Origin of the sequence: Pseudomonas frederiksbergensis (assembly GCF_003732665.1) — a bacterium.
In the GTDB taxonomy this organism is placed as follows: Bacteria; Pseudomonadota; Gammaproteobacteria; order Pseudomonadales; family Pseudomonadaceae; genus Aquipseudomonas; species Aquipseudomonas frederiksbergensis_G.
Map to the genome: position 1 here is coordinate 115,344 of NZ_MOBP01000016.1, position 57,671 is coordinate 173,014.

The window sequence follows — 57,671 nt, forward strand, 5'->3', positions numbered from 1 at the left end:
CTGGATGGCGTTATGGGTCAATCGTTGACTCACCAAGGAAGAAGTGGCTGAAAGAGCGTCCTACTCTACAGGCCGATTGCCACTTTAGTGGCGCGACCGATAAATGACCATTCAATTTTCAGGGCAGAAAACTGGCGTCAAAAGCATGGCCCGCTTGACTCATGTTTATGGGCATAACCGCTTCTGTGGCGAGGGAGCTTGCTCCCGCTGGGCTGCGAAGCGGCCCCAAAAAATCGGGAGCGCTTCGCACTCCAGCGGGAGCAAGCTCCCTCGCCACAGGTCAGCTCCGACCAAAAGCCAATGTGTACCCGCCACCGAGCCGCGTTATACTGCCGCGCCTTTTTAGCGTCGCGCCAGCAGCCCCGGCGTGCCACGACTCTTCGAGTCAGCTTCAAGTTGCAAGCTTAAAGCGGCAAGTCCAAAGCAGTACACATACTGCTCTCACTTGTCGCTTGCAGCTCAACGCTTGAAGCTGGCTCGAAGAGCTATTGAATGTTCCCGTCTTTTAGAGGAGCGCGACTCATGACCGTGATCAAGCAAGACGACCTGATTCAGAGCGTTGCCGACGCCCTGCAGTTCATTTCTTATTACCACCCCGTTGATTTCATCCAGGCGATGCACGAAGCCTACCTGCGCGAAGAATCGCCAGCGGCCCGTGATTCGATGGCGCAAATCCTGATCAACTCGCGCATGTGCGCCACCGGCCACCGTCCGATCTGCCAAGACACCGGCATCGTGACCGTGTTTGTCCGCGTGGGTATGGACGTGCGTTGGGATGGCGCCACCATGAGCCTGGACGACATGATCAACCAAGGCGTGCGCCAGGCTTACAACCTGCCGGAAAACGTCCTGCGTGCCTCGATCCTCGCCGACCCGGCGGGCGCTCGGAAAAATACCAAGGACAACACCCCGGCTGTTATCCACTACTCCATCGTCCCCGGTAACACCGTGGAAGTGGACGTAGCGGCCAAGGGCGGCGGCTCCGAGAACAAGTCGAAAATGGCCATGCTCAACCCGTCCGACTCGATCGTCGACTGGGTATTGAAGACCGTTCCGACCATGGGCGCCGGCTGGTGCCCACCGGGCATGCTCGGCATCGGCATCGGCGGCACCGCCGAGAAAGCCGCCGTCATGGCCAAGGAAGTGTTGATGGAATCCATCGACATCCACGAACTGAAGAAGCGCGGCCCGTCCAACCGTATCGAAGAGATGCGCCTGGAGCTGTTCGAGAAGGTCAACCAACTGGGCATCGGCGCCCAGGGCCTGGGTGGCCTGACCACCGTGCTCGACGTGAAGATCATGGATTACCCGACCCACGCTGCTTCGTTGCCGGTGTGCATGATCCCGAACTGCGCCGCCACCCGTCACGCCCACTTCGTGCTCGACGGTTCCGGCCCGGCCTCGCTGGAAGCGCCACCGCTGGACGCCTACCCGGAAATCGTCTGGGAGGCCGGCCCGTCGGCCCGTCGCGTCAACCTCGACACCCTGACCCCGGAAGACGTGCAGAGCTGGAAGCCGGGCGAAACCGTGTTGCTGAACGGCAAGATGCTCACCGGTCGCGACGCCGCGCACAAGCGCATGGTCGAGATGCTGAACAAGGGCGAAACCCTGCCGGTGGACCTCAAAGGTCGCTTCATCTACTACGTCGGCCCGGTTGATCCGGTGCGCGAAGAAGTGGTTGGCCCTGCCGGTCCGACCACCGCGACGCGGATGGACAAGTTCACCCGTCAGATCCTCGAGCAAACCGGCCTGCTGGGCATGATCGGCAAATCCGAGCGCGGCCCGACCGCGATCGAAGCGATCAAGGACCACAAAGCCGTTTACCTGATGGCCGTCGGCGGCGCGGCTTACCTGGTGGCGCAAGCGATCAAGAAATCCCGCGTCGTGGCCTTCGCCGAACTGGGGATGGAAGCCATCTACGAGTTCGACGTCAAAGACATGCCGGTGACCGTTGCGGTTGATAGCAAAGGTGAATCGGTGCACATCACCGGTCCTGCCATCTGGCAGAAAAAGATCAGTGAAAGCCTGGCGGTAGAAGTGCAGTAAGCACCAACACCTCCAAAAACGGCCGGGCCATCTCCCCAGATGACCCGGCCTTTTTTTTTGCCCATTCCCCAACACCACAGAGGAATTGGAGTTGGGCCTGAAAATTGTGAACAACACACATCAACTGTGGGAGCGGGCTTGCTCGCGAAGAGGCCCTGTCAGCCAACATCAATGCTGAATGACACACCGCTTTCGCGAGCAAGCCCGCTCCCACAGGGGGATTGGAGTGGGACATGAAAATGTGAACAATACAGCTCAACTGTGGGAGCGGGCTTGCTCGCGAAGGGGCCCTGTCAGCCAACCTCAATGCTGAATGACACACCGCTTTCGCGAGCAAGCCCGCTCCCACAGGGGAAGTGTGGTTTTCGGCAATCGCTATAAATAGCCACACCTTGCAACCCAATCATTCTAAAAACCCCACCCCACCTGTCAGATCTGACAGGTTACGCCGCCCCTTCATCTTGATAGCGTTGATCCACCGCCCAACCCTTCGCCGAGCACCGGCCCTGGGCCGAAACAGGATGCGCCGCATGGAAGACCACACCGCACTGAGCATCACCACGCCCTCCATTGCCCGTACCGCCTCGATTGCCATGGTGGGCAAAAGTGGTTCGATCGGCTTCACCGGCAGCGCTTCGTTCGAGTTGCCCCTGCCGCTGTCGCCCGGGCGCGGTTTCGATCCCGCCCTGACCTTGAGCTATGACAGCCAGGCCGGTAACGGTCCGTTCGGGATCGGCTGGGGGTTGCACAGCGGCGCCATTTCCCGCCAGACCAACAAGGGCGTGCCGCGTTACCTCGATGACGACGTGATGATCGGCCACAACGGCCAGCAGTGGCGCCCCGAACGGGATGCCAAAGGGCAAATCATCTCCAGGAACGAAACCCACTACCGTGGCGAGCCCGTGGGGTCCCACGCCGTGGTGCGTTATATCCCCCGGGTCGAAAGCACCTTCGAGTTGATCGAGTTCTGGCACGCCGATGCCGACCCGCAAGGCTTCTGGCTGGTGCACGGCATCGACGGCAGCCTGCACCTGTTCGGCAAAACCGATACCGCCCGCGTGGCCGACCCCAGCGATCCGTCGCGCGTGGCGTCCTGGCTATTGCAGGAAAGCCTCAATGCCCATGGCGAGCACATCGGCTACGAATACAAAGTCGAAGAGGCAACGCCAGCGCCCCACGACTACCGGGCCCAGCGCTACTTGCAAAAGGTGCTGTATGGCAACGCCAAGGCCAGCAGCCATTTGTATGGCTTGATCGAGCCGCCATCCGCGCCGGCGTGGCATTTCCATCTGCTGTTCGACTACGGTGAACGCACCCTGGACCGGGAACAGCAACCGACCTACGAGCCCTTGAACTCGTGGCCAATCCGCAGCGATCCGTTCCACAGCTACGGCAACGGCTTTGAAGTGGGCACCCGGCGCCTGTGTCATCAGGTGTTGATGTTCCATCACTTCCCGCAGGAATTGGGGGCGAACCCGGTACTGGTGCGACGGCTGCTACTGGAATACCGCCCCACCCCGCTGGGCTACAACCAACTGGCGGCCGCGCACTATCAGGCCTACGACGCCAGCGGCGCGGTGGAAAACCGCCCGCCCCTGGAGTTTGACTACTCCGGGTTCGAGCTCAATACCCAACCGGCGCCCTTGTTGCCCCAGGAAAACATGCCTGGCCTGGAAGACGGGCAACGCTATCAATGCGTCGACCTGTTCGGCGAGGGCCTGCCGGGTTTTCTGTGCCGCTACGACCAGGGCTGGTTCTACCGCGAGCCGTTGCGCGCCGAGTCCGGTGGCGATGAGATCAGCTATGGTCCGTGGACCGAACTGAGTCAGATCCCCCGCGCCGACAGCCGCAAACCGGTGCAACAGACCCTCACCGACCTGACCGGCGACGGGCGCCTGGACTGGATTGTCGCCCAACCCGGCATGAGCGGCTTCCACACCCTGAACCCGGATCGCACCTGGTCAGGCTTCATCCCGTTCAGCGCGTTCCCGGTGGAGTACTTCAACACCCTGGCGCAACTGGGTGACTTGAGCGGCGACGGCCTCAGCTCCCTCGCGTTGATCGGTCCCAAAAGCGTGCGCCTGTACGCCAACCGCCGCGCCGACGGTTTCGCCAAGGCCGAGGACGTGCCCCACACACCGGACGACGACCGCTTGCCGCTGTTCAGCGATGTGCCCACTGAACTGGTGTTCCTGGGCAACATGCTGGGCAGTGACATGAGCGAGTTGTGCCGCATTCGCCACAATGAAATCAAATGCTGGCCCAACCTGGGTCACGGCCGCTTCGGCCAGGGTTTCGTGATGAGCGCCCTGCCCTTCAGCTACAACGAATTCGATGCTGCGCGGGTGCGCATTGCCGACCTCGACGGCTCCGGGGCACCGGCGCTGATTTACCTGAAATCCACCGGTTTCGACCTCTACTTCAACCGTGGCGGCAATGGCCTGGAGCAAACCCCGGTGCAAGTGTCATGGCCCGAAGGTGTGCGCTACGACAACCATTGCCAGGTGACCCTCGCTGACCTTCAAGGCCTGGGTTGCAGCAGTTTGATCCTGAGCGTGCCGCACATGAAACCACGGCATTGGCGCTATGATTTTGTCGATGCCCGCCCCTACCTGCTCAGTGCCAGCAACAACAATATGGGCCTTGCAACCCAAGTGGTGTATCGCAGTTCGGCGCAGGAATGGCTGGATGAAAAACGGCAGTTACTCCAGCGCAAAATGTTTGCGGTGTCGTACCTGCCGTTCCCGGTTCAAGTCGTCAGTAAACAGCAGCAAAAGGACGAGATCACCGGCAACGTCCTCACCCAAACCCTCACCTACAGTCACGGTTACTACGATGGTTTCGAGCGTGAGTTGCGCGGCTTCGGCCTGGTGCGCCAGACCGACAGCGAAGTCGTGCAGGCCGAGGACGACATCGGCTTCACGGCGCCGGCGCTGATCTGCACCTGGTTCCATACGGGTCGCAGCGTGGACATGCCGCGAGAAGGTTATTTCGGCCGTGATGACGACGCCTGGCCCCTGGACAATACGTTGTTCTGTCGCTATCACGCCAACGATGGGGTCGATGAACCGATCACTGCGGACGAAGCCACCTCCCGCGAAATCGCCCGTGCCCTCGCCGGCGCCGTGATGCGCATGGAAGTCTATGGGCTAGACGACGACCGGCCCTTTCAGGTGGAGGAGTATCGCTACAAGGTTCGTGAGTTACGTGCCATCGATGAGCACTCGCCTTATGCCGTGCTGCTGCCCTCGTCACTGGAAAAACTCAGCTACCAGTACGAGCGCTTTATCGATGACCCGCTGTGCCGGCACGACATCACCCTGAGCCTGGACGCCTTTGGCCAGCCGACCCATGCCCTCACCGTCCACTACGCCCGGCGCAAGACCGAACTCGACGCGCCCCCCTTCGATGACCCGGACGAACAAACCTGGTGGCGCGACGCCCATGACCCGGCGCAGCAGTCTTACTACCTGAGCGAAACCCGCGCCGAGTTCATTCACCTGACCGATCCACAAGGCTGGCGCCTGGGGCTGCCCTATCGCCAGCGCGGCAATGCCTTGAAACTGCCCAAGGGATCGTTGCCCACCGGGCTCAACCCAGAGCAAATCAACTACGAGTTACTGCTTGCCCATCAGGCCAGCGCCCCGTGGAACAATGCCCGCGAACTGACCCGGCAAGTCGTGCAGCGTTACCTCAAAACCGCTGATCGCACCTTGTGCGCCGATGGCCAGGCCGACTTCGAAGCGCTGGCCGCGCCCCAGGAAATCGCGCAACTGGATAAGACCGCGCTGGAGGCCTACAACACCCTGCCCGCGCCCTTCGACATCCGCGCCGAGCTGGCGAAAATCGGCTACGTGCACATGCCGCTGTTTCTTGAACCGGACCCCGCCGAAGACCAGCAGAAAAACCTCTGGTCGGCCCTCTATGGTTTTGCCGAATACGCTGACGCGGCCAGCTTCTACACCGTGCGCAAGTACAACGAAACCCTGAGCCACGGCGTCACCCAGGCCAGTTATGACCCGTACAGCCTGGCGATCACCGAGGTGACTTTGCCCGATGGCTGCACCACCCGGGCCGAGTACGACTACCACGCGTTGCAGCCGCTGCGCCTCATCGATGCCAACGACAACATTGAGGAAGCGATTTACGAACCTTCCGGCCAACCGCTGGCGGTCAGCTTCTACGGTACGGAAAACGGGGTCCGCGCCGGCTTCAGGCCGATAAGCGAATACGTCCGTCCCGACGATTTGCTGCCGACCCCCGCCATCGACAACCCACCCGCCGCGCTGCAAAAAGCCGCCAGCGTCCTGCGCAAGGACCTGTTCAGTTGGATGGGCCGGCTCCCTGCAACCGCCCAACTCACGGCGACCTGGCTGGCCAACTGGGTTGCCAGCGGCTACGTGCTGCCCAGCCTGCACATTCGCGCCAACGCCCGCCTGCGCCTGGTCCGGCTCAAGTCGCGCACGGCCGCCGAACAGGCGCTCAAGGAACTGATCGCTGTCACGCCTCGGGAACCGGTGCACAGCGTGGTGCTGGTCGCCGACCGTTACCACGACGATCCGTTGCAGCAGATCCAGATCACCAAGGCCTGTGTCGACGGTTTTGGCCGAGCACTGCAAACCCAACAAAAGGTCGAGCCCGGCCTGGCCTACAGTGCCGATGAAAACCTCGAACTGGAATTGGCGGACGGCAAACCTGTGGAGAAACAGGCCGACCCGCGCTGGCGCATCAGTGAACGTGTCGAGTACAACAACAAGGGCGCCGTGACCCGTGTGTTCCGCCCCTACTTCTGCAACACCCACGGCTATATCCGCGACCAGTCCTTTCGCCTGTTCGGCTACCACGACCAACAGTTCTACGACGCACTCGGGCGTCCGATCAAATTGATCAATGCCAAGGGCTATGAGTCGTTCGAGACTTTGCATCCCTGGTATCGCGCCAGTCACGACTTCAACGACACCTACAAACCACCGGAGCCCACCACTCCCAAGACGCTTGAGCCATGAACAACACCGTGCATTGGCGCACGCCTGCGTTGGCGGTCAATGACAGTCGCGGCCTGCCCATTGGTCAGGTTGCCTACTTGCGCACCGCGCCCGGCGCAACGGCGCAAGCCCTGATCACCCGCCAGCAGCATGACCGTGCTGGTCGTCTGACCGGCCAATGGGACCCGCGCCTGTACGGCCATGCGCCCAGGCCCAACCTGAGCACGGTGTATCGCCTGTCCGGCGACGTCATCAGTACCGACAGCGTCGATGCCGGCGGGCGCCTGAGCCTGGCCGGGGTGGCCGGCGAAATGCTTCAGCGCTGGGACACCCGCGGCAATCATTGGCGAACCACCTATGACGGCCAACTGCGCGTGATTGCCGTCGAGGAAAACGCCCAGCCCCACGTCGAGCGCTTCACCTATGCCGACGCCTCGGCCGACCCAGGGCACAACCTGCGCGGCCAATTGACCGAGCAACTCGATCCATCGGGCAGGCTGCGTGTGGACAGCTACAGCCTGGGCGGACAGGCGTTGAGCGACAGCCGCGCGTTGGCCGACGGCCAGGCCTATGCCAGCCGACAAGTCGTCAGCCCGCTCGGAGTGGTGCTGGAGCAGACCGACGCACGGGGTCATCAACAGCGGTTTCGCCATGATCTCGCCGGGCAACTCCAGCAGGTTCAGCTGCGAATCGACGCTGACAGCGCGGCCCGGGACATCCTCATCGATGCCCGGTACAACGCCGCCGGCCAGATCATCGAACAGCATGCGGGTAACGCCGTGCTCAGCACTTGGAGCTATGACCCGGCCGACGGACGCCTGAGCCATCTGAAGGCGCAAAAAAACCCGGAAAAAGCCCTGCAGGACTTCGCCTATTTTTATGACCCGATGGGCAATGTGGTGCGCATCGAAGACCATGGGTTCACGCCGTTCCATTTTGCCAACCAGCGCATCGACGGCCACCGCGACTTCAGCTACGACTCGCAATACCAACTGCGCAGCGCCACCGGCCATGACGCCGCCCCGCCGTCGGACTTGCCGGGACGGCCGCTGCCCGGCGATCCCAATGATCAGCGCAACTACACGCAACGCTACGACTATGACCCGGGCGGTAACCTGATCAGGCTGTCCCACGAACGCGAGGGCGGCAGTCATACCCTGCAAATGTTCATTGATCCGTCGAGCAATCGCGGCGTGCGCTGGAAGGAAGGCGACCCGCAACCGGTCATCGACGAACTGTTTGACCGCAACGGCAACCTGCTGGCCCTGCGACGTGGCCAGCCGCTGAGCTGGAACCCCCGTGGCCAATTGTGCAAAGTCACCCTGCTCGAGCACGGCAATGGTTTGCCCGACGACGCCGAAACCTACCTCTACAGCCAGGGCCGGCGCGTCTATAAAAGCCACAAGACCCACACTCCTTCGGCCGCCCATTACCACGACGTGCTGTACCTGCCAGGGCTGGAAATCCGCACCCGCGACAACGGTGAAGAACTGCATGTGATCACCTTGCCGGGCGGCCGTGGCCAGGTGCGCTGCTTGCATTGGGCGCAGGGGCAACCCGCCGGAATCGAAGCCAATCAACTGCGCTATAGCCTCGTCGACGCCCTGGACTCCTGTGCAATGGAACTCGATCAACAGGCGCGGGTGATCAGCCATGAAGGCTATTACCCGTTCGGCGGCACGGCCTGGCTGACGGCCGCTTCACAGCTGGAAGTCAGCTACAAGACCGTGCGCTATTCGGGCAAGGAAATGGACGACAGCGGCCTGTATTACTACGGTGTCCGGTATTACGCGGCGGGGTTGCAGCGTTGGGTCAGCGCCGACCCGGCGGGGGATGTGGACGGGCTGAATCTGTATGCCATGGTGGGTAACAGCCCGATGGTGTATGTCGACGAAACGGGAGAGAGCAAAGGCCTGCTCAAGTCTGTGAACAAATTCGCTGGCGATATCGTCGGCGTGGCGAAGAAAACCAGCGACGCCGCGAACAAACTGGACGAACTTGCCACCAAGTTCGATGGTCTGGTGCCTGAAGATGCCGACGTCGAAAAGTTGCTCAAAGACCTGACCTTCTGGAAGTTTCTTCGAACCAGGCACGGCCTCAACGCCATCAAGCAAGGTGCTCTCACCGGCGCCATTTTCACGGGGATAGTGGCCAGTGTCGTGCCGGTGGCCGGTACGGGCATCGGGGCACTCGTAGGGCTGCTCGTAGGCGCCATTTTCTTGCCAGCGTTCCGGTTCTACACCCTGAAAAAAGATCTGAAGATGGTGCAAGTACTTCATACACAAGAGATCAAAGAGGGTGCGCAGTTAATCGCCGATACAACCAACGCGATGTACGAGGGGGCCAAGAGCCTTGCCAGCGGTGGCACCGAACTGCTCGATAAAATCAAACACACCTCCGCCCTCATCGGTGCCTATTCGGATCAGCTACAGAAAGTTTTCTACGAGCAGCTAAATGGTTTGAAGGCGCAGACAAAGCGCGAAGTGATAAAGGTGATCAACACCGGCATTGACCCCTTTGAAGCGATTGACCAAGTGCTGGAGGCGGCTGCGGATATCAGCCATCAACTCAATGAAGCCGAGAGCGCCAACCAGCGCTTGGCCGAATTGGCCGACGTGGCCGGGAAAATCGCCAGCACGCCGATCAAACCGGTGCCCAAGCCCAGAATAAGGTTCCCTCAGAGAACCGGGTCCGTATCGATGGCGTGACCCCCATCCATACGCCACTCAACTTCACAGCGGGCGAGACTCATCCATGTGTCAGAACATTCACTACCGAACCCCGACCTTGAACGCCATCGACGGTCGCGGCTTGCCCGTCAGGCAAGTCGCCTATTGGCGCCAGGACGCGGGCGCTGCGGCACAAGCCCTCATCACCCGCCAGCAGCATGACGTGCCTGGCCGATCGGTTGCCCAGTGGGACCCGAGGCTGTTCGGCCTCGCGCCCAAACCCAACCTGGCGACGATTTATCGCCTGTCCGGCGAAGCGGTTCGGGTGGACAGCGTCGATGCCGGTTGGCGCTTGAGCCTGGCCGGCGTGGCCGGTGAAGGGTTGCAACGCTGGGACCTGCGCGGCACGCATTGGCGAACCACCTATGACGACCAGTTGCGCGTGATTGCCCTCCAGGAAAACGCCCAACCTAACGTCGAGCGCTTCACCTATGCCAATGCCACGGCGGCCGCCGGCCACAACTTGCGCGGGCAACTGGTCGAGCAAATCGACCTCTCGGGCAGCGTCAGCTTCGACAGCTATAGCCTGGGCGGCCAGGTGCTGGGCGATACCCGAACCTTTGCCGGCGGCGCGTCCCATGCCAGCCACCGCACCTTTAGCCCCCTCGGCGCCGTGCTGGAGCAGACCGATGCCATGGCGCATCAGCAACTGTTTGGCTTTGACATCGCCGGGCAACTCAACCGGTTGCAGTTGAAGATCGCGCCCACTGACGTGGCGCAAGACATCGTGACCGATGCCCACTACAACGCTGCCGGCCAGTTGATCGAACAGCACGCGAACAATGGCGTGATCAGCCGTTGGACCTACGACCCGGCCGATGGTCGGCTCAGCCAGCAACACGCCGGTTTACCCGGCCGCACGGCGCTGCAAAACCTCGGCTACCACTACGACCGGGTCGGCAACGTGCTGGCCATCGACGACCTGGCCTTTACTCCGATCTTCTTCGCCAACCAGCGGGTCGATGGCCATCGCGAATTCAGCTACGACTCCCTGTACCAGTTGCGCAGTGCCAGCGGTTTTGAAACCGATACACCGAACCTGCGCCCCGGCTTGCCGACCCCGATCACGCCCATCGATACCGGCCGACTCTACAACTACACCCAGCAGTATGAGTACGACACCGCTGGCAATCTGCGGACCCTGCGCCACGTGCGCGACGGCAACAATCACACGCAAACGACGCGCATCGCCCCCGACAGCAACCGTGGCGTGCGCTGGGTTGAAGGCGAGCCGGAGCCGGTGTTCGACGAACACTTCGACGCCCACGGCAATCTGCTGTGGCTGCAAAAAGGCCAGCCCCTGACCTGGAACAGTCGCGATCAATTGGCGGTGGCCCGGTTGGTGGAACGCAGCGGTGGCCCCAACGATGAAGAAACCTATGTCTACAGCCAGGGTGAGCGCGTGAGCAAACGGCTGGTGACCCAGGCGCAATCGGTATCCCACGTGCGGCAGGTGCAGTACTTGCCGGGGCTGGAAATCCGCACGTTGGACGACAGCGAAGAACTGCACGTCATCACCCTGGGCAACGTGCGTTGCCTGCACTGGGTCAAGGGCAAACCGGCGGCCATCGAGCAGGATCAATTGCGCTACAGCCTCGACGATCATCTGGGTTCCAGCACGCTGGAACTGGACCGCAACGGCGCGCTGATCAGCCAGGAAATCTACTACCCCTTCGGCGGCACGGCGTGGTGGGCGGCGCGTTCGGCGGTGGAGGTGGATTACAAGACGATTCGTTATTCGGGCAAGGAAATGGATGTCAGCGGGTTGTATTACTACGGCGCCCGGTATTACGCGCCGTGGTTGCAGCGCTGGGTCAGTGCCGATCCGGGCGGGGATGTGGATGGGCTGAATATGTTTGGGTTTGTGGGGAATAATCCGTTGCGCTATGTGGACCCTGAAGGCGGCGCCAAAGCGGAAAGCGTGATCACCCTCTACGCGGGTTTCATATCCATGCTCGGTGGCTTTACCGAGACGACACGCGCACAGCTCCATGAAGTCGTCCAGCAAAAGAACATCAAGCGCAACCTGATGATGAATTTTGCGAACGTGGTGGCTTTCGGGTTCTTCGGCTATGAGGCCGGCAACAAAGGAGGTGAACAAATGGGCCGACTCATTGCAGATGCACCGCACGCTATCTCTGCCACCCCCAGAACACCACTGACGAGAATTCCATACGTCGACGCGGTAACGGGCGGCAATCTTGCCGGGGACATTGCCGGTTCAATGGCAGACTCGCTGACGGAACTCGGCGGCGCATTGGCAGGCAAGGCTCAACATTTAGGCGGTCATATGGGCAACTTTGCCGCAAGCATGGGACGGGTGGGTCCACTCATTCCGCAAACCTCGACGATGTCTGTTGCCGCGATCGATACCGCGTTGGGTATCCCGGCTCCTGCCAACGAAATACAGCCCAACTGGAACAGCATCAAGGATGAGGTGATTCACCCGGCACTCAACGCAATCCTCAATCCGGATTTCGCCGTCGGTCGAGGGCTGAGCGCCTGGATATCGATTCTCCCCGGCGCACTCAACGTGTTTCAACGGGCGATAGAAGCCGAGGACATCAAGAACCGGCTCGACCCGGCCAAGATCGCAAAAATCGAAGGCATGTTCGCCGATTGGGAAAGCGCTACCTTGCAACGCAGCGCCTGGATGGAAGCCGCTTTCGATGCGCTGGGCACAAACGTCCTCCACCTGGAACCCGGCCCAAATGGCGCGCGGGCACCGATTACTCGGGCTGGATTGCAGCAGGCAACCACAGAAACGCTTCACAGCATCCGTCACCTTCAAGGGGTCATGACTGCCTATAGGTTGGCTGGCACCACGGATAATCAGTTTTTGGCGAAGCAAAGAACGGCCTCGCGAAGATGACAGCTGTGCAAAATACCTGCCGGTGAACGGCGTCAAGTCTGCGTGGTATCGTGCGCCCCCGTATTGCCGACTGTTTATGACGCCATGCCTGCCACTTCCCGAACCCTGCGCCTGACGCTTTACACCCTGCTGATCGTTGCCGGCGCGGCGCTGGCCGCCGCCCTGGCCATGCGCCACGCCGAACGCCAGGCCCTGGAAGAAGACGCGGCCCGGGCCAATCAACAACTGGCGCTGTACGCCAACTCCCTGCACACCCTGATCGACCGTTACCGCGCCCTGCCCGCCGTGTTGGCACTGGACCCGCAATTGCGTTCGGCCCTGGATGGCCCGGTGAGCCCTGAACAACAGGACCTGCTGAACCGCAAACTGGAAAAGATCAACGGCGCCGCGCAGTCCTCGACCCTGGAACTGCTCGACCACACCGGCCTGGCCGTGGCCGCCAGCAATTGGCGTCTGCCCAGCAGCTATGTCGGCCACAACTACGGCTTTCGTCCTTACTTCAGCCAGACCCGCACCCAGGGCACCGGGCGTTTTTATGCGGTTGGGGTCACCAGCGGCATTCCCGGTTATTTCCTGTCCAGCGCAGTGACCCGGGACAACGGCGAGTTCCTCGGCGCCATGGTGGTGAAACTCGAATTCCCCGAGCTTGAGCGCGAATGGCGCCAGGGCACCGATACCCTGCTGGTCAGCGACGCCCGCGGCATCATCTTCATCGCCAACCAACCAGGCTGGCGTTATCGCACGTTGAAACCGCTGAACGACAGCGATCACACCGAACTGAATGTCACCCGCCAATACGACAAGCAACCACTGAAGCCGCTGGTCTATCAATCGAAACGCCGCTTCGACGACAACAGTGACCTGGCCCGAGTCGAAGGCCCCGACGGCACGGCGGATTACCTGTGGGAATCCCTGCCGCTGCCCGCCGAAGGCTGGACCCTGCACCTGCTGCGCCGCCCGCAAGTCGCTTTCGAAGACAGCCGCAATGCCGGCCTCGCTGCTGCCGGATCGTGGCTGGCGCTGGTGTTTTTGCTGCTGTTCCTCAATCAGCGCTGGCGCCTGGCGAAGATGCGCCAGCGCAGCCGCGAAGAACTCGAACAACTGGTGGAAGAACGCACCCGCGACCTGCGCACCGCCCAGGACGGTCTGGTGCAATCGGCCAAACTCGCGGCGCTGGGGCAGATGTCGGCGGCGCTGGCCCATGAAATCAATCAACCGCTGACCGCCCAGCGCATGCAGCTTGCAACGCTGCGCCTGTTGCTCGATCACGGCCGGGTCGATGACGCCTACAAAGCACTGAAACCGGTGGACGACATGCTGACGCGCATGGCGGCGCTGACCGGCCACCTGAAAACCTTCGCCCGCAAAAGCCCCAGTGGCTTGCGCGAACGCCTGGATTTGGCGGCGGTGGTCGATCAATCCTTGCAGTTGCTCGATGCGCGCCTGCGGGACGAAAACGTCAGCACCGTGCTGCACCTGACCCGCCCGGCCTGGGTGCGTGGCGATGCGATTCGCCTGGAACAGGTGCTGATCAACCTGCTGCGCAACGCCCTCGACGCGGTGCACGACAAACCCTGCAAACGCCTGGAAATCCGCCTCGAAGCCGATGAACAACTGTGGCGCCTGACCGTTGCCGATAACGGTGGCGGCATCGCCGAAGAACACCTGCCGAATGTGTTCGATCCGTTCTTCACCACCAAACCGGTGGGTGATGGTTTGGGTCTGGGGCTGGCGGTATCGTTTGCCATCGCTCACGAATCCGGTGGACGTCTGTCGGCGGACAATCACGACAACGGCGCCGTGTTCACCCTGACCTTGCCGATTGATCTGGAGGTGCCTGTCTCATGCTGAATTCGGTGATGGTGGTCGACGACGAAAGCAGCATCCGCAGCGCCGTCGAACAGTGGCTGAGCCTGTCGGGGTTTGAGGTGCAGTTGTTCAGCCGCGCCGATGAATGCCTGGCGCAACTGCCGGCGCATTTTCCCGGGGTGATCCTCAGCGACGTACGCATGCCCGGCATGACCGGCCTGGAACTGCTGGCCGAAGTGCAGCGCCGGGATGCCGATTTGCCGGTGATTTTGCTGACCGGTCACGGCGATGTGCCAATGGCCGTCGAAGCCATGCGCGATGGCGCCTACGACTTTCTCGAAAAGCCCTTCAGCCCGGAGACTTTGCTCGGCAGTTTGCGTCGTGCCCTGGAGAAACGCCGGTTGGTGTTGGAAAACCGTGCCTTGCATGTGCAAGCCGACAACCGCGCCAAACTCGATGCGACGTTGCTTGGCGTGTCCCGTGGTTTGCAGACCCTGCGTCGGCAGGTGCTGGATTTGGCGACGTTGCCGGTCAACGTGTTGATCCGGGGCGAAACCGGCAGCGGCAAAGAGTTGGTCGCCCGCTGCCTGCACGACTTCGGCCCGCGTGCAGACAAGCCGTTCGTGGCGTTGAATTGCGCGGCGATTCCTGAGCAGTTGTTCGAAGCCGAGCTGTTTGGACATGAGAGTGGCGCGTTCACCGGCGCTTCCGGCAAGCGCATCGGCAAGCTTGAATACGCCGATGGCGGCACGCTGTTTCTCGATGAAATCGAAAGCATGCCGTTGGCACAGCAGGTCAAGTTGTTGCGGGTGTTGCAGGAACAGAAGCTGGAACGCCTGGGTTCGAACCAGAGCATCCGCGTGGACTTGCGCATCATCGCTGCGACCAAACCCGACCTGCTGGATGAAGCCCGGGCCGGTCGCTTTCGCGAGGACTTGGCTTATCGCCTGAACGTCGCCGAGCTGCGCCTGCCGCCGCTGCGCGAGCGGCGGGAAGACATTCCGTTGTTGTTCGAAACCTTCGCCCAGCACGCCGCCGAACGCCTGGGCCGGACCTTCCCACCGTTGAGCGGCCCGCAACTGAGCCACCTGCTGAGCCACGACTGGCCGGGCAATGTGCGGGAACTGGCGAACGTGGCTGAGCGGCAGGTGTTGGGGCTGGGTGAACCGGAACCGGTGGGCATCGATCCCGGCCAGTCGTTGGCGGCGCAGCAGGAAGCGTTTGAAGCCCATTGTTTGCGGGCGGCGTTGACGCGGCATAAGGGCGATGTGAAAGCGGTGCTTGAAGAGCTGCAACTGCCGCGCCGGACCTTCAATGAAAAGTTGCAAAGACATGGGTTGAGTCGGGAGATGTTTACCGGCGAATGAAGGGCAAGATCAAAAGATCGCAGCCTTCGGCAGCTCCTACAGGTGTACGCCGATCCAACGTAGGAGCTGCCGAAGGCTGCGATCTTTTCGGCGGTTATCCGCTTATCCCTGGACACCAATAGGCGGATTTCCGCTCACTCAACTCCGCCCCCCCCTCTAAACCGGCCCTCCTCCCCTTGGCACACCTCCTGCTATAGCCCCTGCAGGCTGCGTTTACACGCGCTCCACAAAAACAATTAAACGAAGGATCCTTCAATGGATAACTCCAACGCCCTGCCCCTTGGGTCGGCCGCTGCGCCTGCCAAAGAAAGAACCACCGCCAGCCGGATCAAGTCGATCTTCAGCGGTTCGGTCGGCAACATGGTCGAGTGGTATGACTGGTACGTCTACGCCGCGTTCTCCCTGTACTTCGCCAAGTCGTTTTTCCCCGCCGGTTCCTCCACCGCGCAACTGATGAACACCGCCGCGATCTTCGCCGTGGGCTTCCTGATGCGTCCGATCGGTGGCTGGTTGATGGGCCTCTACGCCGACCGCGCCGGGCGCAAACGCGCACTGATGGCCTCGGTGTACCTGATGTGCTTCGGCTCGCTGCTGATCGCCCTGAGCCCCAACTACGAAACCATCGGCATCGGCGCGCCGATCCTGCTGGTGTTCGCCCGTTTGCTGCAGGGCCTGTCGGTCGGTGGCGAGTACGGCACCTCGGCCACGTATCTCAGCGAGATGGCGACCAAGGAACGTCGCGGCTTCTACTCCAGCTTCCAGTACGTGACCCTGATCTCCGGCCAGCTCATCGCCCTGGCGGTGCTGATCGTGCTGCAACAGACCCTGACCACCGAACAGCTGTACGCCTGGGGCTGGCGCATTCCGTTCGCCATCGGCGCGCTGTGTGCGGTCGTGGCGCTGTACCTGCGTCGTGGCATGGAAGAGACCGAGTCGTTCAACAAGGTCAAGAAAGAGAAAAAAGAAAGCGCCATGCGCACCTTGATGCGCCATCCGAAAGAGCTGATGACCGTGGTCGGCCTGACCATGGGCGGCACCCTGGCGTTCTACACCTACACCACCTACATGCAGAAATACCTGGTGAACACCGTCGGCATGAGCATCACCGACTCCACCAGCATCTCGGCAGCCACGTTGTTCCTGTTCATGTGCCTGCAACCGATCATCGGCGGCTTGTCGGATAAGGTCGGTCGCCGGCCGATCCTGATTGCCTTCGGCGTATTGGGCACGCTGTTCACCGTGCCGATCCTCACCACCCTGCACACCATCCAGACCTGGTGGGGCGCGTTCTTCCTGATCATGGCGGCGCTGATCATCGTCAGCGGCTACACCTCGATCAACGCGGTGGTCAAAGCCGAACTGTTCCCGACCGAGATTCGTGCCCTGGGCGTCGGCCTGCCGTATGCGCTGACCGTGTCGATCTTCGGCGGCACCGCGGAATACATCGCGCTGTGGTTCAAGAGCATTGGCATGGAAACCGGTTACTACTGGTATGTCACCGCGTGTATCGCCGTGTCGCTGCTGGTGTACGTGACCATGAAAGACACCCGCAAGCATTCGCGGATCGAGACGGACTGACAGTTGCATTGATGGTGGCTGTGATGGCCTCTTCGCGGGCAAGTCTCGCTCCTACAGGTATGAGTCGTTCACACATTTTGTGAGCGACATAAAACTGTAGGAGCGAGGCTTGCCCGCGAAGGCCGCACCTCGGTCTCAAGCCAAGCCCTTCCCCGCTAAATCCCCCGCCGGCAAAATCTTTCGCCCTCCAGCGCATCCATCCCCCCGTGCCCCACGTATATCCACTGCAGCCCCCAAAACCACAAAGGCCAGGGGACATGAAAAAACTGTTATCCGGGATTAATCACCGGTTAATGCCCGGAATCCACCCTGATCCTGCCTGATTGATTAATTGCGATACGCCCGCCCCAGCTCTGGACGCGAGAACGTTTGGCGGCCTTAACATCTAATTAATCGATACTTTTTAGCGTGAAAGCTACAGACTTAAATCAACTTTAACGAACTGGAGTTACGATCATGAAAACCCAACTGTTCCTCGCCCTGGCCCTGACCGTACTGGCAGCCAACACCTACGCCGCGGATGGTTCCGACAAAACCGGCACGGCCGACTTCATCTCTGGCGCCACTGCCTCCGTCGAACACACCCGCTCGTCTGCTGTCGCCTCGGATGGTTTCGACCACACCGGGACCGCTGGCGCTATCGCCGCTGATGGTTTTGATAAAACCGGCACCGCGGGTGCTATCGGTTAATACATCGGAGGGATTGAACAGCCCGGCTTCGGCCGGGCTTATCGTTTCTGGGGATGAAGAAAGTCTGAAGGCATGTGAAGAAACTGTGGGAGCGAGCCTGCTCGCGAAGGCGGCGGCACATCCAACATCAAGGTGACAGACAGACCGCTTTCGCGAGCAGGCTCGCTCCCACAGGGATTTGCATCTGACTGGAAATTAACGGCACGCACTTGCACTATGGCCGCATAACGAACGCGCCCAGGAATCCGAGCATGCCCGACGACATCCACTACTACGAACCCGCCAACGGCCACGGCCTGCCCCATGACCCGTTCAACGCCATCGTCGGCCCGCGCCCCATCGGCTGGATTTCTTCGCAAGACGCCAACGGCCACTTGAACCTGGCGCCCTATAGCTTTTTCAACGCGTTCAACTACATTCCGCCGATCATTGGATTCTCCAGCGTCGGGCGCAAAGACAGCCTGAACAACATCGAACAGACCGGCGAATTCGCCTGGAACCTCGCCACCCGGCCACTGGCCGAGCGGATGAACCAGAGCAGCGCCATGGTTGCGCCGGACACCAACGAATTCGAATTGGCCGGACTGACAGCCGCCCCGTCGAAAATCATCCAGGTGCCACGGGTCGCCGAAAGCCCGGTGTCCTTCGAGTGCAAGGTCACGCAGATCATTCAGTTGCAGCGTGCGGACGGGAATGTGGTGCCGAGCTGGCTGATTCTCGGCGAAGTGGTCGCCGTGCACATCGCCAAGTGGCTGTTGAAGGATGGGGTGTACGACACCGCCGCGGCAGAACCGATTCTGCGCGGCGGCGGGCCGGCGGATTACTTTCAGCTGGGACCAGAGGCATTGTTCAAAATGTATCGCCCGGGGGCGAAAAAATAACTTACCAGAGCAGGTCAGCGTCTTCTTTGACGTCTTTGAGGCGAGTCAGCTCTTTGGCGGCGGCCAGGTCGGCTTCGTTGGCAGTCTTGAAGATCTGGTCTTCCAGCACTTTATGAAAACGTGGCGCCCCGGTGCCACCGATGGCTTTGACGGCAATTGCGGCGTGGTAACCGCCCTCGCCCGGTACTACAGCGGAAACAGCTTCGAAGTGATCAAAGGCTTTGCGTGCCATGGTCGCGCATCCTGGCTAAGTTGAGATTGCCGCCATTAAACCCTCAACCGACCAGTTTGTGCACCTGTGCTTTGGTCTGACCAAGCGCCTGGGCCGCCGAGACGTCCTTGAAGGTGTGGAAATCCAGGCTATTGACCACCAGGTCCTGCACCAGATCGGCAAAAATCTGCATGGCCGGGGTGCTGAAGTACGCGGTCATGGCCTGTTGATGGGTCCAGAAGCCGGACACCAGCCACAGGTCGGGATCGCATTGCGAATGTTGCAGGGCGAAGCTCAGGCAACCGCTGGCGGCGCGGGATGGCTCGATCAACGCGCTCAGGCGTGCACCGAGTTCCGCCGAACGCCCGGCGCGGGCACGGACGAAGGCCATGTGACTGACGGGAATCTGCGTAGACATGTTCAACCCTCCCAAGGAGTTGCGTGGCAGCCAGGGACGGGCTGCGACAGGATCAAAGGTTAGGCGTTGCGACGGGATAGCCGTTAGTCGATTCCTGCCGGCTTGTTGCACAATCCTGCGAGGCGGGCCAAATCGCCCTGAATCAATGACTTGGGCATGCCCGGACGATGACACAGCGGTTTCAAGCAAGTTTCAGCCCGGCGACACGGCTCTGGCAACGCCGTGAAATAAGCCAATGCAGAATCAGGCAAGCATCAGGCAGGATGTGTCTACCGCTGTCGATTGCACAAACTTAAGCTCTGCCCCATCAACAACGCTTCAACGAGGAACCCCGCATGTCGTCGTTCGATCACTTTGAAGCCCCGCTGGACGCCGACATGGAGAAACAGCGCGAGGAACTGGCCGCGATCATCCGCCGCAATACGACGGAGGATGGCAATTATGCGACTGCCGTCGGCTCGCTGTTCATGTCCCGCTACAGCCAGACCCACCAGTTTTCGCCGGGGCTGGCGCAACCGGCGCTGTGCATCATGGCCCAGGGGCGCAAGGAAGTTCGGCTGGTAGACGAGGTCTTCACGTACGACCCACTCAATTACCTGGTGGTTTCGGTGTCGATGCCGGTGAGCGGCCGGGTGGTGACCATCACTTCCGAAGAGCCGATCCTCGCCGTTCGCCTGGACATCGACCCGGCGGAAATCACCGCGCTGATCGCCGACGCCGGGCCCATGGGCGTGCCGACCCGGCCCACCGGGCGCGGTTTGTATGTGGAAAAACTCGATGCGGCGATGCTCGACGCCGTGCTGCGTCTGGCCCGTTTGCTCGACACCCCGAAAGACATCGCCATGCTCGCGCCGCTGATCCGCCGGGAGATCCTTTATCGCCTGCTGCGCAGCCAGCAGGGCCATCGTTTGTATGAAATCGCCATCGCCAACAGCCAGAGCCATCGCATCAGCCAGGCGATCAAATGGCTTAACGGCCACTATGAACAACCGCTGCGCATCGATGATTTGGCCAAGGAAGTGAACCTGAGCGTCTCGACCCTGCATCACCGCTTCAAGGCGATGACGGCCATGAGTCCGTTGCAGTATCAGAAGCAATTGCGCTTGCAGGAAGCCCGGCGCTTGATGCTCGCCGAAGGGCTGGAAGCGTCGGCGGCGGGGTATCGGGTGGGGTATGAAAGTCCGTCGCAATTCAGCCGCGAGTACAGCCGGTTGTTCGGGGCGCCGCCGCTGAGGGATTTGGCGCGGTTGCGCTTATCCGTGTGATCCGGATTTGGCGGTGGGGCGACTGACGCCTTCGCGAGCAAGCCCGCTCCCACATTGGATCTCCGGTGGACACAAAATGTGTGAACACCACCGATCAAAGGTGGGAGCGGGCTTGCTCGCGAAGAGGCCAGTCAAGACAGCCCAATACTAGAAGGTCAGGCGCTAAGTACGCGGCAAGCCTCAGCCGGCAACGTCACCGAAACCGGATTGCCAATGCTTAACCCAAATCCCTGACACGGCGTGCTCAACGCGGTAAACGATACCCCGGAACACTCCACGGTGGTCTCGATGGTCGCGCCAATGTCCCGCACAAACGTCACCTTGCCCAGCAAGCGATTCCCCGCCGTGGCCTGTGGCTGCGACAGTTGCAGGTCTTCCGGGCGGATCAGCATCTTCACCTTCTCCCCCACCACAATGCTGCTGCAGATCGGCACTTCCAGCGCATCACCACCCGGCAACCCGACCTTGCCATTACCCAGCGCCGTGGCCGGGAAGATGTTGCCCGAACCGATAAAGTCCGCGACAAATTCATTCGCCGGATGCCGATAGATTTCAATCGGCGTGCCCACTTGCTGCACCTTGTGCTCGCCCAACACCACGACGATATCGGCCATGGTCATGGCTTCACGCTGATCGTGGGTCACCATGATGGTGGTGATGTTCAAGCGTTGTTGCAATTGACGGATTTCCACCTGCATCGACTCACGCAACTTGGCATCCAGCGCCGACAGCGGCTCATCCAGCAGCAGAATTTTTGGCCGCGAGGCAATCGCCCGGGCAATCGCTACGCGCTGGCGTTGACCGCCGGAGAGTTTCGCCACCGGGCGGTCAATCATTTCCTTCAGTTGAATCAGCTCCAGCAACTCCACCACCCGCGCCTGCTGATCAGCCTTGCTCACGCCACGCAGTTTCAGCGGATAAGCGATGTTCTCCCCCACGGTCATGTGCGGGAACAACGCCAGCGACTGGAACACCATGCCGAAGTTACGCTGGTGCGCCGGGGTGTGGCCGATGTCTTCGCCGTCCAGGCGAATCTCGCCGCCGGACAGGGTTTCGAGCCCGGCGATCATCCGCAGCAACGTAGTCTTGCCGCAGCCCGACGGGCCGAGGAAACACACCAGTTTGCCCTCGGGCAAATGCAGGTTTACATCCTTTACCGCGCAGGCCGAGCCGTAGTGTTTCTCGACGTTTTCCAGAATCAGACCAGACATAAATCACCTCAAGAATCAGAACGAAACGCCACCTTCACCGACCAGCTTCTCCAGCGCCCAGATCAGGACGAAGTCGATCAGCACGATCAGCACGGCAAACGAGAAAACGGTTGGGTCCAGCGATGACACGGTGCGGCTGTACATCCAGATCGGCACGGTCATGACGTCGATGGTGTAGAGGAAATAGGTCACGGTGAATTCGTTGAACGAGACGATAAACGCCAGCAGCATCCCCGCCAGAATCCCCGATTTCATCAGCGGCACCACCACATCAATGATCGCCCGGGTCGGCGAGGCGCCAAGCATTTGCGCGGCCTCTTCGACTTCGCTGCCAATCGACAGCATCGCTGCCGTGCAGTTTTTCACCACAAACGGTAACGCCAGGATCACGTGGGCAATCACCAACCGCGAGGTGGTGATCTGGAACGGCAGGCTGTCGAACACCAGCAGCAACGCCAGGCCCAGCACCACCATCGGGAACACCAACGGCAGCGACATCAATTGCAGGGCCACGGCTTTGCCACGGAACTCGCAACGGGTCAGTGCGTAAGCCGCCGGCACGGCGATAATCGTGGCGAAGACCATGGTCAGGCACGCCACCATCAGGCTGGTGGTCATGGCTTTGCCGAGGCTCAGCACGTCGCTGGCGTCTGGCGAAACAAAGGTGTGCCAGGCCGCGCGATACCATTGCAGGCTGTAGCTGCTGGGCGGGAAGTCGAGGTTCGAGGCGCCGCTGAACGACATGACGATCATGGTCAGGATCGGCAACACCGCCAGCAGCAGGATGAAGCCCGAGAGGATGCCGGCGAACTTGCCGGTTTCCCCCGGCAGCAGCCCATAACGTTTCTTGCTCAGGGTGCTCATTGCGAAGCCTCCAGCATGCGCCGACGACGGCCGGTGATGTATTCGGACAAGGTCATGATCGCCAGGGTGGTGACAATCAACACCACACCGGCAGCGGAGGCGGCGGGCCAGTTCATCAGTGGCGCGATCTGGTCATGCACCATCACCGCGAGCATCGGCACCCGGCGACCGCCGAGCAGCAACGGCACCACGAAGCTGCTGGCGTTGTAGGCGAACACCAGGGTCGCGCCGGTGATGATCCCCGGCAGACTCATCGGCAACACCACTTGGCGGAACACCTGAAAGCGACTGGCGCCGAGGGTCGCGGCGGCTTCTTCATAGGTGCGAGCGACGCCGCGCATGGCGCTGGCAATCGGTAGCACCGCCAATGGGAACGCGGTTTGCACCAGGCCCATCAGCACGCCGTTCTGGTTGTAGAGCAGCATGATCGGACGCTTGATCAAACCCAGGCCCAACAACGCCTGATTGAGCATCCCGGCCGGGCCGAGAATCACCAGCCAGCCGTAGCTTTGCAGCAGCAGGTTGACCAGCAACGGCAGCAGCACCGCCGCTAGGAAAATCCGCCGGATAAACGGCGACGTCAGCCGCGACATGGTGTAGGCCACCGGGATCGCCAACAACACCGCGATCACCGCGCTGAACAACGCCAGGCGCAGGGTCAGCATCAAGGATTTGAGGTAATACGGTTCCAGCAACTGCGCGTAACTGGCCAGGCTGAACCCGCTCCATTCCGCGCCCTTGGTGCCGACGCTCATGCGCAGCACCAGGAGGCTTGCGGCAATCAGCACGCCGAGAAACAGCATCGACGGCGACAGGAAAAGCCAGGCGCGGGTGGTCGGCGACACACCACGGCGCGAAGGCGCTGGCGCGGCGGCGACCGGATGAGTCAGATGTGGTTGGTGTTCCATAGCAAGGGTCTCGTCAATGGAAGATCAATTGCGCAGCGATGCCGAAGTGCTAACCCGATCCCTGTAGGAGCTGCCGAAGGCTGCGATCTTTTGATCCTGGTCTTTTCCAAGCCATATCAAGATCAAAAGATCGCAGCCTTCGGCAGCTCCTACAGGGGGATTCGGTGCCGCTTCAGCCTTGCGCAGATCAGGAAGAAAAGATTTCCGTGTAGCGACGAATCCATTGGTCATGCACGGTGGCCAGGAAGGCGTTGTCGTGCATGATCGCCTTGTCGGCAATCTGCTCTGGCGTGAGGATGAACGGGCTCTTGCGCGCTTCGGCGGAGATGATCGCCTTGGCGTTGACCGGGCCGTTGTAGATATCTTCGGCCATCTTGCCCTGCACCAGCGGGTCCAGGGAGTGGTTGATGAAGGCGTAGGCCAGGTCGGTGTCGCCGGGGCGATTCTTCGGCATGACCGAGAGCATCAGGTCGGTGTAGAAACCTTCCTTCATCCCGAACGTGGCGCCGAGGCCGTAGTTCGGGTCGCGAATCTGTTTCGGGAAAAACGCCGGGGCGTACAGCCCGCCCATGTCCAGGGAACCGGTGCGGAACAGCTCGGCGATCTGGTTCGGGTTTTCGCCCAGCGTAACCACGCGGTCCTTCAACTCAGCGAGTTTTTTGAAACCCGGCTCGATGTTGTGTTCGTCACCACCGGCCAGTTTGGCGGCGATGATGATCAGGTCCATAGCCTCGGTCCAGTTCGGCGGCGGCAGGAAAATGTTCGGCGCCAGCTCGGCGTCCCACAGCGCGGCGTAGCTGGTTGGCGCTTCGGTCTGGGTGCGCGTGCTGTAAACCAGGCTGTTGCACCACAACAGGTAACCGATGCCGTGACCGTTGGCGCCGGTGCGGTATTTCTCCGGCACGTCCACCAGGTTGGGAATGCGGTTGAGGTCGGGTTTTTCCAGCAAATCGGCGGCGGCCAGGCCTTCGGCGCCGACGCCGGCCAGAGTGATGATGTCGTACTGCGGACGATCACCGCCGGCCTTGAGTTTGGCGACCATTTCCGATGTGCTGCCGGTGCGGTCAGCGATGACCTTGCAGCCGTACTTGGCTTCGAAAGTCGCCGCGATATTGCGCAGTGCCGCCAACCCGGTGTCATCGGACCAGGTCAGCAGGCGCAGGGTCTTGCCCTGGAATCGGGTGTCGCTGGCATTGGCACGGATGAAGGGCATGCTCATGGCCGCCGCTGCAACCGAAGCCACGCCCACGGTTTTGATGAATTGACGTCTGTTCAGATCATGCTGGCCCATGAAGGACTCCCTTTGTTTTTGTAAGTATGAGGTTGGTCGCAACCGTTGCATCCCCGTGCTCGAATCAGCTTGAGCCCCCCGGTTTCAAAGGACTTGAGCTGAGCCGACGGGTTCATCCTGAGGTCGTGCAAAACACCTGACTATCGATAAAAACTCATTGAAGCCATGACGCCAGCGCATGCCTCATCAGGAGGCATGCGCTCACCTTTTTCGGGCAATCAGACGGCCCGAATCACGTGTTTGATTTCCTGGAAAGCCTGCAAACCCCACGGCCCCAACTCGCGGCCGAGGCTGCTCTGCTTGTAGCCACCCCAAGCGGTCTGCGGGAAGATCACTTGCGGCGCGTTGATCCACACCAGCCCCGCTTGCAGGGCGTTGGCGACCCGATCCGCCGCTGCGTTGTCACGGCTGACCACGCTGGCCACCAGGCCGAACTGGCTGTCGTTGGCCAGGGCAATCGCCTCGGCTTCGCTGGCAAAACTGCGCACGCAAATCACTGGCCCGAAAATCTCTTCACACCACAGCGCACTGTCGAGGGGCACTTCGGTGAAGATCGTCGGCTGCAAAAAATAACCGCGCGGCAGATCCGCCGGACGATTGCCGCCGCAAATCAGCTTGGCGCCAGCGCTCAAACCGCGATCGATGTGACCGAGTACACGCTGGTATTGCGCCTGATTGACCAACGCGCCCATTTCCACATTCGGGTCGAACGGGTCGGCCACGCGAATCGCTTCGGCCCGGGCCTGCAAACGAATCAGGAATTCATCCGCCAGTTCATCCGCGACCAGCACGCGGCTGGTGGCAGAACACATCTGCCCGGCGTTGAAGAAGCCACCGCCGCAGGCCAGTTCCACGGCCAATTCGAGGTCGGCGTCCTTGAGCACCAGCAGCGAAGATTTGCCGCCCAGTTCCAGGCTCACGCCCTTCACGGTTTCGGCGGCCCGCTGCATCACCTGCACGCCCACCGCGTTGCTGCCGGTGAAGGAAATCTTGGCGATGCGCGGATCAGCCGACAGCGGTGCGCCGACTGCCAGGCCGGTGCCGCAAACCAGGTTGAACACGCCTTTGGGCAGGCCAGCCTCGGCGATGATTGCGGCCAGTTCCAGCTCCGGCAGCGGCGTGACTTCCGATGGTTTGAGCACCACGCAGCAGCCGGCAGCCAGGGCCGGGGCGAGTTTCCACGCCGTGGTGACCATCGGGAAATTCCACGGCACGATCAGGCCGACGACGCCGCAGGGTTCACGGCGCAGGCGTGCGCTGAAGTCGTCGCTTGGTAGCTCAACGTTGCTGTCTTGCTTGGCATCGAGCCCTTCGGCTAAACCTGCGTAGTACTCGAACGTGGCGATCACGTCATCGACGTCGATGGCGGCTTCGAACAGCGGTTTGCCGTTGTTGCTCGACTGCAAATGCATCAGTTGCTCGCGACCGGCCGCCACGCCAGCGGCGATGCGACGCAGGATCGCCCCGCGTTCGGTGCCGGTGGTTTTCGACCAGTCAACGAAGGCTTGGGTCGCGGCGGTGACGGCTTGTTCGACGGCTTTTTCATCGCCGCCATTCACCGTGGTCAGCAAGGCTTCGGTGGTCGGGTTGATCACGCGCAGGTGTTCGCTGCCCGCCGACCATTGACCATCGATGTAAAGACCGTCCAGCGTCGTTGGAAAACTCATTTCGACACCGCCTTCATCCACTGGGTCTGATCGATTTCAATCAGGGTCGGGCCTTGGCGGTCGGTGGCGACGCGCAGTGCGCTGCGCAGTTGCTCGACACCGTTGACCGCTTCGGCGGCGCAGCCCAGAGCCTTGGCCACACCGATAAAGTCCGGGGTGTAGATGTCCACGCCTACCGGCTCGATGGCGCGGTTGACCATGTACTTTTTGATTTCTTCGTAGCCCTGGTTATTCCACAGCAGCACGATCACCGGCGTGCGCGCTTCCACGGCGCTGGCCAGTTCCGGCAGGGTGAATTGCAGGCCGCCGTCGCCGATCAGGCACACCACCGGCGGACGCGAACCGTCCTCGACGCTACCGCCGAGCCAGGCACCAATCGCTGCCGGCAAGGCGTAACCCAAGGTGCCGTAACCGGTGGACGAGTTGAACCAGCGGCGCGGACGCTCCGGGTTGAAGGTCAGGTTGCCGGTGTACACCGGTTGGGTCGAATCGCCGACGAACACCGCGTCCGGCAATTCATGCAGCACGGTTTCGAGGAAACGGGTCTGGGCCAGGGTCGGCGCATCCCAGGTCGCGGCGAGTTCTTCACGCAAACGGGCGGCGCGTACCTGGCCCCAATCGTTGCGGCGTTCGGCCAATGACTTGTGGGACAAGGCGCTGAGCAAGGCTTGGGCGGCATTGCGCGAGTCGGACACCAGCGCCACGTGCGGCGGGTAGTTGCGCACGGTCTGGTCCGGGTCGATGTCGACGCGCAGCAGTTTGCCGGGGATTTCGAAACCGCCGGCGAAGGTCACGTCGTAGTCGGTTTCTGCCAGCTCGGTGCCGATGGCCAGCACCACGTCGGCCTCGGCGACCAGGGCGCGAGTGGCGACCAGGCTTTGGGTCGAACCGATCAGCAACGGATGGTTGGATTCGAGCATGCCTTTGGCGTTGATGGTCAGCGCGACCGGTGCGTCGAGCAATTCCGCCAGTTCAGTCAGCTCGGAGGCGGCGTCGATGGCGCCGCCACCGGCCAGGATCAGCGGGCGTTTGGCGCCCGCCAGCAGTTCGGTCATGCGCGACACGGCAGACGGCGAAGCACCGGCGCGGTCGATGTTGACCGGGAGGCTGGCGAGCAAGTCGTCGGCTTCTTCGACCAGGACGTCCAACGGGATTTCGATGTGCACGGGACGCGGACGCCCGGCCTGGAACAGCGCAAACGCCCGGGCCAACACGCCCGGCAGTTCCGACGCCGACATCAGGGTGTGGGAGAACGCCGCCACGCCGCCGACCAACGCGCTCTGGTTCGGCAGCTCATGCAGCTTGCCGCGACCACCGCCCAATTGGTTGCGGGTCTGCACGCTGGAAATCACCAGCATCGGGATCGAATCGGCGTAGGCCTGGCCCATCGCCGTGGTGATGTTGGTCATGCCCGGGCCGGTGATGATGAAGCACACACCCGGCTTGCCGCTGGTGCGCGCATAGCCGTCGGCCATGAACCCGGCGCCCTGTTCGTGACGCGGCGTGACGTGGTTGATGCTCGAACGGGCCAGCCCGCGATACAACTCAACGGTATGCACCCCGGGAATGCCGAACACCTGCTCGACCCCGTAGTCTTCGAGTAACTTGACCAATACTTCGCCGCACGTCGCCATGTCTTTGCCCTTCTTGTTCGTTTGAGACGCCGGGCCTGCGCAGTGTTTATGATGCGAAGGCAAGCCCAGGGATGGCCTCATTGGAACGGGCGACACGTAGCCGCAACAATGGATAAAAAGTCATACTAGCCATGTCCTCACGTCATACCTTGGGTCCTCATGAAACGACTGCCTCCCCTGCCCGCCCTGCACACTTTTCTGATCACCGCACAGTGCTGCAACTTCACAAGGGCCGCCGAGCAGTTGCACATCACCCAGGGCGCGGTGAGTCGGCAGATTGCCGGGCTGGAAGATCACCTCGGGTATGAGTTGTTCATTCGCCAGGCCCGAGGCCTGGAACTGACCGCTGAAGGACGAGAGTGGCTGCCCCGGGTGCAGCAGATTTTCGGCTTGATCGGCGAGGCGGTGGACCAGATCGGCGCCAAGCGCGAAACCCTGCAACTCAAGGCCCCGACCTGCGTGATGCGCTGGCTATTGCCGCGTTTGATGCAGTGGCAAAAGGAACGCCCGGACGTGCCGGTGGAGCTGACGACCACGGTTCGACATGGCGTGGACTTTCATCGTGAGCAGTTCGATGCGGCGGTAATCTACGGCGTACCGCCGGACACCTCACTGGCCTCCCATCGGCTGTTTGACGAGCAACTGACGCCGGTGTGTTCCAAGCCGTATCTCGAGGGCCCGGTGCCGTTGCAGGCGCCGGAAGATCTGGAACAACACATGCTGCTGCACCCGACCCGGGATGAACGGGACTGGAAGGCATGGCTGGCCTCGGCGGATGTTTACTTGAGCAATGTAGGCAAGGGTCAGCATTTCGAGACGCTGGATTTGGCGATGTCGGTGGCGTCCCAAGGGACGGGCGTGGCGATTGGGGATTGGTCGCTGATCGGCGATGACCTGAGCGCCGGGCGGCTGGTCATGCCGTTTGAACTGAAGGTGAAAACCGGGCTGGCGTATTACCTGGTCCTGCCGCAAAAGCCGGCACCTTCGCCGAAGTTACAGGAATTGTTGGGGTGGTTGGTGGAGCAGGCCGCTGTACGCTGATCGTTCCCACGCTCCGCGTGGGAATGCCTCAAGGGACGCTCCGCGTTCCAATGGGACGCAGAGCGTCCCGGGCTGCATTCCCACGCAGAGCGTGGGAACGATCATCAAACCTCAATACCCTACGGCAAACCGCTGCCGCGAATGCTTCGGCGTTTCCACTTCATCCAGCAGCGCAATCGCATAATCGGCGAAGGTGATCCAGCTCCGGCCTTCTGCGCTGACCAGCAAATCATCCTTGCCAATCCGAAACTTGCCGGTGCGCTCCCCTTCGACAAACTCCGCCGACGGCGACACGAAGGTCCAGTCCAGCTCCTGCTCCTTGCGCAGGTTCTCCAGGAACAACGCCCCGGCACTGGCTTCAGCCTTGTACTCCTCGGGGAAACCTTCGCTGTCGATCACTCGACCGCCATTGGGCAGCAACAACGAACCAGCGCCACCCACCACCAGTAAGCGTTTGACCCCGGCCTTTTTCACCGGTCCGATCACAGCGCTGGCCGGCAGGGTCGAGAAGTGCGCGGCGCTGATCACCACGTCATGCCCGGCGACGGCGGCTTGCAAGGCGTCGGCATCCAGGGCATCGACGTTCTTGCTGACCACACCGGCACGCTGGCCGATCTTCGACGTATCACGGGCGATGGCGGTAACGCTGTGACCGCGACGCAGGGCTTCTTCCAACAGTTGGCTACCGGCACGACCGGTGGCACCGATGATTGCGATTTTGCTCATGACGTTCTCCAGTTGGGATGGGTGTAGCTACAGTGATTTGGCAATGCTCATTGTGGCGAGGGGGCTTGCCCCCGTTCGGCTGCGAAGCAGTCGCAAAACCTGCAAACACGGTGTGACTGAAAGAATGCAGGGGAGCGCTTCGCACTCCAGCGGGAGCAAGCTCCCTCGCCACAAAAGCCCTTCAATCACTAAATCCGGTTACCACTTCATCTCGCCCTTGGCGACTTTGGCGCTCAGTTCCAGGGAGCTTTCCTCGCCCAGGGTCGGGTAGCGTTTTTTCATCGCGGCGATCAGTTCAGCCGAGTCCTTCGCCTTGGCGGTTTCTTCGTCGAACGCCTTGATGTAGTCAGCAGTGAATGTCACAGCAGCCAGGGAGCGAGCGCTCTCACCCAGGTAGTGACCCGGCACGATGGTTTTCGGTTTCAACGTTTCGATCGAGTGCAGCGTCGTCAGCCAATCGGCATGGGACTGCGGCGTCTGCGTATCGGCCATCCACACGTGGATGTTCTCAGCGACGACCACCCCGCCGACCACAGCCTTGATCGACGGGATCCACACAAAGCTGCGATCCGGCTGCTTGCCGTCCAGGCCGATCACCTGCAATTTCTGCCCTTCAAGCATCAGGCTGTCGCCCTTGAGCACGCCCGGCACGATGGTTTTGGCCGGCACGTCGGCGCCCATTTTCGGGCCCCAGAAAGCGAGTTTGCCGTCGACGGTGTGCTTGATGTGATCCACGGTCGGTTGCGAGGCCAGCACCTTGGCGTTCGGGAACGCGGCGGTCAGGGTGTCGAGGCCGAAGTAGTAATCCGGGTCACCGTGGCTGATGTAGATGGTGGTCAATTGCTTGCCGCTGGCGCGGATTTTCTGCACCACTTGCTCGGCCTGGGATTTGCCGAACTGCGCGTCCACCAGGATCGCGTCTTTCTCGCCGCTGACCAGCACCGAGGTCACCGGGAAAATCGCCTTGTCGCCCGGGTTGTAGACGTCCAGGGTCAAGGTCGACGCGGCGGCGTGGGCCGCGAAACCGAGGGTGGCGGTTGCCAGGAGAATGCGCTTGATTGTGGTGAAACCGATCATCTGTTGCTCCATGTCCAAATGCCTGCTTGGCGATGGGGTGAGAGCTTAGTTGCCTGACTCAGTACAAAAAATGCGATGCTGGAACATAGTTTGTTTCTAAAAGTGGGCAAATCATGGATCGTCTTCAAGCAATGCAGGTGTTTGTCTCGGTGGTGGACCTGGGCAGCCAGTCGGCGGCGGCCGATCACCTGGACCTGTCACGGCCGGTGGTATCGCGGTATCTGGCGGAGCTGGAGGACTGGGTCGGCGCCCGGCTGATGCACCGCACCACGCGCAAGCTGAGCCTGACCGCAGCGGGCAGCGAAATCCTGCCGCGCTGTCGGCAGATGCTCGACCTGACCACTGACATGCAAGCTGCCATCAGCGAACCGGACGAAGCGCCCCGTGGCCTGCTGCGGATCAGCGTCAGCACCTCGTTCGGCCAGGCGCAACTGGCGGACGCCATGGCCGCTTACGTCAAGCGCTACCCCGGTGTCAGCATCGACATGCAAATGATCGACCGCACGGTGAACCTGGTGGACGAACGCATCGACCTGGCGATCCGCACCAGCAACGACCTGGACCCGAACCTGATTGCCCGGCGCCTGACGGTATGTCGCTCGGTGATCTGCGCCTCCCCCGCTTACCTGGAAGAACACCCGACGCCGCAACGGGTCGAGGACCTGAGCCAACACAATTGCCTGACCCACTCCTACTTCGGCAAAAGCCTCTGGCATTTCGAACAGGACGGCGAACAGGTCTCGGTGCCAGTGCAGGGCAACATCAGCGCCAACGAGGCCAGCACCCTGCTGCGCGCAACCATGGCCGGCGCCGGCATCGCGATGCTGCCCAGCTACCAGGCCGGCGTGCACATCCACAGCGGCGAACTCACCCGCCTGCTGGCCCACGCCGAACCGCGACAGATGAACATGTACGCGGTCTACGCCTCACGCAAACACATGCCATCAACCATGCGCAGCATGCTCGACTTCCTGGTACTCAGATTCCCCGAAGAACCGGCGTGGGATGTGGGCCTCTAAATACGCAAATCCTCCCTGTGGGAGCGGGCTTGCTCGCGAATGCGAACTGACATTCAACATCTTTGCAGGCTGACCCACCGCCTTCGCGAGCAAGCCCGCTCCCACAATGGCCCGGCGCAATGAATGCGATCTCAATCAACACACAGAACCCCTGTGGGAGCGGGCTTGCTCGCGAATGCGAACTGACATTCAACATCTTTATTGACTGACCCACCGCCTTCGCGAGCAAGCCCGCTCCCACAATGGCCCGGCGCAATAAATGCGATCTCCATCAACACACAGAACTCCTGTGGGAGCGGGCTTGCTCGCGAATGCGGACTGACATTCAACATCTTCATTGGCTGACCCACCGCCTTCGCGAGCAAGCCCGCTCCCACAATGGCCCGGCGCAATAAATGCGATCTCCATCAACACACAGCCCTCCTGTGGGAGCGGGCTTGCTCGCGAATGCTGACTGACATTCAACATCTTCATTGACTGACCCACCGCTTTCGCGAGCAAGCCCGCTCCCACAGGAGATATCAGTGTTTTGAATATCGGGTGACAAGCGAAAGCCACATCAGTGGCAACTCATGGGCGCTGACCTATGCTGAATGTAAGTACCCAAGGGTATTCGTTCAGAGGTCAACGCCATGAACATCAAAACAAGAAGATACCTCGCCATTTTCGTCACCTGCGCGGCGACGCTGGCGCTGTATGGCACCGCGGCTTGGCGGGTCGAGCAGTTGCGGCAACTGCCCCGGGAATACGCGAGTTGCAACTACGAGCGCTGCATTCCCCACAACGCGACCCTCAACGCTCTGCGCTAACGCGGCGTATCAGGTCTCGCTGTCTTGATCGGCCTTCAAACGGTCGCGGAACGCTTTGGGCGAAATCCCCACGCGACGCCGGAACAGGCGCGTGAAGTTTGTAGGATCGGAAAACCCCAATACGTCAGACATTTCATAAATGGTCATGCTGGTGTAGGTCAGCAGGCGCTTGGCTTCGAGCAATTGCCGTTCGTGCATGATCTGCAACGCCGGTTGCCCCGCCAGTTCACGGCACGTGCCGTTGAGGTGCGACACGGAAATCCCCAGCCGATGGGCCAGGTCCTCGACCTTGACGTGCTGGCGGTAAGTCTCTTCCACCAGTTGAATAAAGCCATTGAGGTATTCCCGGGCGCGCTGCGGTCGCTGGCTGGCGTTGCGTCGCTGCAACACCTGGCGACTGACCCAGACCATGATCACGCTGACCAGGGAATGCATGAGCATTTCCCGGGCCGGTTGATGGCCGGTGTATTCGCTTTGCAGCGCTGAAAACAGACTGTTGAGGTATTCGCTGTCCTTGCCCGCCGGATAACTTTCGGCCTGGGTCAGGGCGCTCACCGAGTTGCCCAGTTGTGCCTGCAAATGCGCCACCAACGGCGCCGCCAGGGTCACGACAAAGCCTTCGACATCCTCGGAAAAACGATAACCGTGCACCGACAGCGGCGGCAGGATCAGCATCGCCGGGTCGGTCAGTTGCGTGCGTTTACCTTCGATTTCAAGCTCAGCCTGACCTTTGAAGACGAAGAGTAACTGGCACAAATCAGCGTGGCGGTGGGGTTTGATTTCCCATTGATGCTCGCGGCTGCGTTTGGAAATGGTTTCACAGTGCAACAAGTCGGGGGTCGGCCAATCCAGGCTTTCACCGTAGAGCTTGAACACCGGAATCGAAGGCAGGTCAGGCTTGTTCATCACTTCAATCCAGGCCTCGGGGTAGACGGGGCGATAATCGCACCGATTGGCAGAATGTACAGGTATCGGCTCAGTTTTCACCTTCAATTGACAGACTCGCAAGGGAAAAATGCAAGCACTCGATCCATAAAAATTATTCAGCGGCCATGGTCGCGTGAAGCTTGCGAGTCATAAAAACAATGAAAACGCTGAAAACCCAAATCGCCATCATTGGTGCCGGTCCGTCCGGTTTACTGCTCGGCCAATTGCTGCACAACGCCGGCATCGACACCCTCATTCTTGAACGCCAGACACCCGATTATGTGCTCGGCCGCATCCGCGCCGGGGTCCTCGAACAAGGCATGGTAGAGCTGTTGCGCCAGGCCGGCGTGGGACGGCGCATGGACGCTGAAGGGTTGGTCCATGGCGGCTTCGACCTGGCCCTCGATGGCCGCCAGGTGCACATCGATCTACAGTCCCTGACCGGCGGCAAAACCGTGATGATCTACGGCCAGACCGAAGTCACCCGCGACCTGATGGCCGCCCGTCGGGACGCGGGCGCACAGACGATTTATCAAGCGAGCAATGTCGTTCCCCACGGCATGAAAAGCGACGAAGCTTTTGTCACGTTCGAAAAGGACGGCGAAACGTATCGCCTCGACTGCGACTACATAGCCGGTTGCGACGGTTTCCATGGCGTGGCGCGGCAGTCGATTCCTGCCGAGTGCCTGAAGATCTTCGAACGGGTTTATCCCTTCGGCTGGCTGGGGATTCTGGCCGACACCCCGCCGGTCCACGACGAGCTGGTCTACGCCCGCCACGAACGTGGGTTCGCGCTATGCAGCATGCGCTCGGCCACTCGCACCCGCTATTACCTGCAAGTGCCGGCCGAGGAACAGGTCGAGGACTGGTCCGATCAACGCTTCTGGGATGAACTCAAATCCCGGCTGCCCCAAGCGCTGGCCGACACATTGGTCACCGGGCCGTCCATCGAAAAAAGTATCGCGCCGTTGCGCAGCTTCGTGGTGGAACCGATGCAGTACGGACGCCTGTTCCTGGTCGGCGACGCCGCGCACATCGTGCCGCCCACCGGCGCCAAGGGCCTGAACCTGGCGGCCAGCGATGTCAGCACGTTGTTCAATATTCTGCTGAAGGTCTACCGCGACGGCCGTGTGGACTTGCTGGAGAAGTACTCGCAAATCTGCCTGCGCCGGGTCTGGAAAGCCGAGCGGTTTTCCTGGTGGATGACCTCGATGCTGCACCATTTCGAGGAGCACGATGCCTTCAGCCAGCGCATCTGCGCCTCGGAACTGGACTACTTTGTGAACTCCGAGGCCGGGCGAAAAACCATTGCAGAAAATTACGTCGGGCTTCCATACGAGGCTATCGAATAGCCTGCTATCGACTTACACTGGCGAGCATTCCCGTCCGCAGTGCTCCTGACGGGACAATCACCGCCCGCAGGTTTTACCGTGACCAATCTGAACCACCCAGAAACGCCCAAACCGGCCATTCGCAGTGTGTTGATCGCCCTGATGCTGGCGATTTTTCTCGGTGCCCTGGACCAGACCATCGTCGCCGTGTCGATGCCGGCCATTTCCGCCCAGTTCAAGGATGTCAGCCTGCTGGCCTGGGTGATTTCCGGCTACATGGTGGCGATGACCGTGGCGGTGCCGATCTACGGCAAGCTCGGCGATCTGTACGGTCGGCGCAAGTTGATGCTGTTTGGCATGGGGCTGTTCACCCTCGCTTCGTTCTTTTGCGGCATGGCCCAGAGCATGGAGCAATTGGTGTTGGCACGGATCATCCAGGGCATCGGCGCCGGCGGGATGATTTCGGTCAGCCAAGCCATCATCGGCGACATCGTCCCGCCCCGGGAGCGCGGTCGTTACCAGGGTTACTTCAGCAGCATGTACGCGGTGGCCAGCGTGGCCGGGCCGGTGCTCGGCGGCTACATGACCGAATACCTGTCGTGGCGCTGGGTGTTCCTGATCAACCTGCCGTTGGGCCTGGGCGCGTGGCTGGTGGCCAATCGCACGCTGGTGGGGCTGCCGGTGCCGCAGCGCAAACCGATCATCGATTACCTCGGCACGGTGTTGATGATCATCGGCTTGACTGCCCTGCTGCTCGGCATCACCCAAGTCGGTCAGGGTCACTCGTGGCGCAGCGCCGAAGTGCTGGGGCTGCTCGGTTGCGCGGTGGCGGTGCTGGCGGTATTTGTCTGGCATGAACGACGGGCGCGGGAGCCGTTGCTGCCGATGCATCTGTTCGCCAACCCCAGCGCAATCTTTTGCTGGTGCACGATTTTTTTCACCAGTTTCCAGGCCATTTCGTTGATCGTGCTGATGCCGCTGCGCTTCCAGAGCGTCACCGGCGCCGGGGCCGACAGCGCCGCCCTGCACCTGTTGCCCTTGGCGATTGGCTTGCCGATTGGTGCCTATTTCGCCGGGCGCCGCACCTCGGTGACCGGGCGCTACAAGCCGATGATCCTGACCGGCGCGCTGCTGATGCCGATCTCGATCCTCGGCATGGCGTTCAGCGCGCCCCAGGCCTTGTTGATGAGCAGCCTGTTCATGTTGCTCAGCGGGATCGCCAGCGGCATGCAGTTCCCGACTTCGCTGGTGGGCACGCAGAATTCGGTGGAACAACGGGACATCGGCGTCGCCACCAGCACCACCAACCTGTTCCGTTCGCTGGGCGGCGCGGTGGGTGTGGCGTTGATGTCGGCGCTGTTGCTGGCGTTGTTGCAGGATTCGAGTTTCGCCCACCTGAGCGGCTCGGCGCTGATCGGTGAGGGCCACTCGGGGAATGTGTTACTGGACGGTTTGAACGCCGCGCCGGGGGAAGCGAAAGAGGCCTTGCGTGCGGAGCTGCTGCTGACGTTCCGGCATTTGCTGATGGTCAGCGCGGCGGTGTCGTTGCTGGGGCTGGCGGCGGCGATTGCGATGCCGAATAAGGTGTTGCGGGGGCGGGAAGATAAGGTTCGGTAGTTAGACCGCGTCGCCTGTATTCGCGAGCAAGCCCGCTCCCACATTGGATCTGCTGTGAACACAAAATTTGTGAACACCATAGATCAAATGTGGGAGCGGGCTTGCTCGCGAAAGCGATCTGTCAGTCACCGCAATTCAAGGGCTGTAATACCCGACCGCGACCAGGAAGTGCCCAACCTTTTTCAGATACGCATGCTTGTCCTCAACCTTGCCGGTCACCGGGTTCTTCCAGCGGTATTCGTACTCGCCCTGATCCTGCTTGCCGATCAATGCCAGGATCGGCTCGCCCACCGGTTTGCCTTCCGGGTCATTGACCTTGCCGAAGTCGGTATTGATCAGCCTTAGATTGGTGCCATGGGCGACGTAGCGCTGGTTATTCAGATCCACCACGAACACATAGAGGTCGTCCTGCAGGTAGCCGCCCTTGAGGGAGTTAATCGCCGTCAGGGTGCCCTTCTCGTCCTTGGCCAGATCGATGGCCGCTTTATTCAGCAACGCCATCGCCTGCTCCGCCGACGCCCGGGGCACGTAGTAACCGACCGCCAGGATCCGCTGGCCGATGCGTTGATAGAACACATGCTTGCGCTCGACCTTGCCGTCCGCCCAGTTCTGCCAGCGGTATTCGGCCTGCTGAATGCCATTGCCTTCCGGCACTTTCAAGGCGTCCTTGAAGACTTTCTGCATATCCGGCGGCAGCATCTCGGACACGTCGCGCCCGATCAACGCCGAGGACGGCCCACCGCTGGCGAGCATCACGCCTTTGGTGTCGACCACGAATACATAGCGGTCCTTGTCGACAAACTCGCCCTGACGACTGAACGCCGCGAAGGCCTTGTCGCCGTTGTCGTGGTAGTACGCCAGGGCTTTCTCAAGCAAGGCCCGGGCGGCCTGGCCGTCATCCTTGGGCGCCGTGGCCGCCTGAACCTGGCCCAGGCTCAGCCACAGCATCCCCACCAGCCAGGCCATCTTGTGCACAAACCCCATAGCGCATCCCTCGTTCTTGTTGATGTTTCAAGAGCGTAGACGGGGTTGGAGATATGGATGGATATTCAGGAGAGTGTGGGGGGTGAGACTAGCTCTTGTGGTGAGGGGGCTTGCCTGTGGCGAGCTGCCTCGCCGCAAAAGCCGCCGCTACAGATTTTGCATCAGGGCTGTTTCGCCCGGGCGTTGATCTGCTGCTGCAAATTCTGGATCTGCGCTTGCAGGGTATTGAGGTTGCGAGTGGTCTGTGCGCGGAAGGCGTCGAACTCGGCGGTGTTGGTCGGGTTTGGCGTGGCGGCGGCCGGGCGGTTGTCCTGCTCGCTTTTGAGCACGACAATTTCCTGTTCCAGGCGATCAATTGCAGCAGTCGGGTTGCCCTGTTTCTTCAGCGCCGCGATATCGGCGTTGAGGCTTTTCAGCTCGGCGTCGACTTTACTGGTGTCCGCCGGCGCACTTTTCAGTGCGGTCAGTTCATCGCTCAGGGTTTTGACCTGGGCCTGCAGTTGGGTGTTGGCCGCGGTTTGTGCAGTGGTTTGTGCAGTCATTTGCGCCAGACGCTTGTCCAGCTCGCTGGTCTGGCCGACCACGCCTTGCTGGGCCTGACTCTGATCCTGGAGTTTGCTTTCCAGTTGTTTGATCTGCAGTTTCAGCGCTTCGCTGTCGCTGTTGACGTTGGACTGACTGGCGACCACCTTGCCGGAAATGTCCTGCAAGCGCCCCGCCGCTTCCTCACTGATCCGCGCGAAACTTTCCTGGGTGGCCACCAGTTGCTGCTCCATCAGCGAAATCTGCTGGAAGCTCCACCAGGCAAGACCCGCGAAAGCGAAGAACAAGGCACCGACCAACGCCCACAACGGCCCGGTGCTGGCGCTTTTGACTTTTACCGCAGGCACTGGACGCGAGTGCACGGTGGTGCGAACGGTCGGCGGAAAATCATCGTCATCGAGGGGATCGGCGCGCAGGCTCGGTACATCGTCGAAGTCGTCGTTGGCATCGTTACGCATGGACATTGAGGCAACCTTTGTGAAACGCGGTAATGGCTGGATGCGGCGCAGTATAAACCCCACAGCCGCAAGGGTTGACCCTCAACCCTGCACTCGGTTCAGTGTCGGGACAGGTCCTACAGCAATCAGCGAATATCCTGAGCCTTCCACCAGCCGCAGAACTCATCGAGGGCGGTCCAGAGGCTGACTTTCGGATCGTAGTCCAGATAATGCCGGGCGCGGCTGATGTCCAACGTGAAATTTTTGTTCATCACCTGCATGCCCAGGCGCGACAGGGTCGGCTCCGGGCGCCCCGGCCACAGTTTGCACACGCCCTCGTTGAGCGCCGCCACGCTGTAGGCCAAGCCGTAGGAACGGTAGCGAGTGACCTGAGGCACGTCCATTTTTCGCATCACGTAATTCACCACATCCCACAACGGCACCGGCGCGCCGTTGCTGATGTTGTAGGCCTTGCCCAGCGCCGAACCGCCGGCCAGCAGACTGCTGAGCATCGCCTCGCTGAGGTTTTGCATGCTGGTGAAATCGACCTTGTTCAGGCCGTTGCCGACAATCGCCAGGCGCCCCTTGCGCTGCATCTTCAGCAGGCGCGGGAAGATGCTCATGTCGCCGGCACCGGTGACGAAACGCGGGCGCAGGGCGATGGTTTCGAGGCCGAATTCCTGGGCGCCGAAAACCTTTTGCTCAGCCAGGTACTTGGTCGCCGCGTAGTGATGCTTGAAGCGCTTGGGCACCTGCTCTTCGGTCAGGCCCAGATGATCGCGGCCATCGAAGTAGATCGACGGCGAGGACAAATGCACCAGGCGCCGCACCCGCTGCTTGAGGCAGGCCTCGACCACGTTTTCCGTGACCTGGACGTTGCCCTGGTGAAAGTCCTGATAGCGGCCCCACAACCCGACGGCGCCGGCGCAATGCACCACGGCATCAACGTCGGCGCACAGGTCGCGCACCAGTTCCGGGTCGCTCAGGTCGCCCTGGATAAATTCGGCACCCCGGCGCACCAGGTGCTCCACACCCTCGGCCCGGCGACCGTTGACCCGCACGTCCAGGCCCTGCTCCAGGGCAAAACGCGCAAAGCGTCCGCCAATGAAGCCGCTTGCGCCGGTGACCAGAATTTTCATGTAAAGCTCCAACAAAGCAGCTGCGAGCTCCAAGCTTCGAGCCGCAAGTTTAAAAACACACCACAAGCTCTTCACTTGCAGCTTGCAGCTTGACGCTTACAACTGTGCCAAAGGCACCAGCCATTGCTTCGACGAACGTACCAATTGGTCAGTGAGTAACCCCAGCAACTGACCGCCATTGCGCCAATGATGCCAGTACAGCGGCACATCGATGGGCTTATCTGGCAAAAGCTCTACTAAAACACCGCGTTGCAGTTGTTCGCGCACCTGTAATTCCGGCACCAGGCCCCAGCCGAGCCCGGCTTCCGTGAGGCGGATAAAGCCTTCGGACGATGGGCACAGATGGTGCTCGAAACCGCCGTCCACCCCGAGGGACGCGAGGTAGCGATGCTGTAGGAAATCGTCCGGGCCAAACACCAGCGCCGGGGTGCGTGGCAACAATTCGGCGCGCACACCCTCGGGAAAATGTCGGGCAATAAACGCTGGGCTGGCCAACGCCCGGTAGCGCATGGCGCCCAACAACACACTGCGCGCCCCGGCCACCGGACGTTCGCTGGCGCAGACACACGCCGCCACTTCCCCGGCGCGCATGCGTTTAAGGCCGACGGTCTGGTCTTCTACCACCAGATCCAACAGCAAATGTTGTTCGGCACAAAAGTCCCCCACCGCTTCCGCCCACCAGGTGGCGAGGCTGTCGGCGTTGAGGGCGATGCGCAGGCGTTCCGGCAGGCCTTCCTCGTCCAGCGCTGGCACCAGGGTCTGTAGATCCCGCTCGAGCAAACGCACTTGCTGCACATGGTTGAGCAAGCGCCGGCCAATCTCCGTGGGTGCGGGCGGCGTGACCCGCACCAGCACCGGTTGGCCAACCCGCGCTTCCAGCAACTTGATGCGCTGGGAAATCGCTGATTGCGACAAACCCAGCACCTGGGCGGCACGTTCGAATCCGGCCTGCTCGACCACGGCGGCCAAGGCAGAAAGCAATTTATAGTCGAACATCAGTTTTCCTAATGAGCGATCAGCACTATTGGTTTTTCTTATACAGCGAAGCGCCGGAGAATGGCCAGCAAGAACTCTTTATAAGGAACACCGACATGGCTGGCGAAACCTCATTGGCAACCCTGCTGCGCAGCATGAGCCCGCAGCTCAACGTCGGCGAGTATGTGTTTTGCACGTTGCGCGACGGCACGTTGCCGGCGGATCTGGAAATCATCGGCAGCTTTCGTGAGCAGGAAGGTCTGACGGTGATTCTGGAAAAATCCCACGCCGAACAGGCCGGTTTCAGCTTCGACTACATCGCGGCGTGGATCACCTTGAACGTGCACTCGGCCCTGGAAGCCGTGGGCCTGACCGCTGCCTTCGCCACGGCGCTGGGCAAAGCCGGGATCAGTTGCAACGTGATCGCCGGTTATTACCACGATCATCTGTTCGTCGGTCAGGCCGATGCCGAACGCGCCCTGCAAGTGTTGCGCGATCTCGCAGCCAACGGGGAGTAGACCATCATGTGGCAAAGCTATGTAAACGGCCTGCTGGTCGCGGCGGGGCTGATCATGGCGATCGGCACCCAGAATGCCTTTGTGCTGGCCCAGAGCCTGCGCCGCGAACATCACTTGCCGGTGGCGGCGCTGTGCGTCGTCTGCGATGCACTTCTGGTGGCGGCGGGCGTGTTCGGGTTAGCGACGGTGCTGGCGCATAATCCGACCTTGCTGGCAGTGGCCCGTTGGGGCGGCGCGGCGTTTCTGATTTGGTACGGCAGCCAGGCATTACGCCGGGCCTGTGCGAAACAAAGCCTGGAACAAGGTGAAAATCAGACCGTACGTTCGCTGCGGGCGGTGATGCTCAGTGCCTTGGCGGTGACCCTGCTCAATCCGCACGTTTATCTGGATACGGTTTTGCTGATCGGCTCCCTCGGCGCGCAACAGACCGAGCCGGGCGCTTATGTCGTCGGCGCGGCGAGCGCTTCTTTATTATGGTTCTTTACCCTGGCGCTGGGCGCGGCATGGTTGGCACCTTGGTTGGCACGTCCCAGCACTTGGCGGATTCTCGACCTGTTAGTCGCTGTGATGATGTTTACCGTAGCGTTCCAGCTAATCACCGCCCCTTAACTTATTCCAAAAGGCTCTGGAACCTCTATCCCACACAGTTGTTGCGTGGTTATGCCGCACCCCCGGTGCTATGATCCGGTTCGATGCGCCGCAAAGAGTACAAACTCCCCGGCGCTTGTCTGGCCGCCCGTGATCGGCCTTGCGCTCACCGCAACTGACCTGATTAGGAGAATCATCATGGCTTTCGAATTGCCGCCGCTGCCCTACGCACACGATGCCCTGCAGCCGCACATTTCCAAGGAAACTCTGGAATATCACCACGACAAGCACCACAACACCTACGTCGTGAACCTGAACAACCTGGTGCCAGGCACCGAGTTCGAAGGCAAGACCCTGGAAGAAATCGTCAAATCTTCCTCGGGCGGTATCTTCAACAACGCCGCTCAAGTCTGGAACCACACCTTCTACTGGAACTGCCTGGCGCCAAACGCCGGCGGTCAACCGACCGGCGCGCTGGCTGAAGCCATCAACGCTTCGTTCGGTTCGTTCGACAAGTTCAAAGAAGAATTCAGCAAAACCTCCATCGGCACCTTCGGCTCCGGCTGGGGCTGGCTGGTGAAAAAGGCTGACGGTTCCCTGGCCCTGGCCAGCACCATCGGCGCCGGCAACCCGCTGACCAACGGCGACACCCCGCTGCTGACCTGCGACGTCTGGGAACACGCTTACTACATCGACTACCGCAACGTTCGTCCGAAGTACGTCGAAGCGTTCTGGAACCTGGTCAACTGGAAATTCGTGGCTGAGCAGTTCGAAGGCAAAACCTTCACTGCTTAAGATCGACACCAGTCAAAAAAACCCGGCTTAGGTCGGGTTTTTTATGGGCCTTGCAAAGGTGGTGTCTGTTCTGGCGCCTTCGCGAGCAAGCCCGCTCCCACATTTGGAAAGCATTCCCCCTGTAGAAGCGAGGCTTGCCCGCGAAGAACGATAACGCGGTCAACCTGACGGAATATCTACCCCTGCGGGTCGACAATATCCAACGCCCGGTTCACAGCGAGGTCCGCCAGCATGACCACCTGCGCAATGGCCAATGCTGTACTGCGTTGGGAACCGCTCAGGTAGGTGGCGAAATCGCTGGCCAGGACACCGGCCGAGGCTAATGACTCACAAGCGTGAGCCAGGAGGGTTTCGATGTTCATGTCTGGGGAAATCATGAACATGGGGTTTGGGGTGTAGGGTGGGTCTGGGATTAATTTATCCAAGGGGATGCCTATGACGTTGGGTGCCAATCCCTTGCCGTTCTCACGCGACGAAGAGGTGGCAGCTATGTGCAGGGTGAGAAACCGGTCATAGACACCCGGCCGGACCGAAGTCCGCCCGCACACAGCCGCCGCAACGCATTGCAGCAAATCGGCGGCATTATGCGGATACTGGCGCTGGATGACTATGACTTGCCGGGTTCTCACACCCGATCGCTGAGTTTTCAACGACCGTCAAAGGTTATTGAACCCGCTTCCTACGGGCAACCTGAAAACCTCGTGGGAAAGGTCTGGTTTTTTTACCGCCGCTTAAACAAACATATTCGTTGTCCAGGCGGCAGCCTTCGCGAGCAGGCTCGCTCCCACAATTTTGATTGGGTACATCCGGGAGAGATTGGTCGGCTGTCAGGCCGCCTTCGCAGGCAAGCCAGCTCCCACAATTTTGATTGAGTACATTCGGGAGAGATTGGTCGGCTGTCAGGCCGCCTTCGCGGGCAAGCCCGCTCCCACAAAATCAAAATCAAAATCAAAAGCAGACTCCCACACACCCGCTCTTCACCACTCATTAGGCCGAGCGTTAGCTCGCCTGCCCTTGATCTTGCTCTACCCGCCCCTTCGGGAGGCTGAGTGGAGGTGTTCATCTGGGGGTGGGCGCGCAGCGCCGTGCGGCGAAGCCGCACACATCGAGAGGAGGTCGAAGCGAAGCCGACCGGAGGCGATGCCCCCAGATGGACACCGGAGCGAAGGAACGCCGAGCCCAAGCGAGGGGCCGGACGCCGGGGCGAGCCTTTTTTTGCTTACTTTTTTTTGGCGTTTGAAAAAAAAGTGAGTCGCCGTAAGGGCGAAACCATAAGCCGCCGTTACCGCAGCAACGGATATGTACACCATCACCAAGAACATGGTCGGCCCGAAGGCCGCCAAGGTGCCCCACAAGCCCAATCGCAAATTCCTACGATGAAAGAAGCCAAGAGCCCCTTGCCCCAACGCAACAGCGGACTAACATCAACCCAAAGGAAAAATAGTCCCGATCCTCCTCAAGTTGCAGGACAAAACAACCGACACAGTACAACTAGGACAAATACTCAAAACAACAGCACATTGGCCAGGCCACAGGCAAATCACCCTGAGCTGAATTGACCCTTTGACTGCCATCACGGGATTGCCAATACTCATGGCAACTTGATGCTACCCGCACGGAACAAGGAATAACCCTTTGAAGCTGGAACTCAAGAACAGCTTGTCGGTGAAGTTGCTCCGGGTCGTGCTCCTGTCGGCATTGATCGTCGGCGTGGTCTTGAGCTGCGCGCAGATCGTCTTCGATGCCTATAAAACACGCCAGGCCGTGGCCGGTGATGCCCAACGCATCCTCGACATGTTCCGCGACCCCTCGACCCAGGCCGTCTACAGCCTGGACCGGGAAATGGGCATGCAGGTAATTGAAGGCCTGTTCCAGGATGACGCCGTGCGCCAAGCCTCCATTGGCCATCCCAATGAAGCCATGCTCGCGCAGAAATCCCGCGAGCTGCAGCATTCCCACAGTCGCTGGCTGACCGACCTGATCCTCGGCCAGGAACGCACCTTCACCACCCAACTGGTGGGCCGTGGGCCCTACAGCGAGTATTACGGCGACCTGAGCATCACCCTCGACACTGCCACCTATGGCCAGGGTTTCATTGTCAGCTCGGTGATCATCTTTATTTCCGGGGTGCTGCGTGCCCTCGCCATGGGCCTGGTCCTGTACCTGGTTTACCACTGGCTGCTGACCAAGCCGCTGTCGCGGATCATCGAGCACCTGACCGAGATCAACCCCGACCGTCCCAGCGAACACAAGATCCCGCAGATCAAGGGCCACGAAAAGAACGAATTGGGCATCTGGATCAACACCGCCAACCAGTTGCTCGAGTCCATCGAGCGCAACACCCATTTGCGTCACGAAGCCGAAAACAGCCTGCTGCGCATGGCCCAGTACGATTTCCTCACCGGCCTGCCCAACCGCCAGCAATTGCAGCAACAACTGGACAAGATCCTGGTGGACGCCGGCAAGTTGCAACGCCGGGTCGCGGTGCTGGTGGTTGGCCTGGATGACTTCAAGGGCATCAACGAACAATTCAGCTACCAGACCGGCGACCAACTGTTGCTGGCCCTGGCCGATCGCCTGCGTGCCCACAGCGGTCGCCTCGGCGCCCTAGCCCGTCTGGGCGGCGACCAGTTTGCGCTGGTTCAGGCCGACATCGAGCAACCTTACGAAGCGGCGGAACTGGCGCAAAGCATCCTCGATGACCTGGAAGCGGCGTTTGCCCTCGATCATCAGGAAATCCGCCTGCGCGCCACCATCGGCATCACCCTGTTCCCCGAGGACGGTGACAGCACCGAGAAGCTGCTGCAAAAAGCCGAGCAGACCATGACCCTGGCCAAAACCCGCTCGCGCAACCGCTATCAGTTCTATATCGCCAGCGTCGACAGCGAAATGCGCCGCCGCCGGGAACTGGAAAAAGACCTGCGCGACGCCCTGACCCGGGATCAGTTCTACCTTGTCTACCAGCCGCAAATCAGCTATCGCGATCACCGGGTGGTGGGCGTCGAAGCCTTGATTCGCTGGCAGCACCCGGAACACGGGTTGGTGCCGCCGGATTTGTTCATCCCGCTGGCCGAGCAGAACGGCACCATCATCGCCATCGGCGAATGGGTGCTGGACCAGGCCTGCAAGCAATTGCGCGAATGGCACGACCAGGGGTTTGTCGACCTGCGCATGGCGGTGAACCTGTCCACCGTGCAGTTGCACCACGCCGAGTTGCCGCGGGTGGTCAATAACCTGCTGCAAATCTACCGTCTGCCGCCGCGCAGCCTGGAGCTGGAAGTCACCGAAACCGGCCTGATGGAAGACATCAGCACCGCCGCCCAACACCTGCTGAGCCTGCGCCGCTCCGGCGCGCTGATCGCTATCGATGACTTCGGCACCGGTTATTCGTCACTCAGCTATCTGAAAAGTCTGCCCCTGGACAAGATCAAGATCGACAAGAGCTTCGTCCAGGACCTGCTCGATGACGACGACGACGCCACCATCGTTCGGGCCATCATCCAGTTGGGCAAGAGCCTGGGCATGCAGGTCATTGCCGAAGGTGTGGAAACCGCCGAGCAAGAGGCCTACATCATTTCCGAAGGCTGCCACGAAGGTCAGGGTTATCACTACAGCAAACCGCTGCCGGCGCGGGAGTTGAGCGCGTATTTAAAGCAGGCTCAGCGCAGTAACGCGGCTATTTTGTAAAAATCAAAAGATCGCAGCCTTCGGCAGCTCCTACATGAATCGCATCCCCCCGTAGGAGCTGCCGAAGGCTGCGATCTTTTGATCTACCGCACCAAACCCCTGAATAAGAAATATTTCCAACCACAACCCCTTTACACATAATGCGAAAGATTTGCATTATGTCGCAGCTTTGCGCGCCCCCGGCGCCATTCCACCCCTATCGAAGCAGGATGTTCGCCATGATTCGTATGCCTCTGGCTACCGCCAGTCTGTTGGCCATCGCTATTTCCCTCGCCGGTTGCGGCGAAGGCAAAGACAAGACCGCCGCCGCACCAACGCCTGCGCCAGCCGCCACCACGACCGCCGCCGCGCCAGCCGCCGCCGGTAAAGTCGACGAAGCCGCCGCCAAAGCCGTGGTCGCGCATTACGCCGACATGGTCTTCGCCGTCTACAGCGATGCCGAATCTACCGCGAAAACCCTGCAAACCGCCGTCGACGCCTTCCTCGCCAAGCCGAACGCCGACACCCTGAAAGCCGCCAAGGCTGCCTGGGTCGCTGCTCGCGTTCCTTACCTGCAGAGCGAAGTGTTCCGCTTCGGCAACACCATCATCGACGACTGGGAAGGTCAGGTGAACGCCTGGCCACTGGACGAAGGCCTGATCGACTACGTAGACAAATCCTACGAGCATGCACTGGGTAACCCGGGCGCCACTGCCAACATCATCGCCAACACTGAAGTCCAGGTCGGCGAAGACAAGGTCGACGTCAAGGACATCACCCCGGAAAAACTCGCCAGCCTGAACGAGCTGGGCGGCGCCGAAGCCAACGTCGCCACGGGCTACCACGCCATCGAATTCCTGCTGTGGGGCCAGGATCTGAACGGCACCGGCCCTGGCGCCGGCAACCGTCCTGCTTCGGACTACCTGGAAGGCGCAGGCGCCACTGGCGGCCACAATGATCGCCGCCGCGCCTACCTGAAATCCGTGACCCAATTGCTGGTCAGCGACCTGGAAGAAATGGTCGGTAACTGGAAGCCGAACGTGGCCGACAACTACCGCGCCACCCTGGAAGCCGAGCCAGCCGAAACCGGCCTGCGCAAAATGCTGTTCGGCATGGGCAGCCTGTCCCTGGGCGAACTGGCGGGCGAGCGCATGAAGGTTTCCCTGGAAGCCAACTCCCCGGAAGACGAACAGGATTGCTTCAGCGACAACACCCACAACTCGCACTTCTACGATGCCAAAGGCGTGCGTAACGTGTACCTGGGCGAATACACCCGCGTCGACGGCACCAAAATGACCGGCGCCAGCCTGTCGTCCCTGGTAGCCAAGGCCGACCCGGCTGCCGACACCGCGCTCAAAGCCGACCTGGCCGCCACCGAAGCCAAGATCCAGATCATGGTCGACCACGCTAACAAGGGTGAGCACTACGACCAGTTGATCGCCGCCGGCAACACCGCGGGCAACCAGATCGTGCGCGACGCCATCGCGTCCCTGGTCAAGCAGACCGGTTCGATCGAACAAGCCGCTGGCAAACTGGGCATCAGCGACCTGAACCCGGACAACGCTGATCACGAGTTCTGATCAACATTGGCCGAATAAAAAGGCGACCTTCGGGTCGCCTTTTTCATGCCCGCCTAAACCCAACCCCCTTGTGGGAGCGGGCTTGCTCGCGAAGACGGCCTCACATCCAACATCGTTGGTGACTGACCCACCGCTTTCGCGAGCAAGCCCGCTCCCACAGGGGATTGATGGCGCCCACAAATTCAGGCTTCACATCGGAAAAAATGTGGGAGCGAGCTTGCTCGCGATAGCGGTCGCACATTCAACATCAATGTCGACTGCGATGACCCCATCGCGAGCAAGCTCGCTCCCACATTGGATTGCGTTCCCACAGGTGAATTGTGGGGGGCAGGGAAATCATGTCCCACATCAACCAAACGATAATTCCTCTTATTCAATTTCCCCTGCCCTGTTAGACTTTGCGCCCTTGTTTTGCTCGTCTTTCAGGAAACCTGATGCCGTCGCTGCCTCTTCGCTGGTGCACCCTGTTCATGGCCCTGGGCCTGAGTGCCTGCGATGACGCCCCGCGTTTTACCAAAGCCGAACCCGGTGAATCCCGGTCCGGTGGCAGCGCGACGGTGCGCAAGACCGATCAGAACTCATTTTCCCTGCCCTCCGCCAACCTGCCGCCGTCCCGGCGCGTGGATTTCAGCGTGGGCAACAGCTTTTTCCGCAGCCCCTGGGTGATCGCGCCGTCGACCACCACCGCCCGGGATGGCCTCGGTCCGCTGTTCAACACCAACGCCTGCCAGAACTGCCACATCAAGGACGGTCGCGGTCATCCGCCGACACCTGATGCGGCGAATGCCGTGTCGATGCTGGTGCGCCTGTCGATCCCTGATGCGCCGGCCTACGCCAAGCTGATCGAGCACATCGGCGTGGTCCCGGAGCCGGTCTACGGCGGGCAGTTGCAGGACATGTCGGTGCCCGGCGTCGCCCCGGAAGGCAAGGTGCGGGTCGACTACACGCCAGTGCCAATCCGTTTCAAGGACGGCACCGAAGTCGAACTGCGCAAACCACTGCTGCAAATCACCCAACTGGGCTACGGCCCGATGCACCCCGACACCCGGTTCTCGGCCCGGGTCGCCCCGCCAATGATCGGCCTGGGCCTGCTCGAAGCGATCCCCGATGAGGCGATCCTGGCCAACGCCGCCGCCCAAGCTAAAGACAAAAACGGCATTGCGGGGCGCCCGAACCAGGTCTGGGATGACGCGCAGCAAAAAACCGTCCTCGGCCGCTTCGGCTGGAAGGCCGGGCAACCGAACCTCAATCAACAAAATGTTCACGCGTTCTCTGGTGATATGGGCCTGACCACCAGCCTGCGGCCCTACGATGACTGCACCGACGCGCAAATCGCTTGTAAACAGGCGCCCAACGGCAATGGCCCGAATGGCGAGCCGGAAGTCAGCGACAACATTCTGCGCCTGGTGCTGTTCTACAGCCGCAACCTCGCCGTGCCCGCTCGTCGTGACGTCAACGCACCGCAAGTGCTGGCCGGCAAGAATCTGTTTTTCCAGGCCGGCTGCCAGTCCTGTCACACGCCGAAATACACCACCGCCGCCAACGCCGCCGAACCTGAATTGGCCAATCAAGTGATTCGCCCCTACAGCGATCTGCTGCTGCATGACATGGGCGACGGTCTGGCCGATAACCGCACTGAATTCCAGGCCAGTGGCCGCGACTGGCGCACGCCGCCGTTGTGGGGCATCGGCCTGACGCAAGCGGTCAGCGGTCATACCCAGTTTTTGCATGATGGCCGCGCCCGCAATCTGCTCGAAGCCGTGCTCTGGCACGGCGGCGAAGCGAGCGCGGCGCAGCAACAGGTTTTGTCTTTCAATGCCGAGCAGCGCGCTGCGTTGCTGGCGTTTTTGAATTCTCTCTAAGCACTTAAAAGAATCGGGAGCCCGACATGTTCCGTCCCAAGTTGTTATTCACCAGCCTTGCAGCGCTCGCCCTCGGCGCCTGTTCGCCACAGGATCCGCAAGCCGTGACCTCGGCGGCCATCGCCAAGCAAGTGATCCTGCCGACCTACAGCCGCTGGGTCGAAGCCGACCGCCAACTGGCGGTAAGCGCCCTCGCCTACTGCGAAGGCAAAGCCGACCTGGAAACCGCTCGCAAAGACTTCCTGCACGCGCAGAAAGCCTGGGCCGAGCTGCAACCGTTGCTGATCGGCCCGCTCGCCGAGGGCAACCGTGCGTGGCAGGTGCAGTTCTGGCCGGACAAGAAAAACCTCGTCGGCCGTCAGGTCGAGCAATTGGTCACTGCCCAGCCGCAGATCGATGCCGCCGCCCTGGCCAAATCGAGCGTGGTGGTCCAGGGCCTGTCGGCCTACGAATACATCCTGTTCGACAGCAAGCCAGACATGGCCGACGAGGCGCAAAAAGCCAAGTATTGCCCACTGCTCAAGGCCATTGGCGAACGCCAGAAACTGTTGGCTGAAGAAATTCTGCAGAGCTGGAACAACACCGACGGCATGCTCGCGCAGATGAGCAAATTCCCGAACCAGCGCTACGCCGATTCCCATGAAGCCATCGCCGATCTGCTGCGGGTACAAGTCACCGCCCTCGACACCCTGAAGAAAAAACTCGGCACGCCGATGGGCCGCCAGACCAAGGGCGTGCCACAACCGTTCCAGGCCGATGCGTGGCGCAGCCAGTCTTCCCTGACTGGCCTGGAAGCCAGCCTCGCCGCCGCCAAAACGGTCTGGGAAGGCGTCGACAACAAAGGCCTGCGCGGCTTGTTGCCGAGTGAGCAGAAGCCGTTGGCCGACAAGATTGATGCCGCCTACGCCGCCTCGCTGAAACTGTTCGCCAGCAACCAGCGCTCGCTGACCGAAATGCTCAACGACGATGCCGGTCGCCAGCAACTCAACGATATCTACGACAGCCTCAACGTCGTCCATCGCCTGCACGAAGGCGAACTGGCCAAGGCGCTGGGCATTCAACTGGGCTTCAACGCCAACGACGGTGACTGATGAGGGCGAGTGCCATGCTGCGACGTCAGGCTCTGACTTTAGGTAGTTTGCTGCTGGGAGCAGTGACACTGGGCGGCTGGACGCTGTTCAAGCACAAGGACCAGAGCCCGCTGCTGCTGTCGGCGCGGGACGATACCGACGGCAAACATTACGCCGTCGGTTATCGGCTGGACGGCACCCGGGTGTTCGCCACCCAGGTCGGCCAGCGTTGCCACGACATCATCAACCACCCGACCCTGGCGATTGCGCTGTTCGTGGCGCGGCGTCCGGGCACCGAGAGTTACCTGATCGACCTGCGCGATGGCACGTTGCTGCAAACCATCACTTCGCAGCCAAACCGGCATTTCTACGGGCACGCGGTGATTCACAAGGATGGCGAGTTCTTGTACGCCACCGAGAACGACACGTCCGATCCGGGGCGTGGCCTGCTGGGTGTGTATAAGTTCGAGGGCGAGCGACTTATCCACAGCGGCGAAATCCCTACCCATGGCGTCGGCCCGCATCAGGTGTCGTGGATGCCCGACGGCGAAACCCTGGTGGTGGCCAACGGCGGGATTCGCACCGAGGCCGAGAGCCGGGTCGAGATGAACCTCAACGCCATGGAGCCGAGCCTGGTCCTGATGCAGCGCGACGGCACGTTGTTGAGCAAGGAAACCCTCGGCCAACAGATGAACAGCGTGCGCCACCTGGGGATTGCCAGCGACGGCACCATCCTCGCCAGCCAGCAGTTCATGGGGCCGTCCCACGAGTCGTCGGAGCTGCTGGCGATCAAGCGTCCCGGCCAGCCATTCGTGGCGTTCCCGGTGCCGGAGCATCAGTTGCAGGCCATGGGGCATTACACCGCCAGCGTCGCGGTACACAGTGAACTGCGGCTGGTCGCATTGACTGCACCACGTGGTAATCGCTTTTTCATCTGGGACCTGGACAGCGGCGAAGTGCGCCTGGATGCGCCGTTGCCGGATTGCGCCGGGGTCGGCGCCGTGGCCGATGGCTTTGTCGTCACCTCCGGTCAGGGACGGTGCCGGTTCTACGATTGCCGTCAGACAGATCTTGTTGCAAAACCGTTGGAGCTGCCGGCGGGGCTTTGGGATAACCACCTGCACCTCATCTGAGCGCCCTCCTCTCCCTGTGGGTGAATTTACCCTGTGGCGAGGGGGCTTGCCCCCGTTCGGCTGCGAAGCAGTCGTAAAACCTGTAAACGCAGTATGACTGAAGAAATGTAAGGGAGCGCTTCGCGCTCCAACGGGGGCAAGCCCCCTCGCCACAGGCAAGCCCCTTCGCTACAAGTTTTGTGTTCGCCCCATTACAGACTGTAATAAGTGCCAGTTGGATTACCCCCCGCACTCGGAGTAATGTTCCCGCCTGTCTCGCCTGATTTTCTCCAAGGAAGTGGAAATATGCTGCGTCGCCGCATGCTGATCATGTTGGGTGTTGTGCTGTTGATCGTGTTGGTCCTGGGCGGTTACAAAGCCTTTTCGATCTACACGATGGTCCAGGGTTTCTCCAAGCCGAAACCGCCCATCAGTGTCGCCGTGGCCACGGCCGCCGAACAGCCGTGGCAAATGCGCTTGCCCACCGTCGGCACGCTCAAGGCATTGCAAGGGGTGAACCTGAGCCTGGAGATCGCCGGCACCGTCAAGGACCTGATGTTCGAATCGGGGCAGAAGGTCAAGGCCGGGCAACCGCTGCTGCAACTGGACAGCGCCGTGGAAAGCGCGCTGCTGGAAACCGCCCAGGCTGACCTCGGGCTGGCCCAACTGGATTTCGGTCGTGGCAGCCAACTGGTCGACAGCCGCGCCATCTCCAAAGGCGAGTACGACCGGCTCTCGGCGCAGCTGCAAAAGAACAAGGCCACGGTCAACCAGCTCAAGGCATCCCTGGCGAAGAAACGCATCGTCGCGCCGTTCAGCGGCACCATCGGCATTCGCCAGGTGGACGTCGGCGACTACCTCGCCAGCGGCACCATGATCGCCACCCTGCAAGACCTCAGCAGCCTCTATGTGGATTTCTTCCTGCCCGAGCAATCGGTGCCGAAGATCGGCCTCGGCCAACCGGTGCAGGTCATCGTCTCGGCCTATCCGACCCAGAACTTCCCCGGCACCATCAGTGCGATCAACCCGAAGGTCGAGAACAGCACGCGCAACATTCTCGTGCGCGCCACCCTGGCCAACCCGGATGGCAAATTGCTGCCGGGGATGTTCGCCAGCCTGCAAGTGATGTTGCCGGACCCGCAGCCGCACATCGTGGTGCCGGAAAGCGCGATCACCTACACCCTGTACGGCAACTCGTTGTACGTGGTCGGGCAGAAAAAAGCCGAGGACGGCACTGTCGAAAAAGACGACAAGGGCCAACCGGTGCTGATCGCCGAACGGCGCTTCATCGAAACCGGCGAGCGCCGCGATGGCCTGGTGATGATCAACAAAGGCGTGCAGAGCGGCGAACAAGTGGTCACGGCCGGCCAGATCAAACTGGTCAACGGCTCACACATTGCCATCAGCGACGACAAGACCCTGACCGATAAGAACAGTCAGCCACGCACTGACTGATCAAGGAATCCTCATGGCTTTTACCGATCCGTTCATCCGCCGCCCGGTGCTCGCCACCGTGGTCAGCCTGTTGATTGTTCTGCTGGGGTTCCAGGCCTGGAGCAAGCTGCCGCTGCGCCAATACCCGCAAATGGAAAACGCCCTGATCACGGTGACCACCGCCTACCCCGGGGCCAACGCCGAAACCATCCAGGGCTACATCACCCAACCCATGCAGCAGAGCCTGGCGAGCGCCGAGGGCATCGACTACATGACCTCGGTCAGTCGCCAGAACTTCTCGGTGATCTCGATCTACGCCCGTATCGGCTCCAACAGCGATCGCTTGTTCACCGAGCTGCTGGCCAAGGCCAACGAGGTTAAGAACCAGTTGCCTCAGGATGCCGAAGACCCGGTACTGAGCAAGGAAGCAGCCGATGCCTCGGCGCTGATGTACATCAGTTACTTCAGCAAGGAGCTGAACAACCCCCAAATTACCGACTACCTGTCCCGGGTCATCCAGCCCAAACTGGCGACGCTGCCCGGCATGGCTGAAGCCGAGATCCTGGGTAACCAGGTGTTCGCCATGCGCCTGTGGCTGGACCCGGTGAAACTCGCCGGTTTTGGCTTGAGCGCCAGCGACGTGACCAACGCGGTGCGCCAGTACAACTTCCTCTCCGCCGCCGGCGAAGTGAAAGGCGAGTACGTGGTCACCAGCATCAACGCCAACACCGAGCTCAAGTCCGCCGAGGCCTTTGCCGCGATTCCGCTCAAGGTCGATGGCGACAGCCGGGTGCTGCTCAGCGATGTGGCGCGGGTCGAGATGGGCGCCGAAAACTACAACGCCATCAGCTCCTTCGGCGGCACACCGTCGGTATACATCGGTATCAAGGCCACACCCGGCGCCAACCCGCTGGACGTGATCAAGGAAGTGCGCAAGATCATGCCGGAGCTGGAAGCCCAGTTGCCGCCCAACCTGAAAAGCGAAATTGCCTACGACGCCACGCTGTTTATCCAGGCCTCGATCAACGAGGTGATCAAGACCCTGTTCGAAGCGGTGCTGATCGTGATTGTCGTGGTGTTCCTGTTCCTCGGCGCCCTGCGCTCGGTGGTGATCCCGGTGGTGACCATCCCGCTGTCGATGATCGGCGTGATGTTCTTCATGCAGATGATGGGTTACTCGATCAACCTGCTGACCCTGCTGGCGATGGTGCTGGCCATCGGCCTGGTGGTGGACGATGCGATTGTGGTGGTGGAGAACATCCACCGGCACATCGAGGAAGGCAAGACGCCGCTGGACGCGGCCATTGAGGGGGCGCGGGAAATCGCCATGCCGGTGGTTTCCATGACCATCACCCTGGCGGCGGTGTATGCGCCGATCGGGTTCCTCACCGGGCTCACCGGGGCGTTGTTCAAGGAGTTCGCCCTGACCCTGGCCGGGGCCGTGGTGATTTCCGGCATTGTCGCCCTGACCCTCTCGCCGATGATGTGCGCCTTTTTGCTGCGCCACGACACCAATCCCAGTGGCCTGGCCCATCGCCTCGACCTGATTTTCGAAGGCCTCAAGCGCCGTTATCAGAGCATGCTGCACGGCACGCTCAATACCCGGCCGGTGGTGCTGGTGTTCGCAGTGATCGTTCTTTGCCTGATCCCGGTGTTTCTCAAGTTCGCCAAATCGGAACTGGCGCCGGACGAGGACCAGGGCATCATTTTCATGATGGCCAACGCCCCGCAGCCGACCAACCTTGACTACCTCAATGCCTACACCGACGAGTTCATCCAGATCTTCAAGGAGTTTCCCGAGTACTACTCCTCGTTCCAGATCAATGGTTTCAATGGCGTGCAATCCGGCATCGGCGGCTTCCTGCTCAAGCCGTGGAACGAGCGCAGCCGTACGCAAATGCAGATCCTGCCCGAGGTCCAGGCGAAGTTGGGGAGCATTCCCGGCTTGCAGATTTTCGGCTTCAACCTGCCGTCCCTGCCGGGCACCGGTGAAGGCTTGCCGTTTCAGTTCATCATCAACACCGCCAACGACTACGCCTCGCTGCTGGACGTGGCGGACCGGGTGAAAAAACGCGCACTGGAGTCCGGCAAGTTTGCCTTCGTCGACATCGACCTGGCGTTCGACAAGCCGGAAGTGGTGGTGGATATCGACCGCGCCAAGGCGGCGCAGATGGGCGTGTCGATGCAGGACCTGGGCGGCACCCTGGCGACGCTGTTGGGTGAGGCGGAAATCAACCGGTTCACCATTGAAGGGCGCAGCTACAAGGTCATCGCCCAGGTCGAACGGGCCTACCGGGATAACCCTGACTGGCTGAACAATTACTACGTCAAGAACACCAAGGGCGAACTGCTGCCACTGTCGACCCTGATCACCGTGACCGACCGGGCGCGGCCACGGCAGTTGAACCAGTTCCAGCAGCTCAACGCTGCAGCAGTGACCGGTTTCCCGCTGGTCAGCATGGGCGAGGCCATCGATACCGTGCGCCAGATCGCCCAGGAAGAAGCGCCGGCGGGGTTTGCCTTTGACTATGGCGGCACCTCGCGGCAATTCGTCCAGGAAGGCAGCGCGCTGTGGGTGACCTTCGCCCTGGCGCTGGCGATCATTTTCCTGGTGCTGGCGGCGCAGTTCGAAAGCTTCCGCGATCCATTGGTGATCCTGGTGACGGTGCCGCTGTCGATTTGCGGGGCGTTGATTCCGCTGTTCCTCGGTTGGTCGAGCATGAACATCTACACCCAGGTCGGGCTGGTGACGCTGATCGGGCTGATCAGCAAGCACGGAATCCTGATCGTCGAATTCGCCAACAAACTGCGCCGGGAGAAAGGCCTGACCCCGCGTGAGGCGGTGGAGGAAGCGGCGGCCATTCGCCTGCGCCCGGTCTTGATGACCACCGCAGCGATGGTGTTCGGCATGGTGCCGTTGATTCTGGCCACGGGCGCGGGCGCGGTCAGCCGGTTTGATATCGGCACGGTGATCGCTACGGGAATGTCGATCGGGACGTTGTTTACATTGTTTGTATTGCCGTGCGTGTACACGCTNNCGCGAAGGCGGTGTGTCATTCAGCACTGATGTCGGCTGACACACCGCCTTCGCGAGCAAGCCCGCTCCCACATTGGTTCTGTGTTGTTGCTAAAAATCGGGCATAAAAAAAGGCCTCGCAATTGCGAGGCCTTTTATTTTGGCTTCAATCTGTTCAACTCTGCGGCCTCAATCCCTGTGAAAGTCCGAACATGAACAGTAACAAGTCATGATCAGGTTGTGTGGCCACGGTTGCTTTCGCAACCCGTGGCAACGGGCAGTGAACGTCACCGTTCGCTGCGCTGAGGACTTGCGTGCGAGGCTGCTCCCAAGCCGCCATCGCCAATGAAGCAACTGCCAAGGCTCCTATAAGAAACACACCTCGTGCAATTTCGAGTTTCATCGCTATAAACCCTTGATAGCGCTGCCAAACGCCGTCTCATAAAAATAGACCAGATTTTTCCAGTCTGTATCGCTGAACGACGAGTGGCGACGCAATTGCTTCAGGTCATGGCTGGCAGCACGCTGGGCAGTCAAACGCTGGCGGCATTTCTCCAGATCGATCAACGCCACTTCAGCGGTGGCCGCTTCTCCTTCGCCGCTCACCCGCACAAAGACGTGTTTGATGTAAATGCAGCTGTGCTGCCAACGGCCCTTGTGCATGCGGGCCAGGTTCTCGGCCAGGTCTTTGAGGACGCGCTCGTACACTGCTTCACCGTGACGCTCGCGACCGCCACCGGCGAGCCAATGTTCGATTTCCTCAAAGCCGTCCAAAGACTTGGTGACCAGCAACGCACGCCATTTGTGCACCGGGTCGCGTTGTGCGCCGCAGAACACCATTTCCGGGACGCGCACACCCAGCGCCGTCAAACCGATCAGCGCATCCTGCTCGCGCAATACGGTCGGTCGGCCGAAGGGGTGCAACCAACTGCGATAGATATGCCCGGTCTGGCGTTTGGCATACAGCAGTTGCCCGTCG

44 protein-coding genes (2 of these 44 cut by a window edge) are annotated in these 57,671 nt (G+C 61.0%); 25 read left to right on the plus strand and 19 right to left on the minus strand.

Annotation, left to right across the window (positions count from 1 at the left end; translation table 11 throughout):
* Nucleotides 1-21, minus strand: the 5' portion of a protein-coding gene (locus tag BK665_RS25515) for a GGDEF domain-containing protein (RefSeq protein WP_123409323.1). Its footprint begins 1,086 nt before the window's first position; only the first 21 of its 1,107 coding nucleotides appear in the window; its start codon is at nucleotides 19-21; its stop codon lies off the left edge, out of view.
* Between the two features lie 501 nt (nucleotides 22-522).
* Here BK665_RS25515 and BK665_RS25520 point away from each other — a divergent pair.
* The 9 genes from BK665_RS25520 to BK665_RS25570 all read left to right on the plus strand — a co-directional run bounded on the left by BK665_RS25520 (nucleotide 523) and on the right by BK665_RS25570 (nucleotide 18,957).
* Nucleotides 523-2,046 carry a fumarate hydratase gene (locus BK665_RS25520; RefSeq protein WP_003214142.1) on the plus strand — a complete coding sequence of 508 codons (1,524 nt, stop codon included), beginning with the start codon at nucleotides 523-525 and terminating at the stop codon, nucleotides 2,044-2,046.
* 530 nt (nucleotides 2,047-2,576) lie between these two features.
* The gene (locus BK665_RS25530) at nucleotides 2,577-7,052 is read left to right on the plus strand and encodes a SpvB/TcaC N-terminal domain-containing protein (RefSeq protein WP_123409324.1); all 4,476 of its coding nucleotides are present in this window, start codon (nucleotides 2,577-2,579) and stop codon (nucleotides 7,050-7,052) included.
* Complete coding sequence (locus tag BK665_RS25535) at nucleotides 7,049-9,739, plus strand: RHS repeat-associated core domain-containing protein (RefSeq protein ID WP_123409325.1); 2,691 nt, start codon at nucleotides 7,049-7,051, stop codon at nucleotides 9,737-9,739. The genes BK665_RS25530 and BK665_RS25535 overlap by 4 nt, the downstream gene beginning before the upstream one ends.
* Before the next feature lie 46 nt (nucleotides 9,740-9,785).
* Nucleotides 9,786-12,632 (plus strand): RHS repeat-associated core domain-containing protein, encoded by a 2,847-nt coding sequence (locus BK665_RS25540; RefSeq protein WP_123409326.1) that lies wholly within the window; start codon nucleotides 9,786-9,788, stop codon nucleotides 12,630-12,632.
* Nucleotides 12,633-12,716: 84 nt separating this feature from the next.
* Nucleotides 12,717-14,483 (plus strand): two-component system sensor histidine kinase MifS, encoded by a 1,767-nt coding sequence (locus BK665_RS25545; protein WP_123409327.1) that lies wholly within the window; start codon nucleotides 12,717-12,719, stop codon nucleotides 14,481-14,483.
* Complete coding sequence (gene mifR, locus BK665_RS25550; protein ID WP_123409328.1) at nucleotides 14,477-15,808, plus strand: two-component system response regulator MifR; 1,332 nt, start codon at nucleotides 14,477-14,479, stop codon at nucleotides 15,806-15,808. The genes BK665_RS25545 and mifR overlap by 7 nt, the downstream gene beginning before the upstream one ends.
* A gap of 255 nt (nucleotides 15,809-16,063) precedes the next feature.
* On the plus strand, nucleotides 16,064-17,386 hold the full coding sequence (locus tag BK665_RS25555; RefSeq protein WP_123409329.1) for an MFS transporter: 1,323 nt from the start codon (nucleotides 16,064-16,066) through the stop codon (nucleotides 17,384-17,386).
* A 456-nt stretch (nucleotides 17,387-17,842) separates the two neighbouring features.
* Nucleotides 17,843-18,076, plus strand: a complete 234-nt coding sequence (locus BK665_RS25560) for a hypothetical protein (RefSeq protein ID WP_123409330.1) — start codon at nucleotides 17,843-17,845, stop codon at nucleotides 18,074-18,076.
* Between the two features lie 251 nt (nucleotides 18,077-18,327).
* Complete coding sequence (locus BK665_RS25570) at nucleotides 18,328-18,957, plus strand: flavin reductase family protein (RefSeq protein ID WP_123409332.1); 630 nt, start codon at nucleotides 18,328-18,330, stop codon at nucleotides 18,955-18,957.
* Between the two features lies 1 nt (nucleotide 18,958).
* On the opposite strand, the gene BK665_RS25575 is transcribed toward BK665_RS25570, so the two are convergent.
* On the minus strand, nucleotides 18,959-19,189 hold the full coding sequence (locus tag BK665_RS25575) for a hypothetical protein (RefSeq protein WP_054045089.1): 231 nt from the start codon (nucleotides 19,187-19,189) through the stop codon (nucleotides 18,959-18,961).
* A gap of 43 nt (nucleotides 19,190-19,232) precedes the next feature.
* A complete protein-coding gene (locus BK665_RS25580) occupies nucleotides 19,233-19,586 on the minus strand; it encodes a putative quinol monooxygenase (RefSeq protein ID WP_123409333.1) in 354 nt (117 codons plus the stop codon).
* Nucleotides 19,587-19,921: 335 nt separating this feature from the next.
* Between BK665_RS25580 and BK665_RS25585 the strand changes: the two genes are divergently transcribed.
* The gene (locus BK665_RS25585) at nucleotides 19,922-20,851 is read left to right on the plus strand and encodes an AraC family transcriptional regulator (RefSeq protein WP_123409334.1); all 930 of its coding nucleotides are present in this window, start codon (nucleotides 19,922-19,924) and stop codon (nucleotides 20,849-20,851) included.
* Nucleotides 20,852-21,006: 155 nt separating this feature from the next.
* On the opposite strand, the gene BK665_RS25590 is transcribed toward BK665_RS25585, so the two are convergent.
* The 6 genes from BK665_RS25590 to BK665_RS25615 form a co-directional block, all read right to left on the minus strand.
* Complete coding sequence (locus BK665_RS25590) at nucleotides 21,007-22,062, minus strand: ABC transporter ATP-binding protein (RefSeq protein ID WP_123409335.1); 1,056 nt, start codon at nucleotides 22,060-22,062, stop codon at nucleotides 21,007-21,009.
* A 15-nt stretch (nucleotides 22,063-22,077) separates the two neighbouring features.
* On the minus strand, nucleotides 22,078-22,926 hold the full coding sequence (locus BK665_RS25595) for an ABC transporter permease (protein WP_123409336.1): 849 nt from the start codon (nucleotides 22,924-22,926) through the stop codon (nucleotides 22,078-22,080).
* Nucleotides 22,923-23,834, minus strand: coding sequence for an ABC transporter permease (locus BK665_RS25600; protein ID WP_123409337.1), 912 nt, complete (start codon nucleotides 23,832-23,834; stop codon nucleotides 22,923-22,925). The genes BK665_RS25595 and BK665_RS25600 overlap by 4 nt, the downstream gene beginning before the upstream one ends.
* Nucleotides 23,835-24,021: 187 nt before the next feature.
* Entirely contained in the window at nucleotides 24,022-25,125 is a 1,104-nt protein-coding gene (locus BK665_RS25605) for an ABC transporter substrate-binding protein (RefSeq protein ID WP_123409338.1), read from the minus strand.
* Nucleotides 25,126-25,343: 218 nt separating this feature from the next.
* Nucleotides 25,344-26,792 (minus strand): aldehyde dehydrogenase family protein, encoded by a 1,449-nt coding sequence (locus tag BK665_RS25610; RefSeq protein ID WP_123409339.1) that lies wholly within the window; start codon nucleotides 26,790-26,792, stop codon nucleotides 25,344-25,346.
* Nucleotides 26,789-28,426, minus strand: coding sequence for a 5-guanidino-2-oxopentanoate decarboxylase (locus BK665_RS25615; protein WP_123409340.1), 1,638 nt, complete (start codon nucleotides 28,424-28,426; stop codon nucleotides 26,789-26,791). The genes BK665_RS25610 and BK665_RS25615 overlap by 4 nt, the downstream gene beginning before the upstream one ends.
* Nucleotides 28,427-28,585: 159 nt before the next feature.
* On the opposite strand from BK665_RS25615, the gene BK665_RS25620 reads away from it, so the two are divergent.
* Nucleotides 28,586-29,467 carry a LysR substrate-binding domain-containing protein gene (locus BK665_RS25620; protein ID WP_123409341.1) on the plus strand — a complete coding sequence of 294 codons (882 nt, stop codon included), beginning with the start codon at nucleotides 28,586-28,588 and terminating at the stop codon, nucleotides 29,465-29,467.
* 111 nt (nucleotides 29,468-29,578) lie between these two features.
* Here the strand turns inward: BK665_RS25620 and BK665_RS25625 are convergent, their stop codons facing one another.
* Both BK665_RS25625 and BK665_RS25630 read right to left on the minus strand, forming a co-directional pair.
* Nucleotides 29,579-30,193 (minus strand): NAD(P)-dependent oxidoreductase, encoded by a 615-nt coding sequence (locus BK665_RS25625; RefSeq protein WP_123409342.1) that lies wholly within the window; start codon nucleotides 30,191-30,193, stop codon nucleotides 29,579-29,581.
* Nucleotides 30,194-30,391: 198 nt separating this feature from the next.
* Entirely contained in the window at nucleotides 30,392-31,270 is an 879-nt protein-coding gene (locus tag BK665_RS25630) for an MBL fold metallo-hydrolase (RefSeq protein WP_123409343.1), read from the minus strand.
* Between the two features lie 113 nt (nucleotides 31,271-31,383).
* Here BK665_RS25630 and BK665_RS25635 point away from each other — a divergent pair, with 113 nt between their 5' ends.
* Together BK665_RS25635 and BK665_RS34540 are read left to right on the plus strand one after the other, a co-directional pair.
* Nucleotides 31,384-32,289 carry a LysR family transcriptional regulator gene (locus tag BK665_RS25635; RefSeq protein WP_123409344.1) on the plus strand — a complete coding sequence of 302 codons (906 nt, stop codon included), beginning with the start codon at nucleotides 31,384-31,386 and terminating at the stop codon, nucleotides 32,287-32,289.
* A 632-nt stretch (nucleotides 32,290-32,921) separates the two neighbouring features.
* Nucleotides 32,922-33,098 carry a hypothetical protein gene (locus tag BK665_RS34540; RefSeq protein WP_185058301.1) on the plus strand — a complete coding sequence of 59 codons (177 nt, stop codon included), beginning with the start codon at nucleotides 32,922-32,924 and terminating at the stop codon, nucleotides 33,096-33,098.
* A 9-nt stretch (nucleotides 33,099-33,107) separates the two neighbouring features.
* On the opposite strand, the gene BK665_RS25660 is transcribed toward BK665_RS34540, so the two are convergent.
* Nucleotides 33,108-34,004, minus strand: a complete 897-nt coding sequence (locus BK665_RS25660) for a helix-turn-helix domain-containing protein (protein ID WP_123409346.1) — start codon at nucleotides 34,002-34,004, stop codon at nucleotides 33,108-33,110.
* 188 nt (nucleotides 34,005-34,192) lie between these two features.
* On the opposite strand from BK665_RS25660, the gene pobA reads away from it, so the two are divergent.
* Both pobA and BK665_RS25670 read left to right on the plus strand, forming a co-directional pair.
* Nucleotides 34,193-35,377 carry a 4-hydroxybenzoate 3-monooxygenase gene (gene pobA, locus BK665_RS25665; RefSeq protein WP_375538950.1) on the plus strand — a complete coding sequence of 395 codons (1,185 nt, stop codon included), beginning with the start codon at nucleotides 34,193-34,195 and terminating at the stop codon, nucleotides 35,375-35,377.
* Nucleotides 35,378-35,455: 78 nt separating this feature from the next.
* Nucleotides 35,456-36,973 carry an MDR family MFS transporter gene (locus BK665_RS25670; protein ID WP_123409348.1) on the plus strand — a complete coding sequence of 506 codons (1,518 nt, stop codon included), beginning with the start codon at nucleotides 35,456-35,458 and terminating at the stop codon, nucleotides 36,971-36,973.
* Nucleotides 36,974-37,108: 135 nt separating this feature from the next.
* On the opposite strand, the gene BK665_RS25675 is transcribed toward BK665_RS25670, so the two are convergent.
* From BK665_RS25675 to BK665_RS25690, 4 genes are all read right to left on the minus strand, one after another.
* Entirely contained in the window at nucleotides 37,109-37,957 is an 849-nt protein-coding gene (locus BK665_RS25675; protein WP_123409349.1) for a cache domain-containing protein, read from the minus strand.
* Nucleotides 37,958-38,118: 161 nt separating this feature from the next.
* Nucleotides 38,119-38,964 carry an ATPase gene (locus BK665_RS25680; protein WP_123409350.1) on the minus strand — a complete coding sequence of 282 codons (846 nt, stop codon included), beginning with the start codon at nucleotides 38,962-38,964 and terminating at the stop codon, nucleotides 38,119-38,121.
* Nucleotides 38,965-39,083: 119 nt separating this feature from the next.
* A complete protein-coding gene (locus tag BK665_RS25685) occupies nucleotides 39,084-40,076 on the minus strand; it encodes an NAD-dependent epimerase/dehydratase family protein (protein WP_123409351.1) in 993 nt (330 codons plus the stop codon).
* A gap of 96 nt (nucleotides 40,077-40,172) precedes the next feature.
* Nucleotides 40,173-41,072, minus strand: a complete 900-nt coding sequence (locus BK665_RS25690) for a LysR family transcriptional regulator ArgP (RefSeq protein WP_123409352.1) — start codon at nucleotides 41,070-41,072, stop codon at nucleotides 40,173-40,175.
* A gap of 95 nt (nucleotides 41,073-41,167) precedes the next feature.
* On the opposite strand from BK665_RS25690, the gene BK665_RS25695 reads away from it, so the two are divergent.
* The 3 genes from BK665_RS25695 (at nucleotide 41,168) to BK665_RS25705 (ending at nucleotide 42,952) form a co-directional block, all read left to right on the plus strand.
* Nucleotides 41,168-41,569, plus strand: a complete 402-nt coding sequence (locus tag BK665_RS25695; RefSeq protein ID WP_123409353.1) for an ACT domain-containing protein — start codon at nucleotides 41,168-41,170, stop codon at nucleotides 41,567-41,569.
* A gap of 6 nt (nucleotides 41,570-41,575) precedes the next feature.
* Nucleotides 41,576-42,178 (plus strand): LysE/ArgO family amino acid transporter, encoded by a 603-nt coding sequence (locus BK665_RS25700; RefSeq protein WP_123409354.1) that lies wholly within the window; start codon nucleotides 41,576-41,578, stop codon nucleotides 42,176-42,178.
* A 177-nt stretch (nucleotides 42,179-42,355) separates the two neighbouring features.
* Nucleotides 42,356-42,952: a superoxide dismutase gene (locus tag BK665_RS25705; protein WP_008034365.1), complete on the plus strand. Its 597-nt coding sequence runs from the start codon at nucleotides 42,356-42,358 to the stop codon at nucleotides 42,950-42,952.
* A 176-nt stretch (nucleotides 42,953-43,128) separates the two neighbouring features.
* Here BK665_RS25705 and BK665_RS25710 read toward each other — a convergent pair whose 3' ends face one another.
* Entirely contained in the window at nucleotides 43,129-43,377 is a 249-nt protein-coding gene (locus BK665_RS25710; RefSeq protein ID WP_123409371.1) for a DUF6124 family protein, read from the minus strand.
* A gap of 1,210 nt (nucleotides 43,378-44,587) precedes the next feature.
* Here BK665_RS25710 and BK665_RS25720 point away from each other — a divergent pair.
* The 7 genes from BK665_RS25720 to BK665_RS25755 all read left to right on the plus strand — a co-directional run bounded on the left by BK665_RS25720 (nucleotide 44,588) and on the right by BK665_RS25755 (nucleotide 56,743).
* On the plus strand, nucleotides 44,588-46,639 hold the full coding sequence (locus tag BK665_RS25720) for a putative bifunctional diguanylate cyclase/phosphodiesterase (protein WP_123409355.1): 2,052 nt from the start codon (nucleotides 44,588-44,590) through the stop codon (nucleotides 46,637-46,639).
* 218 nt (nucleotides 46,640-46,857) lie between these two features.
* On the plus strand, nucleotides 46,858-48,198 hold the full coding sequence (locus tag BK665_RS25725; protein ID WP_123409356.1) for an imelysin family protein: 1,341 nt from the start codon (nucleotides 46,858-46,860) through the stop codon (nucleotides 48,196-48,198).
* Nucleotides 48,199-48,632: 434 nt separating this feature from the next.
* Complete coding sequence (locus tag BK665_RS25730) at nucleotides 48,633-50,060, plus strand: di-heme oxidoreductase family protein (protein ID WP_123409357.1); 1,428 nt, start codon at nucleotides 48,633-48,635, stop codon at nucleotides 50,058-50,060.
* Nucleotides 50,061-50,086: 26 nt separating this feature from the next.
* The gene (locus BK665_RS25735) at nucleotides 50,087-51,151 is read left to right on the plus strand and encodes an imelysin family protein (protein ID WP_123409358.1); all 1,065 of its coding nucleotides are present in this window, start codon (nucleotides 50,087-50,089) and stop codon (nucleotides 51,149-51,151) included.
* Nucleotides 51,152-51,165: 14 nt separating this feature from the next.
* Nucleotides 51,166-52,263 carry a DUF1513 domain-containing protein gene (locus BK665_RS25740; protein ID WP_123409359.1) on the plus strand — a complete coding sequence of 366 codons (1,098 nt, stop codon included), beginning with the start codon at nucleotides 51,166-51,168 and terminating at the stop codon, nucleotides 52,261-52,263.
* Between the two features lie 285 nt (nucleotides 52,264-52,548).
* Nucleotides 52,549-53,697 carry an efflux RND transporter periplasmic adaptor subunit gene (locus BK665_RS25750; protein WP_123409360.1) on the plus strand — a complete coding sequence of 383 codons (1,149 nt, stop codon included), beginning with the start codon at nucleotides 52,549-52,551 and terminating at the stop codon, nucleotides 53,695-53,697.
* 13 nt (nucleotides 53,698-53,710) lie between these two features.
* Nucleotides 53,711-56,743 carry a multidrug efflux RND transporter permease subunit gene (locus tag BK665_RS25755; protein WP_123409361.1) on the plus strand — a complete coding sequence of 1,011 codons (3,033 nt, stop codon included), beginning with the start codon at nucleotides 53,711-53,713 and terminating at the stop codon, nucleotides 56,741-56,743.
* A gap of 124 nt (nucleotides 56,744-56,867) precedes the next feature.
* Here the strand turns inward: BK665_RS25755 and BK665_RS25760 are convergent, their stop codons facing one another.
* Both BK665_RS25760 and BK665_RS25765 read right to left on the minus strand, forming a co-directional pair.
* The gene (locus BK665_RS25760; RefSeq protein WP_123409362.1) at nucleotides 56,868-57,095 is read right to left on the minus strand and encodes a hypothetical protein; all 228 of its coding nucleotides are present in this window, start codon (nucleotides 57,093-57,095) and stop codon (nucleotides 56,868-56,870) included.
* Between the two features lie 2 nt (nucleotides 57,096-57,097).
* Nucleotides 57,098-57,671 carry the 3' portion of a lipopolysaccharide kinase InaA family protein gene (locus BK665_RS25765; RefSeq protein WP_123409363.1) on the minus strand. The gene runs 140 nt beyond the window's last position, so 574 of the gene's 714 nt are visible here — the last part of the coding sequence; its start codon lies off the right edge, out of view; it ends in the stop codon at nucleotides 57,098-57,100.

Coding starts and splice junctions, on each gene's coding strand:
- BK665_RS25520 (WP_003214142.1), top strand. CDS start 523: ATGACCGTGATCAAGCAAGACGACCTGATTCAGAGCGTTGCCGACGCC.
- BK665_RS25530 (WP_123409324.1), top strand. CDS start 2,577: ATGGAAGACCACACCGCACTGAGCATCACCACGCCCTCCATTGCCCGT.
- BK665_RS25535 (WP_123409325.1), top strand. CDS start 7,049: ATGAACAACACCGTGCATTGGCGCACGCCTGCGTTGGCGGTCAATGAC.
- BK665_RS25540 (WP_123409326.1), top strand. CDS start 9,786: ATGTGTCAGAACATTCACTACCGAACCCCGACCTTGAACGCCATCGAC.
- BK665_RS25545 (WP_123409327.1), top strand. CDS start 12,717: ATGCCTGCCACTTCCCGAACCCTGCGCCTGACGCTTTACACCCTGCTG.
- mifR (WP_123409328.1), top strand. CDS start 14,477: ATGCTGAATTCGGTGATGGTGGTCGACGACGAAAGCAGCATCCGCAGC.
- BK665_RS25555 (WP_123409329.1), top strand. CDS start 16,064: ATGGATAACTCCAACGCCCTGCCCCTTGGGTCGGCCGCTGCGCCTGCC.
- BK665_RS25560 (WP_123409330.1), top strand. CDS start 17,843: ATGAAAACCCAACTGTTCCTCGCCCTGGCCCTGACCGTACTGGCAGCC.
- BK665_RS25570 (WP_123409332.1), top strand. CDS start 18,328: ATGCCCGACGACATCCACTACTACGAACCCGCCAACGGCCACGGCCTG.
- BK665_RS25575 (WP_054045089.1), bottom strand. CDS start 19,189: ATGGCACGCAAAGCCTTTGATCACTTCGAAGCTGTTTCCGCTGTAGTA.
- BK665_RS25580 (WP_123409333.1), bottom strand. CDS start 19,586: ATGTCTACGCAGATTCCCGTCAGTCACATGGCCTTCGTCCGTGCCCGC.
- BK665_RS25585 (WP_123409334.1), top strand. CDS start 19,922: ATGTCGTCGTTCGATCACTTTGAAGCCCCGCTGGACGCCGACATGGAG.
- BK665_RS25590 (WP_123409335.1), bottom strand. CDS start 22,062: ATGTCTGGTCTGATTCTGGAAAACGTCGAGAAACACTACGGCTCGGCC.
- BK665_RS25595 (WP_123409336.1), bottom strand. CDS start 22,926: ATGAGCACCCTGAGCAAGAAACGTTATGGGCTGCTGCCGGGGGAAACC.
- BK665_RS25600 (WP_123409337.1), bottom strand. CDS start 23,834: ATGGAACACCAACCACATCTGACTCATCCGGTCGCCGCCGCGCCAGCG.
- BK665_RS25605 (WP_123409338.1), bottom strand. CDS start 25,125: ATGGGCCAGCATGATCTGAACAGACGTCAATTCATCAAAACCGTGGGC.
- BK665_RS25610 (WP_123409339.1), bottom strand. CDS start 26,792: ATGAGTTTTCCAACGACGCTGGACGGTCTTTACATCGATGGTCAATGG.
- BK665_RS25615 (WP_123409340.1), bottom strand. CDS start 28,426: ATGGCGACGTGCGGCGAAGTATTGGTCAAGTTACTCGAAGACTACGGG.
- BK665_RS25620 (WP_123409341.1), top strand. CDS start 28,586: ATGAAACGACTGCCTCCCCTGCCCGCCCTGCACACTTTTCTGATCACC.
- BK665_RS25625 (WP_123409342.1), bottom strand. CDS start 30,193: ATGAGCAAAATCGCAATCATCGGTGCCACCGGTCGTGCCGGTAGCCAA.
- BK665_RS25630 (WP_123409343.1), bottom strand. CDS start 31,270: ATGATCGGTTTCACCACAATCAAGCGCATTCTCCTGGCAACCGCCACC.
- BK665_RS25635 (WP_123409344.1), top strand. CDS start 31,384: ATGGATCGTCTTCAAGCAATGCAGGTGTTTGTCTCGGTGGTGGACCTG.
- BK665_RS34540 (WP_185058301.1), top strand. CDS start 32,922: ATGAACATCAAAACAAGAAGATACCTCGCCATTTTCGTCACCTGCGCG.
- BK665_RS25660 (WP_123409346.1), bottom strand. CDS start 34,004: ATGAACAAGCCTGACCTGCCTTCGATTCCGGTGTTCAAGCTCTACGGT.
- BK665_RS25675 (WP_123409349.1), bottom strand. CDS start 37,957: ATGGGGTTTGTGCACAAGATGGCCTGGCTGGTGGGGATGCTGTGGCTG.
- BK665_RS25680 (WP_123409350.1), bottom strand. CDS start 38,964: ATGTCCATGCGTAACGATGCCAACGACGACTTCGACGATGTACCGAGC.
- BK665_RS25685 (WP_123409351.1), bottom strand. CDS start 40,076: ATGAAAATTCTGGTCACCGGCGCAAGCGGCTTCATTGGCGGACGCTTT.
- BK665_RS25690 (WP_123409352.1), bottom strand. CDS start 41,072: ATGTTCGACTATAAATTGCTTTCTGCCTTGGCCGCCGTGGTCGAGCAG.
- BK665_RS25695 (WP_123409353.1), top strand. CDS start 41,168: ATGGCTGGCGAAACCTCATTGGCAACCCTGCTGCGCAGCATGAGCCCG.
- BK665_RS25700 (WP_123409354.1), top strand. CDS start 41,576: ATGTGGCAAAGCTATGTAAACGGCCTGCTGGTCGCGGCGGGGCTGATC.
- BK665_RS25705 (WP_008034365.1), top strand. CDS start 42,356: ATGGCTTTCGAATTGCCGCCGCTGCCCTACGCACACGATGCCCTGCAG.
- BK665_RS25725 (WP_123409356.1), top strand. CDS start 46,858: ATGATTCGTATGCCTCTGGCTACCGCCAGTCTGTTGGCCATCGCTATT.
- BK665_RS25730 (WP_123409357.1), top strand. CDS start 48,633: ATGCCGTCGCTGCCTCTTCGCTGGTGCACCCTGTTCATGGCCCTGGGC.
- BK665_RS25735 (WP_123409358.1), top strand. CDS start 50,087: ATGTTCCGTCCCAAGTTGTTATTCACCAGCCTTGCAGCGCTCGCCCTC.
- BK665_RS25740 (WP_123409359.1), top strand. CDS start 51,166: ATGCTGCGACGTCAGGCTCTGACTTTAGGTAGTTTGCTGCTGGGAGCA.
- BK665_RS25750 (WP_123409360.1), top strand. CDS start 52,549: ATGCTGCGTCGCCGCATGCTGATCATGTTGGGTGTTGTGCTGTTGATC.
- BK665_RS25760 (WP_123409362.1), bottom strand. CDS start 57,095: ATGAAACTCGAAATTGCACGAGGTGTGTTTCTTATAGGAGCCTTGGCA.